57 protein-coding genes and 1 pseudogene (1 of these 58 running past the window's edge) are annotated in these 54,802 nt (G+C 69.3%); 31 read left to right on the top strand and 27 right to left on the bottom strand.

What is annotated here, in order from left to right; genetic code table 11:
• Positions 1-16 precede the first annotated feature (16 nt).
• Positions 17-1,495, top strand: a complete 1,479-nt coding sequence (locus tag ACUZ2Y_RS12450; RefSeq protein WP_476330167.1) for a glutamate-cysteine ligase family protein — start codon at positions 17-19, stop codon at positions 1,493-1,495.
• Positions 1,496-1,981: 486 nt separating this feature from the next.
• Here ACUZ2Y_RS12450 and ACUZ2Y_RS12445 read toward each other — a convergent pair whose 3' ends face one another.
• The 4 genes from ACUZ2Y_RS12445 to ACUZ2Y_RS12430 are packed head-to-tail and all read right to left on the bottom strand — an operon-like array spanning position 1,982 to position 5,316.
• Entirely contained in the window at positions 1,982-3,481 is a 1,500-nt protein-coding gene (locus tag ACUZ2Y_RS12445) for a PH domain-containing protein (protein ID WP_476330164.1), read from the bottom strand.
• Positions 3,478-3,975: a PH domain-containing protein gene (locus ACUZ2Y_RS12440; RefSeq protein ID WP_476330161.1), complete on the bottom strand. Its 498-nt coding sequence runs from the start codon at positions 3,973-3,975 to the stop codon at positions 3,478-3,480. Before ACUZ2Y_RS12440 ends, ACUZ2Y_RS12445 begins: the two co-directional genes overlap by 4 nt.
• Positions 3,976-4,023: 48 nt before the next feature.
• Positions 4,024-4,857, bottom strand: a complete 834-nt coding sequence (locus ACUZ2Y_RS12435) for a phosphotransferase family protein (RefSeq protein ID WP_476330159.1) — start codon at positions 4,855-4,857, stop codon at positions 4,024-4,026.
• Positions 4,858-4,866: 9 nt separating this feature from the next.
• On the bottom strand, positions 4,867-5,316 hold the full coding sequence (locus ACUZ2Y_RS12430) for a glycine-rich domain-containing protein (RefSeq protein WP_476330156.1): 450 nt from the start codon (positions 5,314-5,316) through the stop codon (positions 4,867-4,869).
• 208 nt (positions 5,317-5,524) lie between these two features.
• Between ACUZ2Y_RS12430 and ACUZ2Y_RS12425 the strand changes: the two genes are divergently transcribed.
• Positions 5,525-6,889, top strand: a complete 1,365-nt coding sequence (locus ACUZ2Y_RS12425) for a hypothetical protein (RefSeq protein WP_476330154.1) — start codon at positions 5,525-5,527, stop codon at positions 6,887-6,889.
• On the opposite strand, the gene ACUZ2Y_RS12420 is transcribed toward ACUZ2Y_RS12425, so the two are convergent.
• Positions 6,881-8,803 (bottom strand): SDR family oxidoreductase, encoded by a 1,923-nt coding sequence (locus tag ACUZ2Y_RS12420; RefSeq protein ID WP_476330152.1) that lies wholly within the window; start codon positions 8,801-8,803, stop codon positions 6,881-6,883. The genes ACUZ2Y_RS12425 and ACUZ2Y_RS12420 overlap by 9 nt on opposite strands.
• 62 nt (positions 8,804-8,865) lie before the next feature.
• On the bottom strand, positions 8,866-9,066 hold the full coding sequence (locus ACUZ2Y_RS12415) for a hypothetical protein (protein WP_091383483.1): 201 nt from the start codon (positions 9,064-9,066) through the stop codon (positions 8,866-8,868).
• Between the two features lie 183 nt (positions 9,067-9,249).
• Between ACUZ2Y_RS12415 and ACUZ2Y_RS12410 the strand changes: the two genes are divergently transcribed.
• A complete protein-coding gene (locus ACUZ2Y_RS12410) occupies positions 9,250-10,482 on the top strand; it encodes an NAD(P)/FAD-dependent oxidoreductase (protein ID WP_476330149.1) in 1,233 nt (410 codons plus the stop codon).
• Here ACUZ2Y_RS12410 and ACUZ2Y_RS12405 read toward each other — a convergent pair.
• Positions 10,475-11,794 carry a multidrug effflux MFS transporter gene (locus tag ACUZ2Y_RS12405; RefSeq protein WP_476330147.1) on the bottom strand — a complete coding sequence of 440 codons (1,320 nt, stop codon included), beginning with the start codon at positions 11,792-11,794 and terminating at the stop codon, positions 10,475-10,477. The genes ACUZ2Y_RS12410 and ACUZ2Y_RS12405 overlap by 8 nt on opposite strands.
• Before the next feature lie 176 nt (positions 11,795-11,970).
• Between ACUZ2Y_RS12405 and ACUZ2Y_RS12400 the strand changes: the two genes are divergently transcribed.
• The 3 genes from ACUZ2Y_RS12400 to ACUZ2Y_RS12390 all read left to right on the top strand — a co-directional run bounded on the left by ACUZ2Y_RS12400 (position 11,971) and on the right by ACUZ2Y_RS12390 (position 14,607).
• A complete protein-coding gene (locus ACUZ2Y_RS12400; RefSeq protein ID WP_476330145.1) occupies positions 11,971-12,972 on the top strand; it encodes a tetratricopeptide repeat protein in 1,002 nt (333 codons plus the stop codon).
• Between the two features lie 79 nt (positions 12,973-13,051).
• The gene (locus tag ACUZ2Y_RS12395) at positions 13,052-13,276 is read left to right on the top strand and encodes a hypothetical protein (RefSeq protein WP_476330143.1); all 225 of its coding nucleotides are present in this window, start codon (positions 13,052-13,054) and stop codon (positions 13,274-13,276) included.
• Positions 13,277-13,455: 179 nt separating this feature from the next.
• Positions 13,456-14,607, top strand: a complete 1,152-nt coding sequence (locus tag ACUZ2Y_RS12390; RefSeq protein ID WP_476330140.1) for a lactate 2-monooxygenase — start codon at positions 13,456-13,458, stop codon at positions 14,605-14,607.
• A 1-nt stretch (position 14,608) separates the two neighbouring features.
• On the opposite strand, the gene ACUZ2Y_RS12385 is transcribed toward ACUZ2Y_RS12390, so the two are convergent.
• A complete protein-coding gene (locus ACUZ2Y_RS12385; protein WP_476330138.1) occupies positions 14,609-16,261 on the bottom strand; it encodes a bifunctional 3'-5' exonuclease/DNA polymerase in 1,653 nt (550 codons plus the stop codon).
• Positions 16,262-16,380: 119 nt separating this feature from the next.
• On the opposite strand from ACUZ2Y_RS12385, the gene ACUZ2Y_RS12380 reads away from it, so the two are divergent.
• Positions 16,381-17,997, top strand: coding sequence for an acyl-CoA synthetase (locus ACUZ2Y_RS12380; protein ID WP_476331758.1), 1,617 nt, complete (start codon positions 16,381-16,383; stop codon positions 17,995-17,997).
• A gap of 259 nt (positions 17,998-18,256) precedes the next feature.
• Entirely contained in the window at positions 18,257-19,432 is a 1,176-nt protein-coding gene (locus ACUZ2Y_RS12375; RefSeq protein ID WP_476330136.1) for a S8 family peptidase, read from the top strand.
• Between the two features lie 66 nt (positions 19,433-19,498).
• Here the strand turns inward: ACUZ2Y_RS12375 and ACUZ2Y_RS12370 are convergent, their stop codons facing one another.
• Positions 19,499-20,083 (bottom strand): NADPH-dependent FMN reductase, encoded by a 585-nt coding sequence (locus tag ACUZ2Y_RS12370; protein WP_476330134.1) that lies wholly within the window; start codon positions 20,081-20,083, stop codon positions 19,499-19,501.
• 82 nt (positions 20,084-20,165) lie between these two features.
• Here ACUZ2Y_RS12370 and ACUZ2Y_RS12365 point away from each other — a divergent pair, with 82 nt between their 5' ends.
• Both ACUZ2Y_RS12365 and ACUZ2Y_RS12360 read left to right on the top strand, forming a co-directional pair.
• Positions 20,166-20,780: a TetR/AcrR family transcriptional regulator gene (locus tag ACUZ2Y_RS12365; RefSeq protein WP_476330131.1), complete on the top strand. Its 615-nt coding sequence runs from the start codon at positions 20,166-20,168 to the stop codon at positions 20,778-20,780.
• Positions 20,777-21,727, top strand: coding sequence for an aldo/keto reductase (locus ACUZ2Y_RS12360; protein WP_476330128.1), 951 nt, complete (start codon positions 20,777-20,779; stop codon positions 21,725-21,727). The genes ACUZ2Y_RS12365 and ACUZ2Y_RS12360 overlap by 4 nt, the downstream gene beginning before the upstream one ends.
• Here the strand turns inward: ACUZ2Y_RS12360 and ACUZ2Y_RS12355 are convergent.
• Positions 21,702-22,292, bottom strand: coding sequence for a TetR/AcrR family transcriptional regulator (locus ACUZ2Y_RS12355; RefSeq protein WP_476330126.1), 591 nt, complete (start codon positions 22,290-22,292; stop codon positions 21,702-21,704). The genes ACUZ2Y_RS12360 and ACUZ2Y_RS12355 overlap by 26 nt on opposite strands.
• Positions 22,293-22,368: 76 nt before the next feature.
• Between ACUZ2Y_RS12355 and ACUZ2Y_RS12350 the strand changes: the two genes are divergently transcribed.
• The 8 genes from ACUZ2Y_RS12350 to ACUZ2Y_RS12315 all read left to right on the top strand — a co-directional run bounded on the left by ACUZ2Y_RS12350 (position 22,369) and on the right by ACUZ2Y_RS12315 (position 29,629).
• Positions 22,369-23,568 (top strand): acyl-CoA dehydrogenase family protein, encoded by a 1,200-nt coding sequence (locus ACUZ2Y_RS12350; RefSeq protein WP_476330123.1) that lies wholly within the window; start codon positions 22,369-22,371, stop codon positions 23,566-23,568.
• Positions 23,565-24,374, top strand: coding sequence for an SDR family oxidoreductase (locus ACUZ2Y_RS12345; RefSeq protein WP_476330121.1), 810 nt, complete (start codon positions 23,565-23,567; stop codon positions 24,372-24,374). Before ACUZ2Y_RS12350 ends, ACUZ2Y_RS12345 begins: the two co-directional genes overlap by 4 nt.
• Complete coding sequence (locus tag ACUZ2Y_RS12340) at positions 24,364-25,113, top strand: SDR family oxidoreductase (protein WP_476330118.1); 750 nt, start codon at positions 24,364-24,366, stop codon at positions 25,111-25,113. The genes ACUZ2Y_RS12345 and ACUZ2Y_RS12340 overlap by 11 nt, the downstream gene beginning before the upstream one ends.
• On the top strand, positions 25,110-26,156 hold the full coding sequence (locus ACUZ2Y_RS12335; RefSeq protein ID WP_476330115.1) for a phosphotransferase family protein: 1,047 nt from the start codon (positions 25,110-25,112) through the stop codon (positions 26,154-26,156). Before ACUZ2Y_RS12340 ends, ACUZ2Y_RS12335 begins: the two co-directional genes overlap by 4 nt.
• Positions 26,153-26,797, top strand: a complete 645-nt coding sequence (locus ACUZ2Y_RS12330; protein WP_476330112.1) for a histidine phosphatase family protein — start codon at positions 26,153-26,155, stop codon at positions 26,795-26,797. Before ACUZ2Y_RS12335 ends, ACUZ2Y_RS12330 begins: the two co-directional genes overlap by 4 nt.
• A gap of 34 nt (positions 26,798-26,831) precedes the next feature.
• Complete coding sequence (locus tag ACUZ2Y_RS12325) at positions 26,832-27,815, top strand: SMP-30/gluconolactonase/LRE family protein (RefSeq protein ID WP_476330109.1); 984 nt, start codon at positions 26,832-26,834, stop codon at positions 27,813-27,815.
• A gap of 218 nt (positions 27,816-28,033) precedes the next feature.
• Positions 28,034-28,978: an acyl-CoA desaturase gene (locus tag ACUZ2Y_RS12320; protein ID WP_476330106.1), complete on the top strand. Its 945-nt coding sequence runs from the start codon at positions 28,034-28,036 to the stop codon at positions 28,976-28,978.
• Positions 28,979-29,149: 171 nt separating this feature from the next.
• Positions 29,150-29,629 carry a PPOX class F420-dependent oxidoreductase gene (locus tag ACUZ2Y_RS12315; protein ID WP_476330103.1) on the top strand — a complete coding sequence of 160 codons (480 nt, stop codon included), beginning with the start codon at positions 29,150-29,152 and terminating at the stop codon, positions 29,627-29,629.
• Here ACUZ2Y_RS12315 and ACUZ2Y_RS12310 read toward each other — a convergent pair.
• A complete protein-coding gene (locus ACUZ2Y_RS12310; protein ID WP_476330101.1) occupies positions 29,607-30,248 on the bottom strand; it encodes a Pr6Pr family membrane protein in 642 nt (213 codons plus the stop codon). The genes ACUZ2Y_RS12315 and ACUZ2Y_RS12310 overlap by 23 nt on opposite strands.
• A 136-nt stretch (positions 30,249-30,384) precedes the next feature.
• On the opposite strand from ACUZ2Y_RS12310, the gene ACUZ2Y_RS12305 reads away from it, so the two are divergent.
• From ACUZ2Y_RS12305 to ACUZ2Y_RS12295, 3 genes are all read left to right on the top strand, one after another.
• Complete coding sequence (locus ACUZ2Y_RS12305; RefSeq protein ID WP_476330098.1) at positions 30,385-30,516, top strand: hypothetical protein; 132 nt, start codon at positions 30,385-30,387, stop codon at positions 30,514-30,516.
• A 218-nt stretch (positions 30,517-30,734) separates the two neighbouring features.
• Positions 30,735-31,100, top strand: a complete 366-nt coding sequence (locus ACUZ2Y_RS12300; protein ID WP_476330095.1) for an STAS domain-containing protein — start codon at positions 30,735-30,737, stop codon at positions 31,098-31,100.
• Positions 31,101-31,430: 330 nt separating this feature from the next.
• Positions 31,431-31,937, top strand: coding sequence for a hypothetical protein (locus tag ACUZ2Y_RS12295; protein WP_476330092.1), 507 nt, complete (start codon positions 31,431-31,433; stop codon positions 31,935-31,937).
• Between the two features lie 81 nt (positions 31,938-32,018).
• Here ACUZ2Y_RS12295 and ACUZ2Y_RS12290 read toward each other — a convergent pair whose 3' ends face one another.
• Positions 32,019-32,330, bottom strand: a complete 312-nt coding sequence (locus tag ACUZ2Y_RS12290; RefSeq protein WP_476330089.1) for a DUF2277 domain-containing protein — start codon at positions 32,328-32,330, stop codon at positions 32,019-32,021.
• Between the two features lie 121 nt (positions 32,331-32,451).
• Here ACUZ2Y_RS12290 and aroH point away from each other — a divergent pair, with 121 nt between their 5' ends.
• Positions 32,452-32,871 (top strand): chorismate mutase, encoded by a 420-nt coding sequence (aroH, locus tag ACUZ2Y_RS12285; RefSeq protein ID WP_476330086.1) that lies wholly within the window; start codon positions 32,452-32,454, stop codon positions 32,869-32,871.
• A 25-nt stretch (positions 32,872-32,896) separates the two neighbouring features.
• Entirely contained in the window at positions 32,897-33,937 is a 1,041-nt protein-coding gene (gene aroF, locus ACUZ2Y_RS12280) for a 3-deoxy-7-phosphoheptulonate synthase (RefSeq protein ID WP_476330083.1), read from the top strand.
• A 66-nt stretch (positions 33,938-34,003) separates the two neighbouring features.
• On the opposite strand, the gene ACUZ2Y_RS12275 is transcribed toward aroF, so the two are convergent.
• From ACUZ2Y_RS12275 to ACUZ2Y_RS12265, 3 genes are all read right to left on the bottom strand, one after another.
• Positions 34,004-34,303: a hypothetical protein gene (locus ACUZ2Y_RS12275; RefSeq protein WP_476330081.1), complete on the bottom strand. Its 300-nt coding sequence runs from the start codon at positions 34,301-34,303 to the stop codon at positions 34,004-34,006.
• A gap of 7 nt (positions 34,304-34,310) precedes the next feature.
• Positions 34,311-34,928, bottom strand: coding sequence for a response regulator transcription factor (locus ACUZ2Y_RS12270; RefSeq protein ID WP_476330078.1), 618 nt, complete (start codon positions 34,926-34,928; stop codon positions 34,311-34,313).
• Between the two features lie 231 nt (positions 34,929-35,159).
• Positions 35,160-35,939, bottom strand: coding sequence for an AfsR/SARP family transcriptional regulator (locus tag ACUZ2Y_RS12265; protein WP_476330075.1), 780 nt, complete (start codon positions 35,937-35,939; stop codon positions 35,160-35,162).
• Positions 35,940-36,172: 233 nt separating this feature from the next.
• Here ACUZ2Y_RS12265 and ACUZ2Y_RS12260 point away from each other — a divergent pair, with 233 nt between their 5' ends.
• Positions 36,173-36,943, top strand: a complete 771-nt coding sequence (locus ACUZ2Y_RS12260; protein WP_476330072.1) for a helix-turn-helix transcriptional regulator — start codon at positions 36,173-36,175, stop codon at positions 36,941-36,943.
• Between the two features lie 121 nt (positions 36,944-37,064).
• Here ACUZ2Y_RS12260 and mtnC read toward each other — a convergent pair whose 3' ends face one another.
• From mtnC to mtnA, 4 genes are read right to left on the bottom strand one after another with little or no spacing between them, the layout of a single operon-like run.
• A complete protein-coding gene (gene mtnC / locus ACUZ2Y_RS12255; RefSeq protein ID WP_476330069.1) occupies positions 37,065-37,751 on the bottom strand; it encodes an acireductone synthase in 687 nt (228 codons plus the stop codon).
• Positions 37,748-38,320, bottom strand: coding sequence for a 1,2-dihydroxy-3-keto-5-methylthiopentene dioxygenase (locus ACUZ2Y_RS12250; protein WP_476330066.1), 573 nt, complete (start codon positions 38,318-38,320; stop codon positions 37,748-37,750). Before ACUZ2Y_RS12250 ends, mtnC begins: the two co-directional genes overlap by 4 nt.
• Entirely contained in the window at positions 38,320-38,910 is a 591-nt protein-coding gene (gene mtnB, locus ACUZ2Y_RS12245) for a methylthioribulose 1-phosphate dehydratase (RefSeq protein WP_476330063.1), read from the bottom strand. The genes ACUZ2Y_RS12250 and mtnB overlap by 1 nt, the downstream gene beginning before the upstream one ends.
• Positions 38,907-39,893 (bottom strand): S-methyl-5-thioribose-1-phosphate isomerase, encoded by a 987-nt coding sequence (gene mtnA / locus ACUZ2Y_RS12240; protein ID WP_476331756.1) that lies wholly within the window; start codon positions 39,891-39,893, stop codon positions 38,907-38,909. The genes mtnB and mtnA overlap by 4 nt, the downstream gene beginning before the upstream one ends.
• A 264-nt stretch (positions 39,894-40,157) precedes the next feature.
• On the opposite strand from mtnA, the gene ACUZ2Y_RS12235 reads away from it, so the two are divergent.
• Both ACUZ2Y_RS12235 and ACUZ2Y_RS12230 read left to right on the top strand, forming a co-directional pair.
• On the top strand, positions 40,158-41,474 hold the full coding sequence (locus tag ACUZ2Y_RS12235; protein WP_476330060.1) for an aminotransferase class V-fold PLP-dependent enzyme: 1,317 nt from the start codon (positions 40,158-40,160) through the stop codon (positions 41,472-41,474).
• Between the two features lie 106 nt (positions 41,475-41,580).
• The gene (locus tag ACUZ2Y_RS12230) at positions 41,581-43,614 is read left to right on the top strand and encodes a multicopper oxidase family protein (RefSeq protein WP_476330057.1); all 2,034 of its coding nucleotides are present in this window, start codon (positions 41,581-41,583) and stop codon (positions 43,612-43,614) included.
• A gap of 3 nt (positions 43,615-43,617) precedes the next feature.
• Here the strand turns inward: ACUZ2Y_RS12230 and ACUZ2Y_RS12225 are convergent, their stop codons facing one another.
• The 5 genes and pseudogenes from ACUZ2Y_RS12225 to ACUZ2Y_RS12205 all read right to left on the bottom strand — a co-directional run bounded on the left by ACUZ2Y_RS12225 (position 43,618) and on the right by ACUZ2Y_RS12205 (position 47,644).
• On the bottom strand, positions 43,618-44,013 hold the full coding sequence (locus ACUZ2Y_RS12225) for a S66 peptidase family protein (RefSeq protein WP_476330054.1): 396 nt from the start codon (positions 44,011-44,013) through the stop codon (positions 43,618-43,620).
• 275 nt (positions 44,014-44,288) lie between these two features.
• A pseudogene (locus ACUZ2Y_RS12220) lies at positions 44,289-44,624 on the bottom strand (LD-carboxypeptidase); the annotation flags it as partial.
• A 166-nt stretch (positions 44,625-44,790) separates the two neighbouring features.
• Positions 44,791-45,618, bottom strand: coding sequence for a hypothetical protein (locus ACUZ2Y_RS12215; protein WP_476330051.1), 828 nt, complete (start codon positions 45,616-45,618; stop codon positions 44,791-44,793).
• 81 nt (positions 45,619-45,699) lie between these two features.
• Positions 45,700-46,128, bottom strand: coding sequence for a hypothetical protein (locus ACUZ2Y_RS12210; protein ID WP_476330048.1), 429 nt, complete (start codon positions 46,126-46,128; stop codon positions 45,700-45,702).
• Between the two features lie 64 nt (positions 46,129-46,192).
• Positions 46,193-47,644: an MFS transporter gene (locus ACUZ2Y_RS12205; RefSeq protein ID WP_476330045.1), complete on the bottom strand. Its 1,452-nt coding sequence runs from the start codon at positions 47,642-47,644 to the stop codon at positions 46,193-46,195.
• Between the two features lie 85 nt (positions 47,645-47,729).
• Here ACUZ2Y_RS12205 and ACUZ2Y_RS12200 point away from each other — a divergent pair, with 85 nt between their 5' ends.
• Both ACUZ2Y_RS12200 and ACUZ2Y_RS12195 read left to right on the top strand, forming a co-directional pair.
• Positions 47,730-48,113, top strand: coding sequence for a MarR family winged helix-turn-helix transcriptional regulator (locus ACUZ2Y_RS12200; RefSeq protein ID WP_476330042.1), 384 nt, complete (start codon positions 47,730-47,732; stop codon positions 48,111-48,113).
• Positions 48,114-48,169: 56 nt separating this feature from the next.
• Complete coding sequence (locus ACUZ2Y_RS12195; RefSeq protein ID WP_476330039.1) at positions 48,170-48,496, top strand: plasmid stabilization protein; 327 nt, start codon at positions 48,170-48,172, stop codon at positions 48,494-48,496.
• A gap of 24 nt (positions 48,497-48,520) precedes the next feature.
• Here the strand turns inward: ACUZ2Y_RS12195 and ACUZ2Y_RS12190 are convergent, their stop codons facing one another.
• From ACUZ2Y_RS12190 to ACUZ2Y_RS12180, 3 genes are all read right to left on the bottom strand, one after another.
• A complete protein-coding gene (locus ACUZ2Y_RS12190; protein ID WP_476330036.1) occupies positions 48,521-49,207 on the bottom strand; it encodes a TetR/AcrR family transcriptional regulator C-terminal domain-containing protein in 687 nt (228 codons plus the stop codon).
• A gap of 21 nt (positions 49,208-49,228) precedes the next feature.
• A complete protein-coding gene (locus ACUZ2Y_RS12185) occupies positions 49,229-50,299 on the bottom strand; it encodes a class I SAM-dependent methyltransferase (protein WP_476330033.1) in 1,071 nt (356 codons plus the stop codon).
• A 742-nt stretch (positions 50,300-51,041) separates the two neighbouring features.
• The gene (locus ACUZ2Y_RS12180) at positions 51,042-52,022 is read right to left on the bottom strand and encodes an ArsR/SmtB family transcription factor (RefSeq protein ID WP_476330030.1); all 981 of its coding nucleotides are present in this window, start codon (positions 52,020-52,022) and stop codon (positions 51,042-51,044) included.
• A gap of 99 nt (positions 52,023-52,121) precedes the next feature.
• Here ACUZ2Y_RS12180 and ACUZ2Y_RS12175 point away from each other — a divergent pair, with 99 nt between their 5' ends.
• The 3 genes in view from ACUZ2Y_RS12175 to ACUZ2Y_RS12165 are tightly spaced (at most 36 nt apart) and all read left to right on the top strand, a layout consistent with a single transcriptional unit that may run on beyond the window.
• Positions 52,122-53,381 carry an MFS transporter gene (locus tag ACUZ2Y_RS12175; protein ID WP_476330027.1) on the top strand — a complete coding sequence of 420 codons (1,260 nt, stop codon included), beginning with the start codon at positions 52,122-52,124 and terminating at the stop codon, positions 53,379-53,381.
• Positions 53,382-53,417: 36 nt separating this feature from the next.
• Positions 53,418-53,825, top strand: a complete 408-nt coding sequence (locus ACUZ2Y_RS12170; protein ID WP_476330024.1) for a YciI family protein — start codon at positions 53,418-53,420, stop codon at positions 53,823-53,825.
• A gap of 5 nt (positions 53,826-53,830) precedes the next feature.
• A protein-coding gene (locus tag ACUZ2Y_RS12165) for an RNA polymerase sigma factor (RefSeq protein ID WP_476331753.1) crosses the window boundary here: on the top strand, positions 53,831-54,802 show its 5' portion. 174 nt of this gene lie beyond the right edge of the window; 972 of the gene's 1,146 nt are visible here — the first part of the coding sequence; it begins with the start codon at positions 53,831-53,833; the stop codon falls past the right edge of the window.

The raw sequence follows: 54,802 nt of genomic DNA, 5'->3' as shown, positions 1-54,802 counted from the left end.
CCACCACCCTTGGGGCATGGGCAAGGATGTCGAGTCGACTGAGTTCACCCGCGCCGACCGCCAGCGGTTCCGGCAGAAGATCCGACGCTGCCTGGACGTGTTCGCGCAGATGCTCTCCGAGTCGCGGTTCGAGTCCGAGCGGCCGATGGCCGGGCTGGAGATCGAGCTCAATCTCGTCGACGACGCGGGTGACCCGTCCATGCGTAACGCCGAGGTGCTGGCCGCGATCTCGGACCCGGCTTTCCAGACCGAGCTGGGCCGGTTCAACATCGAGATCAACCTTCCGCCGCAGCGGTTGAAGCCGAACGGCCTGGTGGCGTTCGAGGACCTGGTCCGCGCGAGTCTCAACGAGGCGGAGGCGAAGGCGAGCAAGGTCAACTCGCACATCGTGATGGTCGGGATCCTGCCGACGCTGCGCCGCAACCACATCTCGGTGAACACGCTGTCGGCCAATCCCCGGTACAAGCTGCTCAACGAGCAGGTCTTCGCCGCCCGCGGGGAGGACCTGGAGATCAACATCGGCGGCCCGGAGCGGCTGGTGACCCAGGCCGACTCGATCGCCCCGGAAAGCGCGTGCACCAGCGTGCAGTACCACCTGCAGGTGGCGCCGGAGGACTTCGCGAAATTCTGGAACGCCAGCCAGGTCGTCTCGTCGATCCAGCTCGCGATGGGCGCGAACGCGCCGTATCTGTTCGGCAAGCAGCTGTGGGCCGAGACCCGGATCGCGTTGTTCGAGCAGGCCACGGACACCCGCCCGGATGAGCTCAAGGCGCAGGGCGTGCGGCCGCGGGTGTGGTTCGGCGACCGGTGGATCACGTCGATCTTCGACCTGTTCGAGGAGAACGTGCAGTACTACTCGGCGCTGCTGCCGCTGTGCGACGAGGAGGACCCGGTGGAGGTCCTCGCTCGCGGCGACACGCCGGAGCTGCACGAACTGCGGCTGCACAACGGAACCATCTACCGCTGGAACCGCCCGATCTACGATGTCGTGCACGGTCGCCCCCACCTGCGGGTGGAGAACCGTGTCCTGCCGGCGGGCCCGTCGGTGGTGGACACGATGGCCAATGGCGCCCTCTACTTCGGCCTGGTCCGCGCGTTGGCCGACCAGGACCGCCCACTGTGGACGCAGATGAGCTTCTCCGCCGCCTTCGACAACTTCCACGCCGCCGCCCGCAACGGCATCGACGCGCGTGTCTACTGGCCCGGTGTCGGCGAGGTCCCCGCCGCGGAATTGGTGCTGCGCCGCCTCCTCCCGATGGCCCACGACGGCCTCGACGCCTGGGGTGTCGCCTCCGCCGACCGTGACCGGCTGCTCGGCGTGATCGAGCAGCGCTGCATCACCGGCCGCAACGGCGCCACCTGGCAGGTCGACGTGGTGCGCGGCTTGGAGGCCAACACGTCGGTCAACCGTGAACAGGCCCTGCGTGAGATGACCCGCCGCTACGCGAAGTTCATGCACAGCAACGAACCCGTCCACACCTGGCCCGTCTCATGACGAGGGCAGGGAGGGCCGAAGCAAGTCGGGAATGGCGGTGTCGGCGAGCCCGGTGCCCGGTGACCGGTGACCGATGACAAGTCGGTCCGACGCTGGAGGAAGGTTGGTCGGTCTTCCACCCGATGATCCCGGTGCGCTGCTGGGCTACCGTCTCGCGGTCGAGCGAGCCGGAACCCGTCCACACCTGGCTCGTCTCATGACGAGTGCCGCGTCGAGGGGGACGCGGCGCTCGGTCCCTGACCGGATTCGCCACTCGCGGTCGAGGGCGGCGGTGGTCACCTCAGTGACCCGGTCCTCGCCGTGGGCCGCGATGACCGTGCGCTTGGTCCGGTGGGAATGCGGTGTTTGGCGACCAGCCCGGGCGTATCCGGCCAGTTCAGCGACCTTGCCCTGGCGGCGATGAGCGCGGACGGTGTCCAGCCGCGGATACCGCCGTTCGCCTCCAGCACTTCCACGACATGGGCACGACTTGGGCACCGACGCTGGTCAGGGACTGCGTGACAGGAAGGGCCGGAGCAGGTCAGGAATGGCGGCGTCGGCGAGCTTGAGGCCATCGCTCTCGCCGATGTCGACCACGGTGTACCCGCCCTTGCCGGCTGCGGTGATCGCGGTGACCGATAACAATCCCGCTCGACGCTGGAAGAAGGTCTGGCCGATCTTCCACCCGATGATCCCGGTGCGCTGCAGGGCTACCGTCTCCCGGTCGAGCGAGCCTGACCGGCTGACGAGGTAGCGATCGGTCAGCGCGTGGCCGAGGTTGCGGTAGCGGTCCAGTCCGAGGAGGACGGACACGGGCACCAGGCACACCGCCAGGATCCACAACCAGGGCGGCCACCCGGCGATCCCGGCGAGCAGGGCCAGCACACCGGCCACGACCAGGTTGGGACCCACCGCCCGGACCAGCCGCCGGTCCCGCGCCCGCGCGGGGTGGCGGGTCAGGTCGGCCGAGGTCGGATCAGCCAGCAGCACTCGCTCGGCCACCCGGTGTGCCTCGTCGCGTGGGGCAGGTGGGAGGAGGAGGTTGCTGCCGCTGGCCCGGCCCAGCCCGGTCGTCACGGCGGTCAGCCGGGCGCCCCGGCCTGCCCGCAGCAGGAGCGGTTCGTGCAGCGAGACGCCGCGCAGACGTTGCTCCTCGACTGACACGGAGCGGGTGGTGAGCAGACCGCGTCGGACGCGGACGGTGCCGTCGGGGTTGCGGGTCAGCCGGAAGTCGTGGTTCTGCAACAGGTACGCGAGCAACGACAGCAGCACCGAGACCACAAGAACCAGACCCACCACGACCGGGATCACCGCGAGCGGAGTGGTGTTGAGCACCCAGTGGAACACCGACCGGATCAGTCCCGCTTCGGAGAACTCCAGGTTCAGCTCGCGGGCGAGGTTCATCCCGAAGCCCGCCGCGAGACCGATCGTCAACAGCCCGGACATGGTCAGCGGCGCGTACCGGTACCAGCGTTTGTCCAGGTGAGAGAGGGACGTGCTGTCGTCCTCGCCGACAATGGGCTGGGTGGCGGTGGCCCGGCGCAGGAACACCTGCCGCAGTCGGTCGGCCTCCTGCGCGGTGACCGCGTCGAGGATGACACCGTCGGTGGCGGAGCGGCTCTGCTCGCCGGTGCCGACTCGGACGGCGGAGAGGCCGAACAGCCGGTGGCCGAGCTTCGCCGTCAGGTCGACCGTGCGGATGCGGTCGCGCGGGATGGCCAGGCGCTGGCGGTGCACGAGTCCTTTGTGGAGCTCGACTTGGGTCTCGGTGATCCGGTACTTGGTGGAGACCCAGCTGAACAGCCCATAGAGGACGAGCGCCCCGACGGTCGCACCACCGGCGACGATCCGCCAGGTGTCGCCGTTGCCCGCGAACATCAGGATGAACAGCGGGATGAGCAGGCCCATCAGCTCGTTGAGCGGCCGCACGATGATCATCCGCGGGTCGAGCCTGCCCCACTCGCGACTCGGCTCGACGACCGGCGGCGCGGCCGGGAACTCGGTCATGTGGCGTCCCCGGGGGTCGCCTGGGTGGTCGAGACCAGCTCATCGGTGAGCCGGGCGGCGACACTGGCGTCCAGGTTCTCGATCTTCACCGGCCCGGCCGCGGACGCCGTGGTGACCGTGACCGTCGCCAGCTTGAGGAGTTGCTGCAACGGCCCACGCGCGGTGTCGACCGTCTGGATGCGCGACACGGGCGCGAGCCGCCACTCTTGGTTGATCCACCCGCTTCGGGTGAACACCGCGTCCGGGTTCGTCTCCCACCGGTGCACCGCGTACCGCCAGCGCGGCATGACCAGCACGTGCACCACGGCCACGACGACACTCACGATCGCCACCGTCTGCGCCCAGGCCGGGGGATCGTCGTTGACCAGCAGGTGGATGCCCTGCCCGCCGAGCACGACCACCCAGCCGACCAGCGCGCTCAGCGTCCAATGCAGGATCGCCCGCCGACTCACCAGATTGACCGGCGCGCGAAGCTGCCACTCCGTGTTGTTCACAGGCCCAGTCTGCCTGGAATCGGCGTGCGCCACCCTCCTCCTTTAGTCCTAGGACCTCTCAGCCCGCAGTCGTAGATCGACCCACGCCTGGGCGGCGGCGGTGAGCGGCGGCCGGTGGGGGAGGGGGTCGGTGTGCTCGAGGTAGGTCCAGATCCCCAGCACGGCGACGGCGAACGCGGTGGCTCGCGCCTCCGGCAGTGTCCCAACCAGACGCTGCGCGTCCTCGGGCTGATGTCCCGCTTCGATCAGTCGGATCACCAGGAACGCGCGATCAACCCAGTGCGCCCCCTGTCTTGCCCACGCCCAGTCCACGACTCGGACCTGGTCGTCGATCAGCAGGTTCAGGGCATGGATGTCTGTGTGCAGCAAGGAGTCACCTCGGACGAGGTCCACGGCCCGCGACTCCCAGGCCACGTACTGGTCGGGGACGTCCATCCGAAGGCGCAGTCGCCGCCACGCGGCGAGCCGCGCCCACTGGTCGGCCAACACCGGACCACTCGGTGGTGCGGGACTCCGCAGCTCAGCCACCGCGTGGACCGTCGCATCGACATCCGGCGAGCCCGGCGCGAGATCGGCATGGCGGCCCGCGACCTGCTCGAAGCCGAGGACCAGCCATCCCTCGGTTTCGACTTGCCAGAGCAGTCGGGGAGCGGCGGGCGGCAGGAACGCGTTGATACAGGCTTCGTGCCGGTGCATTGCCGCCCTTGGGCTATCGGTGCGGATGCCTTTGCAGAACACGTGACCGGCGTCGATCCGGAGGGTCGCGGTGAAGTCCGATTGGCGACCGACACCGGGATCTTCGGCGTCGGTCACCACGCCGCACTCGGCCGTGACAGCGGCCCGAACGGGTGCGGGAAGGTCAGTCCAGGCGAGGCGGCTCATCGGACCTCTTCAGCAGGCAGGCGGTGGCGGCGGATCGTCGTGGCAGCCGCCGTGGCACTGGGTGCACTTGGCCTCGGTAGGCAACCACAGCGGTAGGTCCACCACGAATCCGGCGGCGCGCATCGCGCGAACCGACCGCTTGACGTCGATCTCGGCTCGTCGGGTGCCGTCGCCGGGCCGGTGGTGGATGAACCGGCCGGCCACCATGCGGCAGAACTCGGCGTACTCACGGGTGTGCAGGAGGAAGGCGTGCCAGCCCTCGTCGACGATCGCGCTGGGGGCGAGCGGCTCGCCGTGGTTCGTGCCACAGGTGCCCAGAAACGCGAGGGCTTGATCGACGATCCGGTCCGCGCGCGTCGGCGGGTGGTGCCCGTCGCGTTCGACGCGGGCGGAGAGCCTGGTGAAGAGCCGTTCCGGGACGAGCGACCGCCCGGTGGTCCCTTCGATGGTGCCGGTCATCAGCGGTCCTTTCCGATATCGGATGAGTCGGCTCCAGCGAATCGCCCCGCGCGCGGAGAAGGCAGTCCCAGAAGTCGGGCAGAACGCTCACTCGGCACCCCGGGGTCTCACTTGGGTCCTACTTCGACCGATCAACCCAGATCAGCTGGGGTCGGAGTCCCATGGCCGCTACCGTGAGCGACTGAGTGACTACCGTTCTGGAGGGGCGATGGCCGCCGAACTCGACGGCAATCCCGCGCTCCGCCTGCTGATGGCTGACGCGGGTCTGAGCAACACGGCCTTGGCCAATGCCGTGGTTGCCGAGGGCAGGCAGAAAGGAATTCACCTAGGAACCACGACAACCTCGGTTCGACGGATGCTTGACGGCTGTCAGCCCAGGTCACCGGTGCCGCTGCTGGTGGCGGGGGTGCTGTCCAGGCGGTTGGGCTACCGGGTCTCGGTGGCCGATTGCGGATTCGCCGACCGCGTGCAGGCGGGCGACACGTTCGACGGGTTGCGGACCTCGGTGACGTTAAGTGGCACTATCGCCACCGTGGCGGAACTGTCGGGACGGGATCTCAGTCGGCGAAACTTCATGCTCGGGTCCACGTTCGCCGCTGCCGCGTTCGCTGAGCCCGCATGGATGGCGATGACAGCCTCGCCTGAGGGTGCGTTCGCCGACGGTGGTCGAATCGGCCGGGCGGACGTGGAGATCGTGCGCTCGACGGTGCGCCATTTCGAGAAGCTGCACCGACTGCACGGCGGCGGCCGGGTTCGGGAGCAGGTGGTGCAACTGGTCCACCAGCAGAGCCGCCACATGCGCGAGGGCAACCACGGGCAAGCCGTGGGCCGGGACCTGGCGGGCGCACTCGCCGAAGCCACGTTCCTCGCCGGTTTGACCTCTGTGGACAGTGGGCGACACGCGCTCGGGCAGCGGTACTACGCGCAGGCTCTGGGGCTCGCGATGCGGGCGGGGGATCAGTCCTTCGGCGCCAACGTCCTTTCCGAGATGAGTCGGGTGACCATCGACATCGGCGCGAACAGCGCCGACCGCGAGGAGGCGGATCAGGCCGGGCTCCGGGCGGCCTCGCTGGCGAGGTCCGCGTTGCACGTGATCGGCGAGCGGGCGACACCAGCGGTCTCGGCATACCTGCACGCGATCGAGGCGCGCAGCCTGAGCCTTCTCGGTGACCGGCAGGGCACCTCGGACGCGCTTGACGCCGCTCGGCGGGCGTTCGACCGGGGGCCCGGGGACGAGCCTGGCTGGCTGGGGCACTACGGAGAAGTCGACCTGACCTCCGACATCGGCCAGTGCCTGCGCGACACCGGCCGCCCGAGGCAGGGCGTCGCCATGCTTGAGCGGGCCTTGGCCGCGCTCCCCAAGACCCGCGTGACCTCCCAGGTCAAGACGCGCATCCACATCGCCGCCGCCTACTTGGAACTGGGCGAGCACGACCAGGCTGACCGGACGGTCGCCGCCGCGCTCGACCTCAACAATGGCATCGCCTCCGAGCGGATCGCCGAGCGCGTGAAGGCGTTGCGGCGGAGGGCGCGGGACTGTGGTGCGAGCCAGGTCGACGAGCGCCTAGCGTAGGCCGCGCCAGATCGGGCGGACCACCGCCGACGCCAGCACGGCCAGCGGACGTTCCGGGCGGCTGCGCGCCTCCGGTGCCGACTCCGGCATCACCCGGTACGCCACGTTCATCAGCTGCCGTGCCACCCCGGGCGCGAACACGCGCAGCAGCTCCATGGCGAACCCCTCCGCCCGCTGGACGACCTCCCCGCGACCCTCCAACGCGCGGATCACCAGGTCCGCCGCCGTGCGCGGGGAGCTGGCCGGCATCCGGGAGTACGCCTTCGTGGCTCCGATCATGGGGGTCCGGACCAGCGGCATCCGCACGGACGCGATCGTGATGCCGTCCGCCAACAGCTCGCGCCCGGCGGAGCGGCTGAACGACTCCAGGGCGCCCTTGGACGCCAGGTACGCGGAGAACCGCGGGGTGTCGGTCTGCAGTCCCATGGTCGTCACGTTCACGATCCGGCCGAACCCCCGCGCGCGCATGCCTGGCAACAGCCCCAGGGTGAGCCGCAGTGGCGCGAAGTAGTTCAGGGACATGGTGCGCTCGAAGTCGTGGAGGCGGTCGACCGACAGGTGGACCGAACGGCGGATCGAGCGGCCCGCGTTGTTGACCAGCATGTCGACCACGCCCAGGTTCTTGACCAGCGCGTCGACGGAGTCGGCGTCGGTGAGGTCGCACGGGTGGACTTCGGCGACGCCCCCGCCGGCCTCGATGGTCTCGCGCAGCTGCTCCAGTTCGGGCTGCCTGCGGGCCACCAGCAGCACGGTCGCACCCTTGCGGGCGGCGGCCAGCGCCGTGGCCTTGCCGATGCCGGAGGACGCCCCGGTGATGGCGATCCGCTTGCCGCGCAACGACTCCGCGTGCAGCCAAGCGCGCTCGGGGTCCAGGTGCTCGGTCCAGTACCGGACCAACGCGCCCGCGTACGAGCGCAGCGGCGGGAGGGTGATGCCGCTGCCCGCGAGCGCGGCGACCGTCGCGGTGGAGTCGAAGACGGTGGGGAGATCCATGTGCGGGACGACCTCGGCCGGGATGCCGAGTTCGGCGAGAACCGCCGCGGGCACCGGGCCGACCCGACGGGCCGGTGGGAGGCGGAACGGCAGGGTCGCTTTGATCTGGGGTGCGCCCACAGCGGCGGCAAGGGCGTTGAACACGTCCACGACGCGCTGGCGACCGTTCTCCGTGAGGTGGTACGTCTGGCCCGATGGCGCGTCCACGTGCATCAGGTGCGCCATGGCGTCGACGACGTAGTCGACCGGGACGATGTTGGTCCCGCCGAGCCCCGGCGCCACCAGCGGCAGCGCGGCGGGCAGCCGGGCGAGGCGGGTCAGCGCGGGCAGGAAGTAGTACGGGCCGTCGATCTTGTCCATCTCGCCGGTTCGCGAATCGCCGACGACCGCGGCCGGGCGGTAGATCCGGTACGGCACCGCGTCCTGCGCGCGTACCAGGCGTTCGGCTTCGAACTTCGTCGCGTGGTACGGCGAGTGGTGGTGCTGCCCGAGGTCGAAGTCGGCTTCGGTGAACCGGCCGCGGTGGTCGCCCGCGACGGCGATCGACGAGACGTGGTGGAACAGCGAGGCCCCGACGGCGCGGGCGAAGTCGAGGGCGTTGGCGGTGCCGACGACGTTGGCGGTGCGGTTGGCCTCATCCGATGCGGTGAAGTCGTAGATCGCCCCCAGGTGCACAACGTGATGGACACCGCCGACGCCGTAGGTCGCCGGATCGATGCCGAGGCCGGGCTCGGCCAGGTCGCCGATGACGGGAACCACGAGTTCGGGCCTCGACCAGTGCGTCGCCGCTTCGGTGAACCGCTCCATCGATCGCTGCCGCACCAGGACGTGCACGGTGTCGCAGTCCGGTCGGGAAACCAGCCGCTCGACCAGCCTGCGGCCGAGGAACCCCGTCGCGCCGGTCACGAAGTACGTCGTCATCCTGCCTCCTCCGAATACCAGCGAAACCTTACCTACTGGTCGGTAGGAAAGCGAGATTTTTGTCAGCCAGCCTCAACTGAGGCATCCACGACGGCATCCCGCAGGGCCGCGCGCAGCCTGCCGACGTCGAGTGGCGACAGGATCGCGGTCTCGCCCGGCGGCGCGACGAGGACGACCCGGCCCTGTCGGACGAAGACCGTGACATCGCGTCTGCGGCCCGCGATATCCCGGCAGCTGACCGACCACTCCTTGCTGTTGCTCACTGATGCCCACCCTCTCGACCCGCCCGACGGTCGTAGTCCTGTCTATGTGATGACGCGCACGGTAACGAGCCGTGACGGCAGAAGGTGACGCGTTCTCAAGATTTTCGTGACGGGCGGTCCCTCAGGTGGAGGACTAACGTCGAAAACCCAGAACAAATACCGGGTCGCCCAGGAGGACACGCCATGGCGCCAGTGCGGCGGATCGTGATCGTCGGAACCGGACTGGCGGGCGGCACGGCCGCCGGTGAACTGCGCGAACTGGGGTTCGACGGCGAGATCGTCCTCGTCGGCCACGGCCCGCACCGGCCCTACGCGCTGCCCCCGCTGTCGAAGGCGGTACTGCTCGGCGAGGCCGAGGAACCGGACTGGGTGCACGAGGAGAGTTTCTACGCGGACAAGGACATCGATCTGCGTACCAGCACCGACATCCGCGAACTGCATCTCGGTGAGCGCGCCGTGGTCGACGGCGACGGGACCCGCATCCCGTATGACCGGCTCGTCCTCGCCACCGGTGCCGCGCCGCGCGGCCTGCCGGTGCCGGGCGGCGACCTCCACGGCCTGCACACCCTGCGGACCTGGGAGGACTCCCTGACCCTGCGGGCGACGTTCGCGCCCGGTGTCCGGGTCGTGATCGTCGGCGCGGGCTGGATCGGCTGCGAGGTCGCCGCGGCGGCGCGCAAACACGGCGCCGACGTCACCGTCGTCAACCCGCTTCCCCTGCCGCTGCACAAGACCCTCGGCGACACCGTGGCCGAGGTGTTCCGCGACCTGCACGCGGCCAACGGCGTCACCTGGCACCTGGGCATCGGCGTGGACGCCTTCACCGGCGACGAGGGCGTGGTGCGGGCCGTGCACCTCAGCGACGGCATCACGCTCCCGGCCGACGTCGTCATCGTCGGGGTCGGCGCGGCGCCGAGGCTGGAGTTGGCGAAGGCCGCGGGCCTGGAGCTGTCGGACTCGGTGCCGGGCGGCGGCGTCGACGTGGACGCCACGCTGCGCAGCTCCGCGCCGGACGTGTACGCCATCGGCGACATCGCCGCGCACTTCCACCCCCGCTACGGCAGGCGGGTGCGGGTCGAGCACTGGGCCAACGCCAAGGATCAGGGCAGCCACGTCGCGGGCAACCTGATCGGCGCCGCCGAGCCGTACACGGCGAGCCCGTACTTCTTCTCCGACCAGTACGACCTCGGCATGGAGGTACGCGGCCTGGCCAACCCGTTCACCGACGAACTGGTGGTGCGCGGCGACCTGGCGGCCCGCGAGTTCACCGCGTTCTGGACCCGCGGCGGCCGCGTGCTCGCCGCGATGAACGTGAACCAGTGGGACGACGGCGACGCCCTGCAGGCCCTGGTGGATCAGCGCGGCGAGGTCTCGGCCGACGACCTGCGCACCAAGCCGCTCGCCGACCTCATCTGAACCGGACGGAGTCCGCCGTCGGGGCGTCCCACAGGTCGCCCTCGTGCCGGGCGACGTCCGGGATCGGCAGGCCGGGGATCGGCTGGGTGTCGGCCTCGCGCCGGGTCTGGTAGCGGCCGGGGCGGTTCTTGGTGGGCCGGGTCAGCGCGAACGCCGCGAGCCCGAGGAGCGACAGCGTCGCGATCACCACGCCCATCGGCAGCGCCGTCGACGGGTTGCCGAGGCCGACCAGCGGCGCGGCGAGCCCGCCGATGATGAACTGCACCAGGCCGAGCAGCGCCGATGCCGTGCCCGCGCGGTGCCCATGGTCGGCCATGGCCAGCGCGGTCGAGTTCGGCGTCACCATGCCCACGCTGGCGACCACGACGAACAGGCCGGGCAGCAGATACACCAAGCCCAAGTTGAGATACGTCGTCACGAGCACCGCCACCCCGCCGGTCGCCGAGGTCAGCAGGCCGACGATCAGCAGCCTGCGTGGGGCGAACCTGCGCAGCAGCAGGCCGTTGACCTGGGCCATGATCACGATGCCGATGGCGTTGGCGCCGAAGAGGAAGCTGTAGTTCTGCGGGCTGAGCCCGTGCAGCTGCTGCAGCACGAACGACGACCCGGCGATGTAGGCGAACATCGCGCCCATGACGAACCCGGCCGCGGCGGCGTAGGCGATGAACGTCCGGTCGGTGCCGATCCGCCGGTATGTCCTCAGCACGTTGCCCAGTCGCGCGGGCCGTCGACCCAGCGGCGCGAGGGTTTCCGGCAGGGCGAACGCGGTGACCAGGAACAGCACCACGCCGAAGCCCGCCAGCACGATGAAGATCCCCGGCCACTGCGTGTACCGCAGCACCTGGCCGCCGATGATCGGCCCGAGGATCGGGCCCAGACCGTTGACCAGGAGCATCAGCGAGAAGAAGCGGGCGAGCGCGGCCCCGGAGAACATGTCGCGCACCGCCGCCCGGGCGATCACGATGCCCGCCGCGGCGCTGACACCCTGGCCGAGCCGCAGGAAGACGAGCGCCAGGACCGACGGCGCGACGGCGCAGGCCAGCGAGCTGAGCGTGTAGAGCGCCAAGCCGATCAGCAGCGGTCGGCGCCTGCCGTAGGCGTCCGACATCGGTCCCGCGATGATCTGGCCGCCCGCCAGCCCGATCATGAACGCGGTCAGCGTGATCTGGATCTTCGCCTGACCGGTGCCCAGCTGTTCGGCCATCGCGGGGAACGCGGGCAGGTACATGTCGATCGACAGGGGCCCGAAAGCACTCAGCCCACCCAGGATGAGGGCCAGCCGGGCTTTGCCCGGGATGGGTGAGGACTTCACCCGATCAGTCTATGGAAAACAGCGTTCAAGACGAGTCGCCGTCCACTGATGTGGCGAATCCTTCTTACACCGCGCGCACATCGGTGTGTTATCCGCACAAGACACGCGGGCGGATAACCGCCACCCCGATCGGGTCCCTTGACACACTGGGCCGCGACATGCGGGAGGGGGTGACCATGGCCGAGTCGATCGACGCGGTGCTGATCAAGGCCGCCGAGTTGACCGCGGCGGGACGCCCGGAGGTCGCGATCGACATCCTGCGCCCGGTGCTGACCGCGCACCCGGACTACGCCGAGGCGTGGTGCAGGCTCGCCGCCGCGCTGCTCGACGCGGGCGAGCCGCGGCACTGCCTCGACGCCGCCAAGCGGGCGATCACCCTGGGGGAGCGGTCGTGGGCGCACCGGCTCGCCAGCCTCGCCCTGACCGAACTGGGCCGCCACGACGAGGCCGCCGTGTCTGCCCGGGAGGCCGCGCGGCGTGACCCGAGCGACTGGCGCAACCACGTCACGCTGGCCGAGGCGCTCGGCCCGGTCTCGCCGCGTGAGGCGCTTGAGGCCGCCCGGCGCGCGGTGATCACCGCACCTGACGAGGCTCGGGTGCACGAGGTGTTGGGCATGGCCGCGGTCCGGGTGCGCGACTTCCCCGTGGCCAAGCGCGCTTTCGCCGACTCCTTACAGTTGGACCCAGGCAACGAAGTGGTTCGCGAAGAGCTGTCCCGGCTCGCGGGCGTGCGCGCGGAACCGTCGGCCCGGCCCCGCGACTCGAAGTTCGGACGCGCACACCGGATCGCGTTATGGCTGGTGCTGCGGCGGTGCTCCGCGTGGCTGGCCGTCGGCTCGTTCGTGCTGATGATCGCCGGTATGCCGACCCCGAGTCCGCTGCTGGTGTGGTTCGCGTTGGCCTTGGTGCTGACCGTGGCGGGCATCGCGGTCATGGGTGTGCTGGCCCTGCCGCACGGCCGGTACCCGCGCCCGGCGATGCTCCTGCGTCGCGAGCCGCAACTCGCCTTCGGCGTGGTCTTGCTTGGACTCGGCGCCCTGCTGCTCGCCATCTGGACCTTGGCGCTCGCGCTCGGGGCCCGCGGGATGCAACTGCTGACACCCGCTCTGGTCTGCGCGATCGGGTCGGCGATAGTCGGGTGGTACGGGCTCTGGCGAATGCGCGCATTCACCCGTTAGGGTGGCGCACCCTCTCGGATGGGGGCCGGATGGCGGCGATCACCGCCCCTCCGTCAGCGCGCGTACTAGGGGAAGATCCATGGAAATCCTTCGTAAGATCGCCGTGTTCCTGATGTTGGTCGGCTTCGTCTCCGCCGGCCTGTACTTCGCCGACTACCACCTCACGATCATCGCGTTCCTCGACGACTACCAGCCCGCGGCCGGACTGGGCATCGGCGGACTGGGCCTGGTCGCTCTATTGGTGACCGTCGCGATGGCCAAGAAGCCGGCCGAGCAGCCGCAGACCGCGCAGCCGCAGGCCTGATCCGTCTCTCTCACGGGGTCGGGCAGCGCGAGACTCAGCCCGACCCGTGAGAGAAGACGCGCTCGCCCCCATCCAACTGGACCTAAGGGACCGCGACGAAACCTGACCACGGTGCCCACCAGACCGCCACCATGAGACGCTAGGTGACCAAATCTCAAAATTTTCGGGGAGGCGGAACTGTGGGGTACCAGGACGAGATCTACCTTCAGGGGCTCGGTGACCAGCTCCCGCCGTTCACCACCGACGGGACCAGGCTGGAGGCCGTCGCCGAGGAGGCGATGGAGCCCGGGCCGTTCGGCTACGTCGCGGGCGGCGCCGGGTCCGGCGACACCATGCGGGCCAATCGGGACGCCTTCGCCCGCTGGCGCATCGTGCCGCGGATGCTGTGCGACGCGACCACCCGCGACACCAGCGTGACGGTGCTGGGCACCTCGATGCCTGCTCCGGTGCTGCTGGCGCCGATCGGGGTGCAGTCGATCGTCCATCCTGACGGTGAACTCGCTACGGCCCGCGCGGCCGGGTCGCTCGGGGTGCCGATGGTGCTGTCGACAGCTTCCTCGTACGCGTTGGAGGAGGTCGCCGAGGCCAATGGCGACGGGCCGCGGTGGTTCCAGCTGTACTGGCCCAATGAGGACGCGGTCTGCGTGAGCCTGCTGGAGCGGGCCAAGGCCGCCGGGTACACCGCTCTGGTCGTCACCTTGGACACGTGGACTTTGGCGTGGCGTCCACGTGATCTTGACCAGTCATATCTGCCGTTCCTGCGTGGGGTCGGTGTGGCGAACGCGTTCAGCGACCCGGCTTTCCTTGCGGGGCTGGAGAAGTCGCCCGCGGAGGATCAGGGTATGGCGGTGTTGCGGTGGGTGTCGCTGTTCACCGGGACCGACAAGAGCTGGGACCGGCTCTCGTTCCTGCGGTCACACTGGGACGGGCCGATCGTCCTCAAAGGAATCCAGCACGTGGTCGACGCGCGCCGGGCCGCTGATGCGGGAATGGACGGCATCGTGGTGTCGAACCATGGTGGGCGGCAGGTGGATGGGGCTATCGGGTCGCTAGAGGTGTTGCCGGAGATCGCCGCGGCTGTCGGGGATCAGGTCGAGGTGCTGTTCGACTCCGGGATTCGGACTGGTGCCGATGTGTTCAAGGCGTTGGCGCTGGGGGCTTCGGCGGTGTTGGTTGGGCGGCCTTACGTTTACGGGCTGGCGTTGGGTGGGGAAGCGGGGGTTCGGCATGCTGTTCGGTCGTTGCTCGCCGATTTCGATCTGACTCTTGGGTTGGCTGGTTCTCGGTGTGTGGATGATCTCGGGCTTGGGTCCGTCCGTTTGTCCACTTAGGTCACTTGGCGTCGGCGTAGGAGGTGACTGTTGTTGCCTCTAACGGAAACCGCACGGGGGTTGCGCCGAAGACCAGCGTGCTTGCCTGTTCCGCCGCCTTTGACACGTCGGCGGACACTGCCTCCGCGGACTCCTGCGGGCAGTGGACGATGACCTCGTCGTGTTGGAAGAAGACGATCCGCGCGTCCGGGGCCGAGGCGGCCAGGGTTCGGCGGAGTGTGGCCAGCATCGTCAGCGCCCAGTCGGCGGCACTGGCTTGGACGACGAAATTTCTGGTGAAGCGGCCCCACTCGCGGGCGGCCTGCCTGCCGCGCTTCTCTGCTTGTTCGCCTTCGTAATCTGAGGTGAGTTCCCGCCAGGCCTCGCTTGGGGGTGGGCTGGTTCGGCCCAGCCTTGATCGGACGACCCGGCCTTCCTCACCTGCCCGCGCCGCCTGCTCGACGTACTCGACGGCCTGGGGAAAACGCTTGCGCAGCACGGCGAGCAGCGGTCCCGCTTCGCCGCTGGTACCGCCGTACATCGCGGACAGCATCGCGATCTTCGCTCGGCCCCGGTCGCCGTCGAAGGCGTCAGCGGCGAGGCTCGTGTAGAGGTCCGAGGACGCCGACACCTCGGCGAATCGGCGGTCTCCGGAGAGTGCTCCCAGTACCCGGGGCTCCAGTTGGGACGCGTCCGCGCACACCAAGACCCATCCGGGATCCGATCGGACTGCCGTTCGCAGGGTCCGAGGCAACTGCAGGGCCGCGCCGCCGCGAGTCGCCCAGCGGCCGGAGACGACGCCGCCGACGACGTACTCGGGGCGGAAGCGGCCGCCGTCGACCCAGCTGTCCAGCCAAGACCAGCCGTGGGCGACATAGAGGCGCGACAGTTCCTTGTATTCCAACAGCGGCGCGACAGCGGGATGGTCGAGTTCCTTGATCACCCATGCCCGCGCCGACGGGACTTCCACGCCCTCCCGGGCGAACGCGCGCACGATGCTGGGTGGGTGGTCGGGATTGACCGGCCTGCCCGCGAACGCCGCGCTGATTCGGTCGGCCAGTTCGGCGAGCTTCGCCGGGCGGACGCCGGGCGCGGTCCTCGGGCCCAACAGGTCTTCGAGCATGGCCAGGTGGACGTCGGTGCGCCACGGCAGGCCGTGGTGCGACATCTCCGACGCCGCCAACGCCCCCGCTGACTCGGCCGCGACCAGCAGGCGCAGACGGTCGGGCTGGGCGGTGGCGGCGATCCGGCGCTCCTGGTCGGCGAGGACGGCGACGGCGGCGTCGAGTGGGTCGGCTCCGGCCGGGGTTGTGCCGCGGTCGGCCTCGAACAGGGTGGGCTGCTCCCCACGGGTCTGCGGACGCGGGTCGGCGGGCTCGGGCAGGCCCCTGGTCCGCGCCCAGGCCGCACCCAGGTTGCGGGGGTGGTGGGGACGTTCCTCGAACCCCAGCAAGATGCCCTCGGCCAGGGCGAGGTCATGACACCGGTCGAGCCGCACCCCGGCCCGCAGCAGCTTCGGGTACAGCTCCTCGGTGGACGGCAGCACCCACCGCACGTCATGGCGCCGCTGCTGCTCGCCCATCCAGGCCGCGAGGTCGCCAACAGCCTCGGTCGGGCCGTCGAGAACCCGGACCCGACCAGCCCCATCACTCTCCGGCACCACCGCGATCCGCACACCGGCGATTCTGCGCCATCCCACTGACAGATACCGGCAGTTGACTCGCGAGTAACTTGTGCGGCACCTTGACTCGTCGGTAACTCGAATGACCACGGGAGGCTCCGTTGAGCGACTACATGACCCTGGTGCGCGACCTGGCGGGCAAGGTGCCGACGGTCGTCCGCAGCGTCGATGTGATGCGCAAGGCCGGGCTGGTCCCGATGACCCGGCCCGACCACGTGGTCAAGTCCATGATCGCCGTGCGGCAGCTGGGTCCGATCGCGGGCGCCGCGCGGGTGGCCGCCAACCGCGACCACCGGGCCGTCGGCCTCGTCGACGAGCTCGGGCCGCTGACCTTCCGCCAGCTCGACACCCGGTCCAACGCGCTCGCCCGCGCGCTGGCCGAGCGCGGTGTCACGGAGAAATCCGTGGTCGCACTGCTCGCCCGCGACCACCGCGGCGCCGTGGAGACCATGCTCGCCGCGGGCAAGCTCGGCGCCCGGCTGCTGCTGATGAACACCGGGTTCGCGAAGCCGCAGCTGGCCGACGTGGCCAAGCGCGAAGGCGTCACCGTGTTCATCCATGACCAGGAGTTCAGTGAGCTCGCCACCGCGCTGCCACCCGAGATCCCGCGGTTCATCGCGTGGACTGACTCCGCGGTCGCGGATGTGCGCACGCTTGAGGAACTCATCGCGAACACCGACGACCGGTCGGTGCCCGCGCCGTCGGAGCCGGGCGGGATGGTGTTGCTGACCAGCGGAACCACCGGAACGCCGAAGGGCGCGCCGCGCCAGGTGCGCTCGCCGCTGGCCGCCGCGCAGTTCCTCGACCGCATCCCGCTTCGCGCGGGGGAGAGCACCGTGCTGGGCGCGCCCCTGTTTCACGGGACCGGGCTCTCGCAGTTCATCATCAGCTTCGCGCTGGGCTCCGCGGTCGCGATGCGTCGCAAGTTCGATCCGGAGCAGATCCTGAAGATGATCGAGGACAACAAGGCGACCACGCTGGTGCTGGTGCCGACGATGCTGCAGCGCGTCCTCGACGTCGGTCCGGAGGTTCTGGCCCGGTATGACACCAGTTCGCTGCGGATCCTGTTCACCGCGGGCTCGGCTCTCTCACCGGAGCTGGGCAACCGCGCGACCCGCGCGTTCGGCGACGTGATCCACAACCTGTACGGCTCGACCGAGGTCGCCGTCGCCACGGTCGCCACGCCGCAGGACTGGCGGGCCGCGCCGGGCACCGTGGGCAGGCCGCCGGTCGGCTGCCAGGTGCGCCTCTACGACGACGCGGGCAAGCAGATCACCGAGCCGAACGTCACCGGTCGGATCTTCGTCGGCAGCGGCCTGAGCTTCGGCGGGTACACCGACGGGCGCAACAAGGACATCATCGACGGCCTGCTCTCCATCGGTGACGTCGGTCACTTCGACGCCGACGGCCTGCTGTTCATCGACGGCCGCGACGACGACATGATCGTCTCCGGCGGGGAGAACGTCTTCCCGGCCGAGGTGGAGAACCTGCTCGTGGAGTACCCGGGCGTGGTGGAGGCCGCGGTGCTCGGCACCGAGGACCCCGAGTTCGGCCAGCGGCTCAAGGCGTACGTCGTGGTTGACACCGACGTCAGCGCGGACGAGCTGCGCGAGCACGTGAAGTCGAACCTGGCCCGCTTCAAGGTCCCGCGCGATGTCGTCTTCATCGACGAGCTGCCCCGCAACGCCACCGGAAAAGTTGTCCGAAAGCAGCTACGCGAAATGGGATGAACCTCGGCGGCCCCTGACGCGACCGGACCTAAGGGGACCGTGCGGTGCTCGACCACGGTGACCGCGACACCGGACCTCTCCTTGAAAGGCGACTGCTGGGAAAACTCCGGGGAGGCGGACTAGTGAAGATCCCAGGCCAGCCGCACTGAACAGACAATGTGTCTGGTCTGCTCGGCGTAACAGTGGCAAGTGGCAACTGTTGCCCTTTCTTGTCGAAACGTCATTGCATGGCATTTCCAACAAGAAAGGAACACCTTTCATGACACTGAGGCGCGAAGGTCGTCGGGGCCGACTCGCAATCGGCTTCGCACTCATCGGCTCGGCGGCGACCGTTGTCGCGTTGGCGGCTCCCGCACAAGCGCAGGAGGGCGAGATCCTGCTGGCAGGGAGCCCAGACGCGGTCGAGGGCAGCTACATCGTGATGCTCAAGGATGGTGCGCGCAGCCAGTCCGCGGATGTCGCCCATAACTATGGTGGAAAGGTTCGCGCAACCTACGAAAGTTCTGTCAACGGATTCTCGGTCACAATGTCGGAATCGCAGGCTCGCAAACTCGCGGCCGATGACGCGGTCGAATTCGTGCAGGCAAACCAGAAAATTCGGGCACTTGACGTCCAGCCGAATCCGCCGTCCTGGGGACTCGACCGGATCGACCAGGCCGACCTGCCGCTGGACAAGTCGTTCACCTACAGCGGCAAGGCGGACAACGTCACCGCGTTCGTGATCGACACCGGCGTCCAAGCCGACCACCCGGCACTCGGCGGGCGAGTCTCGGGCGGCTTCGACGCCATCGATAACGACGACAAGCCCGACGACGAGAACGGCCACGGCACCCACGTGGCGGGCACGATCGGCAGTGCGGAGTACGGCGTCGCCAAGGGCGTGAAGATCGTCCCGGTGCGGGTACTCGACGCGCAGGGCAGCGGCACCACCGAGGGCGTCGTGGCGGGCATCGACTGGGTCGCAAAGAACCACCAGGGCCCGTCGGTGGCGAACATGAGTCTCGGCGGTGGCGCCGACGAGGCGCTCGACAAGGCGGTGCGGGCGGCCATCGAGTCCGGGGTCACCTTCGCGGTGGCCGCGGGCAACAGCTCGGACGACGCGGGCGGCAGCTCGCCCGCGCGCGTCCCCGAGGCGCTGACCATCGCGGCGTCGGACAACACCGACAAGCAGGCCGAGTTCTCCAGCTTCGGCAAGGTCGTCGACCTCTACGCGCCCGGCGTGGACATCACCTCGGCGTGGATCGGCGGGGAGACCAAGACGATCAGCGGCACGTCGATGGCCACCCCGCACGTCGCGGGCGCGGTCGCGCTGTACCTGGCGGCCAACCCGGACGCCACCCCGTCGGCTGTCGCGGAGGCCATCACCGCCGCGGCGACGAAGGACAAGATCGGCGGGATCAACCCGGACACGGTGAACCTGCTGCTCAAGGCGTGACCTGAGAACGGATCGGTGGGCCCGGCACCTCGCGCCGGGCCCACCGGTCTTTCCGTGCCGCTGTTTCTATGCTGCGATTGGCTCGCGCAGCGGCTTGAGCGCGTGGGACCAGGCCACGACCTCGTCGAGCATCGTGGCCAGGGACTGCCGCTGGTGCTCGCCGGGCGCGAAGACCCCCGGCTCGGCCGGGTCGGTGATCACGAAATCGGTGAACAGCCCCAGCGCCACCTGGCTGCGCACCCCGGCGACCTTGAGTTCGGCCAGCGTCAGCCGTAGGTGCTCCACGGCGCGCGTGCCGCCTGCCGTGCCGTAGCTGACGAAGCCCGCGGCCTTGTTCGCCCACTCGGCGAACAGGTAGTCGATCGCGTTCTTCACCACCGCCGGGTACGAGTGGTTGTACTCCGGTGTCACGAACACGAACCCGTCGTAGGACGCGATGGTCTTGGACCAGCGCACCGTGTGCTCGTTGCGGTAGTCGCCGAACAGCGCGGGCACGGGCTCGTCGAGCAGCGGCAGGGCGTAGTCGGCCAGGTCGACCAGTTCCAGCACCGCGTCGGTGCGCTCGACGGCGGCCTCCTCGACCCAGCGGGCCACCATTTCGGCACGGCGGCCAGGCCTGGTGCTGCCGACGATCACGGCGATTCGGGTCATCTCTCGCGGTCCCCCTTCGGTTTGTCGCTTGCCCTGCTAAGGTACAACGAGCGTTGTAACAAGTAAAACGATGGGTGCAAAAATGGTTCAGGAACGACCGCGCGGGGGACTGGCGGAGAAACGCCGGTCGATCCTCGCCGGCGCGCTGACGGTGTTCGCGCGCGACGGCTACACCCGGGCGAGCGTCGACGCGATCTCCGCCGAGGCAGGCGTGTCCACGCGCACGGTCTACAACCACTTCCAGGACAAGGCGCACCTGTTTCGTGCGGTGATCCAGGACAGCGCCGAACGGGCCGCCGCCGCGCAGATCGCGCTGGTCGACAAGCATCTCGGCAAGATCGTCTCGCTGGAGCAGGACCTCATCGACTTCGGTGTGGACCTGGCCAAACCGGTCGCGGAGTCGGTCGAGCATTTCGCCCTGGTGCGCCAGGTCAACGCGGAGGCCGGGCACATCCCGCCCGAGGCCGTCGAGGCCTGGCAGGAGACCGGCCCGCTGCGCGTGCGCCGGGAACTGGGCAAGCGACTGGCCGCCATCCCGGCCCTGCGCACCGACGACCCGGAGCGCGCGGCGCTGCACCTGATGGCGCTGGTGTTCCCGTGGAACCCGTCGTTCCAGGCGGGCGCGCTCACCGACGCGGAGATCACCGAGGCCGTGACCGCGGGCGTCCGCGCTTTCCTTTACGGGTACGCGAGATGATGGGCTACCGGCTGCTCGGCCGCACCGGGCTGCGCGTCTCCGACCTGTTCCTCGGCGCCATGCGGTTCACCTCGACTGACGCGGCGCGTCCCGTCTTCGACCGCTATGCCGAGGCGGGCGGCAACGTCATCGACACCGCGGTCACCTACGGCGGCGGCCAGAGCGAACTGGTCGTCGGCGACCTGCTCACCGGCAGGCGCGACCGGTTCGTGCTGTCCACTAAGTACACGATGACCCGCGACGCCACCGACGTGAACGCGGCGGGCAATCACCGCAAGAACTTGGCGCTGTCACTGGAAACCAGCCTGCGGCAGCTGCGCACGGACTACATCGACCTGTTCTGGATCCATATGTGGGACCAGAACACGCCGATCGAGGAGACCATGCGCGCCCTCGACGACGCCGTCCGCTCCGGAAAGGTGTTGTACGTAGGCGTTTCGGACGCACCGGCGTGGGTTGTCGCGCGAGCGAACACTTTGGCGGAGTGGCGTGGATGGTCGCCGTTCGCCGGTCTTCAGGTGCCGTACAACCTGCTGAACCGCGACATCGAACGTGAACTGCTGCCGATGGCGGAGTCACTGGGCCTGAGCGTCGCCGCGTGGGCGCCCTTGGCTCACGGCGAGCTGTCCGGCAAGGGGAAGGGACCGGTGGTGAACGCCCTGGGCCAGGTCGCGGCCGAGATGGGCGCCAGCCCGGCACAGGTGGCGATCGCGTGGACGATGGCCCACTCCCCGGTGGTGCATCCACTCCTCGGCGCGAGCCGGGTGGAGCAGATCGAGGACAACCTGGGCGCGCTGGAGATCGCGCTTCCCGCTGAAATGGTGGCGCGGCTGGAAGCGGCCACCGACTTCACCCTCGGCTTTCCCGGCGACTTCATCGGGAAGGTGGGCGGCCCCGTCTTCGGTGACCATCATGACCGGGTCAGGTCGCGTCGGACGGTTCTTTGACCTCGTTCGCCAACAACACCACGTTGTCCAGCGCGCTGAGCAGCAGACCGACCAGAGCCTCCCGGTCCGACCGCTCCCGTCCGGTCCACTCGATCGTCAGCTCCTCCGCGAACGCCCACCACGCCCGCACCGCCAACACCACAGGCTCTGCCGGGTCGACCAGCCCCAGCGCCGACATCACCCGCACGCTCAGCTCGTCCTGCGTCTCGTCGTGGATCTCCTTGACCCAGTCGTCCAGCCCGGAGGCGCGGAACAGCCCCACGTACTGCGTGCGGCGGCGTTCGATGAAGGCGACGTAGCCCTCCACGATCGCCCGCGTGTCATCACCGGGCTGGGCGGACCGCAGCAAACGCCTGCCGGCGGCCCGCACGACCTCGACGTAGTAGTCCTGCTTAGTGGGGAAGTAGTGGAACAGCAGGCTGCGGGAAATGCCCGCCTCAGCCGCCACCTCATCCACCGTGACCTGGTGGATCGGCCGCACCGTGAGCATCCGCAGGCCGATGCCGATCAGCTGTTTGCGCCGGTCGGCCGCCGTGCGGCGGACCCTGGTGGGTGCTTCGGACATACGTCACTCCTCGGACCTGTTGAGCATTGCTCGATAGTCAGGGTACCTTGTTGAGCAACGCTCAATAGGAGGCGACGTGGACTTCGCGCACTCGGCCAAAGCGGCCGACTATCTCGCCAGGGTCGGTGACTTCATCCGCACCGAGATCGAGCCGGTCGAGGCCGACTACCACCGCGAACTCGCCGCGCTGGACGATCCGTGGGTCGTCCTGCCGGTCATCGAGGAGCTCAAGGCCAAGGCCCGCGCGGCCGGTCTCTGGAACCTCTTTCTCAAGGACGAGACCGGGCTGGCCAACGTCGAGTACGCGCCGCTCGCCGAGCTGATGGGCCGCTCGTTCATCGCGCCCGAGGTGTTCAACTGCAACGCCCCGGACACCGGGAACATGGAAGTCCTGCACATGTACGGCAGCGACGAGCAGAAGAAGCGGTGGCTCGCGCCGCTGCTGCGCGGGGAGATCCGGTCCGCGTTCTGCATGACCGAGCCGGACGTCGCCTCCTCCGACGCGACGAACATGGCCGCCACCGCCGTGGTCAAGAACGACGAGATCGTCCTCAATGGACGGAAGTGGTTCTCCACCGGCATCGGCCATCCGAACTGCAAGGTCGCCATCTTCATGGGCCTGACCGACCCGGACGCGCACAAGTACGCGCGCCACTCGATGGTCCTGGTTCCCTTGGACACGCCCGGCTTCAAGCTGGAGCGGATGCTGCCGGTCTTCGGCCGCCACGACGAGCCCTTCGGCCACGGCGAGGTCAGCTTCACCGACGTCCGCCTGCCGCTCGACGCCGTCATCGCCGGTCCCGGCCGCGGCTTCGAGATCGCCCAGGGCAGGCTCGGCCCTGGCCGCATCCACCACTGCATGCGCCTCATCGGCCTCGCCGAGAAGGCCCTCGAACTCGCTTGTGTCCGCGCCACCCAGCGGGAGGCCTTCGGCAAGCCGCTGGCCAACCTCGGCGGAAACCGTGAGCGCATCGCCGACGCGCGCATCGCCATCGAGCAGGCGCGCTTGCTCGTTCTCAACGCCGCGTGGAAGCTGGACACCTACGGGCTCAAGGGTGCGCTCTCGGAGGTCTCGCAGATCAAGGTGGTGGTGCCGAACATGGCCCTGGACGTGATCGACATGTCCATCCAGCTGCACGGCGGCGCCGGGATGACCGACGACTTCCCGCTGGCCGCGGCCTACGCGGGTGCCCGCTCGCTGCGCCTGGCCGACGGCCCCGACGAGGTCCACCGCGGCGTCGTCTCCCGCATCGAGCTCAAGAAGTACACGTCGTGAGCCGCCGCATCCTGATCACCGGATCGGGGTCCGGTTTAGGCAAGGCCATGGCCGCGCACTACGCGAAAGCGGGCTGGCGCGTGCTGGTCACCGACGTGGACGCGACCGCCGCCGAGACCGCGGCCAAGGAGATCGACGCCGATTACCTGGTTCTCGACGTGACCAAGGATGAGTCTTGGGCCGCCGCGCGCGACTGGTGCGAGGAGCACTGGGGCGGGCTCGACGTGCTGGTCAACAACGCCGGTGTGGCCTCGGGCGGGCGGATCGACCGCGTCCCGATGGCCGACTGGGACTGGATCTGGGAGATCAACGTCAAGGGCGTGGTGCGCGGCTGCGCCACCTTCGTCCCGATGTTCAAGGCCCAGGGCTCCGGCCACCTGGTCAACGTCGCCTCGCTCGCGGCAATCATGAACCTGCCTGCGATGGCCTCCTACAACGTCACCAAGGCGGGCGTCCTGGCGTTGTCGCAGACCCTTCGCTACGAACTCGAACCGCACGGGATCAGCACCACCGTGGTGTGCCCCGCGTTCGTCCAGACCAACCTCAACGACCGCATGCGCACGCCGGACCCGGCCGCGCTGAAGGTCAGCCAGAAACTGATGGCGTCGTCGAAGGTGACCCCCGAAGACGTGGCCAAGCAGGTTTTCGACGCGGTGGCGGCCAAGCGGTTCCTCGTCCACACGCACGCCGACGGCAGGCGCGCGCAGCGGCTCAAGCGGTTCGCGCCGTGGCTGGTGGACAAGCAGGTCGCCAAGTACTGGGCCAAGCTGCGGCCCAAGATGGAGAAGGATTCCCTTGACTCGTAAGAACATCCTCATCACCGGCGCCAGTTCCGGCCTCGGTGAGGAGATGGCCCGCCAGTTCGCCGCCCTCGGCCGCAACCTGGCGCTCGCCGCCCGGCGCACCGACCGCCTGGAGACGCTGCGCACGGAACTGCTCAAGGCGAACCCGGGCATCAAGGTCGTCGTGCGGGCACTCGACGTCAACGACCACGACGCGGTGTTCAAGGTCTTCGGCGAGTTCAAGGCCGAACTCGGCACCATCGACCGGGTCATCGTCAACGCCGGTCTGGGCAAGGGGCAGCCGCTGGGCACGGGCTACTTCGAGGCCAACAAGCAGACCGCGGTGACCAATTTTGTCTCCGCGCTCGCCCAGTGCGAGGCCGCGATGGAGATCTTCCGCGAGCAGAACGCGGGCCACCTGGTGGTCATCTCCTCGATGAGCGCCATGCGCGGCCTGGGCGGCAACCTGTCGACCTACGCCGCGACGAAGGCCGGTGTCGCCGCGCTCGCTGAGGGCATCCGCGCCGACCTGCTCAAGTCGCCGATCAACGTCTCCACCATCTACCCGGGCTACATCCGCTCGGAGATGAACGAGAAGGTCAAGAAGACCCCGCTGATGGTCGACACCGTGCCGGGCGTGCGGTCGATGGTGAAGGCGATCGAGAAGGAGTCGGCCAAGGCGTGCACGCCGGCGTGGCCGTGGACCCTGATGGGCTTCGCGATGCGCAACCTTCCGCTTAGCCTGGTGGCCAAGCTGTCATGACCGTGGATGAGACCCGGGAGGTCCGGTCGGAGGACAGCTTCGACACCGGCGCGGTCCACGGCTGGCTTTCGTCCATTGTGGATGGACTGGCCGGTGAGCCGACGGTGCGCCAGTTCCCTGGCGGCGCCTCGAATCTGACCTACCTGCTGACCTACCCCGACCGCGCGCTGATCCTGCGGCGGCCCCCGGTCGGCAAGAAGGCCGCGTCCGCCCACGACATGAAGCGGGAGTTTCGGGTCCAGCAGGCACTCAAGCCGGTGTACCCGTATGTCCCGACCGTGCTTGGGTTGTGCACCGACGAGTCGGTCCTCGGGTCCGATTTCTATGTCATGGAACGGATTCCGGGCACCATCCTGCGCGGCGACCTGCCCGAGGGCATGACGCTGAGCGAGGCCGAAGCGCGCGCGTTGTCCACGAAGCTCATCGACCGGTTGGTCGACCTGCACCAGGTCGACCCGGCCGCCGCGGGCCTCACCGACCTGGGCAAGGGCGCGGGCTACGTCGGCAGGCAGGTCAAGGGCTGGTCGGAGCGCTTGCGCAACGCGCGCACCGAGAACGTCCCCGACTTCGCCGAGGTCATGTCCTGGCTCGACGCGAACCAGCCCGGCGACGTGTCCACTGTGGTCATCCACAACGACTGGCGCTTCGACAACGTCGTGCTCGACGACGACCGTGACATCGTCGGCGTCCTCGACTGGGAGATGTCCACGCTCGGCGACCCGCTGATGGACCTCGGCGGCGCTATCGCCTACTGGATCCAGGCTGATGACGACGACGTGTTCAAGGTGGCGCGCAGGCAGCCGTCGCACCTGCCGGGGATGCTGACCCGCGCCGAGATCGTCGACTACTACTGCGACCGGATGGGGCTCAAGCCCGCGAACTGGTCCTGGTACGAGGCGTTCGGCCTGTTCCGGCTGGCGGTGATCATGCAGCAGATCTACTACCGCTACCACCACGGGCAGACGCACAACCCGGCGTTCAAGGACTTCTGGATGTTCGCCGGATACCTGGAATGGCGCTGCCGCGAGGTGATCGGCAAGTGAGCGTTGTCTATCTGCTGCGCCACGGGCAGGCGTCGTTCGGCGCGGCGGACTACGACGTCCTCTCACCAGTCGGACACCAGCAGTCCAAGGTGCTGGGGGAAGAACTGCGAGTCCGTGGCGTCAAGCCCGCTCAGGTCTGGGCGGGCACGCTGGCCCGTCAGCGCGACACGGCCACGGCCACGCTGGCGGCGGCGGGAATAGATCTCGGCTGCGGCACGGACGCGCGCTGGGACGAGTACGACCATCTCGGTCTGGTCCAAGCGCTCGCCGCGCGCGAGCAGGTCGACGCTCCTGTCTCGCCTCGGGACTTCCAAGCGCTCCTGGACCGGGCGCTGGAGGACTGGATCGGCAACGGACTGGAAGTCGGGGCCACTGGCACCTACACCGATTTCGCCGACCGCGCGTTCGCCGCATTGACCGAGGTGGCGGCGGGCGGTGACGCATTCGTGTTCACCTCCGGCGGGGTGATCGCCGCCCTGTGCGCGCGACTTATGGGCGCGGGCGTGGTGGCGGTCAACCGGGTCGTGGTCAACGCGGCGATCACCAAGATCGTCGTCGGGCGTTCCGGAGCGTCGCTCGTGTCGTTCAACGAGCATGGGCATTTCGAGGGAGCCAACCGGGATCTCCTCACCTACCGTTGATCAAGCCGTGAACCGAGTGTCGGGAGTATCAGCAATGGGTCGTCCGAGGATCGAGCCGGTCGTGTGGCGGGCGCCGCGCCCAGGGCGCAAGCCGAAGCCGTCGCTGCCGCCGCTGACGGTCCACCAGGTCACCGGCGCGGGCGCCGAGGACGTCCTCGTCGACGAGCACGGCCACGTGTTCACCGGCGTCGAGGACGGCCGGGTCCTGCGGCTCACCGCCGACGGCAGGCGGCTCGACACCATCGCCGACACCGGCGGGCGCCCGCTGGGACTGGAGCTGTACCCGGACGGGCGGCTGCTGGTGTGCGACGCCGACAAGGGCCTGCTGCTCGTCGACAAGAAGGACGGCGAGATCGAGGTCCTGATCCCGGCCGGGCCCGGCTTGCGGGTGTGCAACAACGCCGCCGTCGCCAAGGACGGGACGATCTACTTCACCGACTCCACCAGCCGCTTCGACCTTGAGTTCTGGCGGGCCGACATCCTGGAGCACTCCGGGACCGGCCGACTCCTGCGCCGCTCCCCGGACGGGTCCGTCGAAACCCTCCTGGACGGCCTGCACTTCGCCAACGGGGTGGCGCTCGCCGCCGACGAGTCCTACGTCGTGGTCGCCCAGACCGGCGAGTACTGCCTCAACCGGCTGTGGCTCACCGGTGACCGTGCGGGGCAGTCCGACGTGCTCGTCGACAACCTGCCCGCGTTCCCCGACAACATCTCCACCGGATCCGACGGCCTGATCTGGATCGCCTTGGCGGCCCCGCGCGATCCGGTCGTCGACCTGCTGCTGCGCACGCCGCCACGGATCCGCCAGGTGTTGTGGCGGGTCCCGGAACGGTTGCAGCCCAAGGAAAAGCGTGTGGTGTGGGTTCGGGCCGTGGACGGCGCCACCGGGCGGCTTGTGCACGACTTCCACGGCAAGGCGCCGGACTACCACATGGTGACCGGGGTCCGTGAGCACCAGGGAACTGTGTATTTGGGAAGCCTGAACGAGCGGGCAATCGCCCTTTTCGGGCTACCCTGAAGTGGACACGGTATGGAAATCGGGCCGTCCGACCGCGGGCGCGAAGTTGTGACTTGGGTCTCGCTGTGACCCGGCGCCGCGCGGGAAAGCGGCAGGTCGGACAAAGCCTCATCTCGTCGACGCTTGGTGTCTGCCTGAACGCCTGGTTTGCTTACCGCTGAGCAGGTACTAATTCCCCCAGACACACTGGGTGAGTACCCAGGAGCCGGAGGGCAGAGATGACCGCGACCGTCGAGGGCAGCACGCAGGTGGACCAGGATGGGCCCAAGCCCATGTTCGGGGAGCCGCGCGGGCTGTGGCCGCAGATCGGCACGTACTTGTTCATCCTCATCCCGTTCGTCGCCCTGATCGCCGCGGTCCCGTTCGCCTGGGGCTGGGGGCTGGGCTGGGTCGATGTCGGCCTGGCGGCGTTCTTCTACACGTTCACGTGCCTCGGCACGACCGTCGGATTCCACCGTTACTTCACGCATGGCGCGTTCAAGGCCAAGCGCGCGGTCCGCGTCGGGCTGGCCATCTCGGGCAGCATGTCGCTGCAGGGGCCGATCCTGCACTGGGTCGCCGACCACCGCCGCCACCACGCCTTCGCCGACCGCGACGGCGACCCGCACTCCCCGTGGGCCTTCGGCACCTCGCCCGCCGCGCTGGTCAAGGGCTTCTGGCACGCCCACATGGGCTGGATCTTCGACCGCAAGCTGACCAACGCCGAGCGTTTCGCGCCGGACATGCTGGCCGACCCGGACATCCGCCGCATCGACAAGCAGTTCGGCATGTGGACCGCGGTCACCATGCTCGCGCCGCCGGTGCTCGGCGGCCTGATCACCTGGTCCTGGTGGGGCGCGGTCACCGCGTTCTTCTGGGCCAGCCTGGTCCGCGTGTCGTTCCTGCACCACGTCACCTGGTCGACGAACTCGATCTGCCACATCGTCGGCAACCGCCCGTTCAAGTCCCGCGACAAGGCGACCAACTTCTGGCCGCTGGCGATCCTGTCGATGGGCGAGGCCTGGCACAACCTGCACCACGCCGACCCGACCAGCGCCCGGCACGGCGTCCAGCGCGGTCAGATCGACATTTCGGCGCGGCTCATCTGGCTGTTCGAGAAGTTCGGCTGGGTCAGTGAAGTCCGCTGGCCGACACCGCAGCGCCTGGCCAAACTCGCCAAATGAGGCTCGGGACCTAGTGGCTTGCCCAAAGCCGGCCACTAGGTCCTTCTGACAACCCGACCGCGCTACGGACCGGCACCTAAGGGGACCGTGACGTCGGCCGACCACGGTTACCCGCCAACCGCCATCAAATGGCAGGTGACCAACCCTAAAATTCCGGGGAGGCGGGACAGCATGTCGCCCCGAACTGCCACGGTCCGTCGCCCCGACCGCGTCGAGCTGCTCGACTTCCTGCGGGCCCGCTCCCGCTGCGTGCTGACCACGCGGCGGGCCGACGGCAGCCCGCAGGTGTCCCCGGTGGCCTACGGGGTCGACGCGCGGGGCCGTGTGGTGGTCTCCACGTACCCGGAGCGGGCCAAGGCGGTCAACCTGCGCCGGGACCCCGTCGCGACGCTCTGCGTGCTCTCCGAGGACTGGGACGGGCCCTACGTGCAGGTCGACGGCCGCGCCGAAGTGCTGGAACTGTCGGACTCGGTCGAACCGCTCGTCGAGTACTACCGGTCGATCCGCGGTGAGCACCCCGACTGGGCCGAGTACCGCGCGGCGATGGTCCGCCAGGGCAAGTGCCTGATCCGGGTCGAGATCGACCGCTGGGGCCCGATCGCCACCGGCGGCTTCCCCGCGCGGCTCGCTACGCCGGAGCCGTCCGCCTGATCAACGTGCGGTCCAGCGCGCGGGCGCCGAGGGCGAGCACGAGGAACAGCACGGCCACGATCACGCAGTTGAAGATCACCACGAGGTAGCCGTGCTGGCGGACGTCGACGAACGGGTACGGGTAGAAGTCGACGAACGGCCCGCGGACGAGCGTGAACACCAGCCACAGGATCGGGAACAGCGCCGCCAAGCCGATCACCCGGTACTCGATGCCGCCGCGCGGGCCGAAGACCAGCCACCCGGTGATGGTCAGCAGCGGCGACAGGGTGTGCAGCAGGAAGTCGGCCACCGCCGCGCCACCGTGCAGGTCGTAGAGGCCAGAGAGCACCGTGTGGAAGACGACGCCGGTGACCGCGATGCCGAGCAGGCCCGCGAGCCGGAACACCCGCAGAGCCGTCGACTGGCGGTCGGGGTTGAGCGCGAGCAGCGCGCAGGTGACCATCACGATGATGTTCGACTGGATCGTGAAGAAGCTGAACACGTTCGCCACCCGGCCCGCAACGGTGGTGAAGTGGCCCTCCGTGAGGCGGGAGGTGACCATCACCTGCGTGGCGAGCCCCGCCAGGACCACCAGCGCGGTCAAGCCGAACCAGCCGCGGGCCGCCGTTCGCATCGTCATACGCAGAAGGTAGACGGCCTGATCCATTAGCCGCCATCGGGAAGCGGACTGGGCCGATCGGATGATCACTAGGGCAAACGGGTGGTCGAGCGTCGCTTTGGGTAACGACTTGCTCCATTCGGCCGATTGATTTTGTGTGTCCGTCGAATTGCGGGACCTCGCCTGGTCCAAGATCACCGTCGAGCGCCGCGCGAACGAGCGGCGCGCTGAGGCTGCGGGCGACGAGTCGGAGAAGTCCGACGCCGCCGCGTCCGATGATGATCAATAGCGGTCGAGCACATGCGAATGGCCTGAGAATGGGCTGAGAAATTCACCGGGCCGCCGAATTTCCGCCGCCCGATCCGCGTGTCCGCGTGGCGGCGTCAGCGCCATGCATTCGGTCCGTTATAGTCGCCCCGAACTCGACGGCGACCAGCGTGTATTGCGTCCGCGCGGCCCGGCGACGATGACAAAACCGTCGTTAGTGCTTGATTCTCGGAGGCTGCCGTGTCGCCACCCCTGGAGGTGACCACGCGAAGCACTCGCTCAGCTGTGGTGGTCGCCGCCGCGGGTCGGATCGACCTGCTGACCGAGCAGCCGTGGCGGGAGCAGATCGAGGACGCGTGCGCCGAGGAGTCGGTCAAAGCGCTGGTAGTCGTGGATCTGGAACGCGTGACGTACCTCAGCGTGGGCACCGCGCCGCTGTTGTTGCGGGCGCATTACCACTGCCTGCACCGCGGCAGGCGGCTGCGCGTGGCGGTCCCGCCCGGACCGGTTCTCGGCACGATGCAGCTGACCGGGGTGGCCGAGACGGTGGCTTTGTTCCGCGATCTGGACTCCGCGCTTCGGCCGATGGTCCAGTCGTCGTGGTAACTGGGAAAAATTCATCTTCGACCCATTTCGGTCGCGTATGCGCGCGAACGGAGTAAAAAGCAAGAGCCCCTTCGAGTGTTTTTGCGAGATTATCGGCACAGAATGAGCCGAACGTGCTTCCTGGTGTTCCTGTGGGTGATTCGGCTGGGTTCCGATCGCTTCCGGTGGCTCATTGACGAGGATCTTCACGCTGTCGTGGATCTCGTCCGCGTGGGTCGGGTGACGATAGGTGTGACCTGCGACGATGACGACTGGTGATCCTTTGGTGACTTACCGTCCCGACTGGTAGCCCTGCAGTAGCGGTAGAAGACACCCGGAGAGGACCTTTCGATGAATCGTCACCTCGTTCGGCTCGTGGCCTCGGTCGCGACCGTGAGCGTGCTGTCAATGGCCGGGACAGGTATGGCGTCCGCGACCCAGCCCGGCTCCGCCTCGGCGGAGGCATCCAACTCGGCGCCGGCCGCCCAGCTGCAAAAGCTGCACGACCAGATCGACGCCGCTTATAAGGCGGGCGACCCCAAGGCCCTGCTCAGCTCGGTGACCGAGCTGCGCCCGGTCCTGGCCCAGGTCCGCGACATCGCCCGCAGCAACAACACGCTGCACGTCGTCGAGGAGGCCGACGACACGTCCGTCCAGATTCAGGACAAGCTCAAGCAGAACCCCCAGGTGCTGCCCGGTTTGCCCAGTCCGATCGCCTTGGTGACCGACCTGGTGACGACCCTGCTGACCCTGGTGCTCTCGATCGTGGCAGGCCTGCTGGGCGGGCTGCCGATCCCGATCCCGGTTCCGGTGCCGCCGTTGCCGTTGCCGGTTCCGATCCCGACCCCGAGCGGCTGATCGGTCGCGCTCGGTCGAGCTGACATGCGAGAGGCCCGTGGGCACGCGACGCAGCCGTCGTGTCCACGGGCCTCTCGCATGTCAGCTCAAGGGCGACCGAGCCGCGCCCCCCGGAGGGGGCGCCATTACCCCGTAGCGCTCGGCCGCCCGGGCGCGTGCCTTGGCGGCCTCGATCTCGCGGTCGCGCGGGGAGGCGGTGGTGACCAGGGAGTCGAGCAGTTCGCGGGTCGCCGCGGCCACCTGCTCGACCGCGCGGTCGAAGGCCTCCTGGTTGGCCGCCGACGGCTTCGTCGAGCCGCTGACCTTGCGCACGTACTGGACCGCCGCCGCGCGGACCTCGTCAGACGTCGCGGGCGGCTCGAAGTTGTGAAGGACACGAATGTTGCGGCACATGCCCCCAGGGTGACACATCTGGGCACTGCCGGAGAAGACGATCGGAATCGGTCGGTGGCACGCTGGGATTCCGCGCCCCCAACGGGTTCGGGACGGTGTCGACGATCTTGGCGGTGGCGGGATGACGGCGGTGCGGGCGATTCGCGGCGCTATCCAGGTCGACCGGGACGAGGTGTCGCTCATCGTCGCCGACACCGGCACCCTGCTGACGGAGATCATGAGCCGCAACGGTCTCGTGGCCGACGACATCATCAGCCTCTTCTTCACCATGACCCCCGATCTCGCGAGCGGATTCCCGGCGGTGGCCGCGCGTGAGCTCGGACTGGTGGACGTGCCGCTCATGTGCGCCACCGAGATCGCCGTGCCCAACGCGCTCAGCCGGGTCGTCCGGGTGCTCGCCCACGTCAACACCGACCTCTCGCGCGGCGACGTCGAACACGTCTACCTGCGCGGCGCGGGGAGGCTGCGGCCGGACCTGGTCGCGGGCACCCGCCAATCCCGGCAGCGGCACTCTCGCGGCGGCCCCAGCTTGTCCGCGTGACGGAAGGACGAGAGGAACCACGCTCATGGTTATCGTGATGACGGCCGACGCGACCGAGGCGGATGTCGCGGCGGTCGTCGCCCAGATCGAAGCGGTTGAAGGTCAGGCTTTCGTCAGCAGGGGAGTGCGCCGCACCATCATCGGACTGGTCGGCGACGTCGACCGGTTCGCCGAGATGGACCTGGACCGGCTCAAGGGCGTGAGCAGCGTCCGGCGGATCACCGCCGGGTACAAGCTCGTCAGCCGCGAGCAGCACCCGGCGCGCACCACGGTGCAGGTCGGCGGCGTGCCGATCGGGCCGCATACGGTGACCATGATCGCCGGGCCGTGCGCGGTGGAGACCCCGGAGCAGACCCTCGCCGCGGCCCGGATGGCCCAGGCCGCGGGCGCGACGATCCTGCGCGGCGGCGCGTTCAAGCCACGCACGTCGCCGTACGCCTTCCAGGGGTTGGGCATCCACGGCCTGCGGATCCTGGCCGACACCCGCAAGATCACCGGAATGCCGGTCGTCACCGAGGTCGTCGGGCCGCGCGACGTCGACGTGGTCGCCAACTACGCCGACATGCTCCAGGTCGGCACCCGCAACATGCAGAACTTCCCGCTGCTGCAGGCGGTCGGGGAGTGCGGCAAGCCGGTCCTCCTCAAGCGCGGGATGAACGCCACGATCGAGGAGTGGCTGATGGCCGCGGAGTACATCGCCCAGCGTGGCAATCTCGACATCGTGCTGTGCGAGCGCGGCATCCGCACGTTCGAGACCGCGACCCGCAACACGCTCGACATCTCCGCGGTCCCGGTCGCGCAGCGGCTCTCGCACCTGCCGGTCATCGTCGACCCTTCGCACTCCGGCGGCAGGCGCGACCTGGTGCTTCCCTTGAGCCGGGCGGCGATCGTCGCGGGGGCCGACGGCCTGATCATCGACGTGCACCCGCAGCCGGAGGCCGCACTGTGCGACGGCCCGCAGGCGCTGGTCACGGAGGACCTGCAGACGCTCGCGCACTCGCTGCGGCACCTCACGGCGTTCATGGGCCGCGTGCCCGGTGAGCGTGAGGAGTGGCTGGCCGGTTGATCCTCTGTGGACTGTCGGGCACGCCGTCGCGGGCGCCCGACAGTCCGTCGATCGAGAGTCAGACAATCAGGCCAGAGGGCGACCGTGCCAGCGCCGATAGTCTGCGCGCTTTTGTGCGGCCCGCTCATTGATCGCCGACTCTGGCACGTCGTTGGCTTCGATGAAGAAGTCGATTGCCGCGCGCACGTCACCCAGTTCGGCGATCAGCCGGTCGCGTAGGTCCGTGCCGTCCCAGTGGGCCTGCCGGCCGCCGGCGCCGATCAGCTTTCCGAGCACCTGGATCAGTTCGCCGGTCTCCTCGATCACCCGGCTGGCGCCCGGCCATGTGGAGCTGCCGATGCTGTACGGGCCGGCGTTCGGATCCATGTCGGAATCAGCCGGAACCGGAGAGCCAACCCGCTTCGCGGGCGATTCGGATGGCGTCCACCCGGTTTCGTGCCCCGAGTTTCGTCACGATCGAGGCCAGGTAGTTCCGAACCGTCCCCGGCGACAAGAACAGCTTCCCGGCGATCTGGCCCGCGTCATGACCGTCCGCCGCCAACCGCAGGATCTCGGTCTCGCGGTCGGTCAACGGGCACTCGGGCATGTCCCAGGCGGCGAGCGCCAGCTGGCTGTCCACGACCCGCTCACCGGCGGCGATCTGGCGGACCGCGTTCGCCAGCTTGTCCGCGGGTGCGTCCTTGAGCATGAAGCCGTTGACCTTCGCGGCCAGGGCTCGGCGCACTGTGGCGGGCCTGCCCAGGCTGGTCAGCATCAGCGTGCGGCAGGCGGGGACCTCGACCTGGAGCTCGGTCGCCGCCGTCAGGCCGTCTTTTCCGGGCAGGTCGATGTCGATGATGGCGACATCCGGGTTCGACGCCCGCGCGGCGGAGACGATCTTGTCGCCCTCCGCCACCTCGGCGACGACCTCGATGTCCGGTTCGAGGTTGAGCAGCGCGACGAGAGCACCCCGGACCAAGTGCATATCCTCGGCGAGCAGCACCCTGATCACGATTGGTCCCCTTGCTCGTGCGAGCTTCGAACAGCGAGCGCCATCGTAAACCCGAGGGCGGACACACGTCGGGATTGGGGGGACACCATCCGCCGCGCAAGTCTTTCGCAGCAGCGGACGGTGTCAGCTCTGGGGGATTTCCTACTATTACGATAGCCAACACGATCGGGTGAATAACAGTGATGAGGTCACGAACCCGTCGTGACCGAGTGAGTGTCCACTTGAGACATCTCAGCGGCCGGTGGAGAGGAGTTCCTGTTGTAGCCGCTGCAGGTCCGCGCAGGGTTCCAGGCCGAGTTCCTCGTTCAGTTTGGCCCGCAGTTCGCGGTACATCTCCAGGGCCTCCAGACGCCTGCCGCTCAGGCCCAGGGCCCGCATGAGTTGTCCGTGCAGTCCTTCGTCGTGGGGGTTCTCGGTGACCAGCGACCGCAGTTCGGCGATCAGGTCCCGGTGTTGGCCCGCGTCGATCTCGGCCTGGATTCGCAGGTACCGGGCCGCGTGCTGCTGCTCTTCCAAGTCCACCGCGTAGGCCGACAGGACCGGCCCACAGGGAACGTTGGACATCGCCGGGCCCGTCCACAGCTCCAGCGCCGCGCGCAGGGTCTTGGCCGCCTCCGCGGGCCTGTCGTCGGCCATCAGGTCGCGGCCCCGGCGGAACATCCGGCGGAAGGTGAAGACGTCGATCTGCTCCGGATCCACTTTGAACACGTACCCGGGCGCCTTGGTGCGCAGCACGTCCGAACCGGCCAAGCCATTGCGCTCGATGCACTGCCGCAGGTGGTACACGTAGGTCTGCATCGTCTTGCGCACGCTTCGCGGCGGGTGCTGCGACCATAACTCGCGGATGATGGTCTCGGAGTCGACGACCTGCCCGGCGCGCATCAGCAGCAGCGCGAGCAGTTGCAGGACCTTCGGGCCGGTGGGTGCGTAGTCCACGTCGTTCATGCGGACCTCCAACGGGCCCAACAGGGTGAACCGGACCAGATCCTGGTCTCCGCGCGCGCCGGTCACAGTGGGTGCCCTCCCCTCGGCCGCATGTTCTTCGACCGTAGTCCCACGAGCAGCGCCGCGTTAGTGATCAACACACGACTGTCCGGGTGAGTCGGTGGCGCCGCGAAGATGCGCAACGCATGCGCTGGACGTGGCGTTAGTCCTGGCTTCGTCCACGCCTCGAACAGTGCATAGCACTGTAGGTGCGGAGAGTGCGGGGGTGACACGGTCCCCGGCCGAGACAGGAGGGTGCCATGAAACCCGTCATCCGCAAGGCGATTGCCGCGATCCGGGCTCGTTACGCCGAGCCGATCGCGTTGACCGAGTTGGCTTCCGAGGTGTTCGTCAGCCCATTCCACTTCTCCCGCGTCTTCTCCAAGGAGACCGGGGTGACGCCGGGCCGGTACCTGACGGCGGTGCGGCTGTTCGAGGCGAAGCGGTTGCTCCTGACCACTTCGATGACTGTCTCGGACATCGTCTGCGGCGTGGGCTACAGCAGTGTCGGCACGTTTACCAGCCGGTTCACCAAGGCCGTCGGCCTGACACCGACCCAGTACCGCTCGCCGGAGGTGGCGAAGCTGCTGCTGGCGGTCTCGCCCGGCTTCTTCGCGCTGCCCTCCCTGCAGGACGTGGGCCCGCAGGTCGGCCTGGTCTCCGGGCCGGACTCGGTGTCCGGCCGGATCACCCTGCCCGAGGGGATGCGCGGCAACGTACTGGTCGGCCTGTTCGCCGACGCGATCCCGCAGAGCGGGCCCATCGCGTTCCGGTATGTGGCGGCCTCGGGTACCTCCTCGTTCACGATTCCCGGCGTGCCCGCGGGCAGCTGGCACGTCGTGGCGCTGGCCCGCTCGGCCACCGGTGAGATCCTCATCGGCGTGCCGCGCGAGGTCGTCGGAGCGGGGGACTACGTCGACGTGCGGATGCGGGAACTCGATCCCACCGATCCGCCCATCGCCGTCACGCTGGCGCGTCGGGAGATGCTCGGCACCGGTACCGGCCGCACGCACCGGTTGCGCGCGGTCTGATTACGGGTGTCACGGCCGGCGCCGTGCGCGGCGCCGGCCGTGATCGGGTGGTGGTCCGCTTCCGCGGACCGAAGCCCTTCCGTCCGCTAATGGTGCGGCACAAAGTTTCGGTGTGACGTCCTCACGTTTGCGGTGGGAATTCCGCACGTGGAACGGCTTCGAACGTCGCGACCGCCGGATGTGTTCCCACGTCGGGGTTTCCGTCCTCGGGCCTGCTGACCCCCACCGTCCGCCACCCGGCCTCGCGTGCCGCGTCGAGTTCGGCGACGGCGTCGGACAGGAACAGGATCTCGTCCGGTTGGGCGCCGATCACGCTGGCGATGTGCTTGTAGGAAGCGGTTTCCTTCTTCGGCCCGCCGCTGACGGTGTCGAAGTGCCCGTCCAGCGACGACAGCAGGTCACCCTGGTCGGTCTGGGAGAACCAGAGCCGCTGCGCCAGCACGGAACCCGAGGAGTAGATCCAGATCCGCACCCCGCGCTCGCGCCAGTCGGCCAGTGCGGGCGGCACATCCGGGTACACCACCCCGCGCAGGTCTCCGGCGAGGAAGCCGCGCTCCCAGATCAGGCCGTGCAGTGTCTTGAGTGGACTGTGCTTGAGGTTCTGGTCATGCCAGTCGAGCAGGGTGGCCACCACGTCGGCGTCGGCCCCGGCCAGCTCGCGAACCCCGTCGCTGACCTCGGGTGTCCCCGGCCGCTCGTCGGCGATCCAGTCCGCGATCCGTTCCCGCGCATAGGGGAACAGGATGTCGTGGACGGCGGACAGGGGGCTGGTGGTGCCCTCGATGTCGAGGACGACGGAGCCGATCACGCGGCCAGCAGTTCGTCGAGGGTCGGCATCCCGGCGGAGATCTTCGACCCGGTGAAGCCCGCCACCCAGCCGTCTTCCTCCTGGAAGAAGCGGATCGCGCAGAAGTGCGGCCGCTCGCCCATGTCGAACCAGTGCGTCGTGCCCGCCGGGACCGACATCAGGTCACCGGCCTCGCACACCACCGCGTACACCTTGCCGTCGAGGTGCAGGTAGAAACAGCCGGTGCCCTCGACGAAAAAGCGGACCTCGTCCTCGTCATGGGTGTGCTCGTCGAGGAACTTGGTCCGCGCGCCCGCGGCCTTCGTCGGCCAGTCCGGGTCGCTGTCGTCGGGCACCAGCCGGACCACGTCGACCAGCGGGTACGGGCCCTCCTTGGCCACCCGGTCCACCTCCGACCGGTAGGCGGCGAGCACCTCGTCCTGGCCCGCGCCCGCAGGCAGGTCGACGGTGTCCCAGTTCTCCAGCGTGATGCCGAACGGCGCGAGCTGCGCGGAGATCTCAGCGGAATCCCGGGTGCGCACCAGAACCGTCGTGGCGTCGTCGTCCGGCATGACCTGAAGCAGGGTCATCACGTGTTCCTTTCGATCAGCATTCGCAGCCTGCACAGCATTTCGAGGCATTCCATCCGGTTGCGCGCCGCCTCCAGTGTCGGGCCCCAGGTCGTCGCGCCGTGCGCGCCGATCAGCAGCGCCGGGGGAGCGTCCGGGGTCAGCCGGGCGGCCACGTCGGCGCCGATGCGCGGCACCTCGGCGTGGTTCTCGAAGACCGGGATCAGGACCTTGTCGGTGGCGCCCAACCCCTTGATGATCTCCAGCCCGACGAACTCCTCGACATCGGCCCCCCGTCGGGCGGCCAGCGCGGCGACCGCCGTGGCGTAGGGCGGGTGGGCGTGCACGACCGCGCCGCAGTCGGGAAAGACCTGGTAGAGCGCGGTGTGGATGGACGTCTCGGCCGACGGGCGCAAGCCCGCGGAGTCGACCGGCCGGGCGTCGGCGATCCGCACCCGCACGGTGTCCTCGCTGGTCAGCGAGCCCTTGCTGACCCCGCTGGCGGTGATCAGCGCGGTCTCGGCGTCGAGCCGCACCGAGATGTTGCCCGCCGTGCCCTCCATCCACCCACGCGCGTAGAGCTGGGCGGACATGGCGGCGAGGTCGGTCATCCGAAAATCCCCTGCTCGGTGACGACGGCGGTGATCAGGTCGGCGGGCGTCACGTCGAACGCCGGGTTGAACGCGGCCGTCCCGGCGGGCGCGACCGCGACCCCGCCGAACGCCGTGACCTCGTCGGCCGAGCGCTGCTCGATCTCGATGTCGGCTCCGGTGGCCAGGGTCGGGTCGAGCGTCGAGACCGGCGCCACGACGACGAACGGCACGCTCGCCCGCCGCGCCGCCAGGGCCAGCGAGTAGGTCCCGATCTTGTTGGCCACGTCACCGTTCGAGCAGACCCGGTCGGCGCCGACGAGCACGCAGTCGACCATGCCCGCGGCGAGCGCGGCCGGGCCCGCCGAGTCCACGCACAGCCGGTGCGCGATGCCCGCCTCGGCCAGCTCCCACGCGGTCAGCCGGGCGCCCTGCAGCAGCGGCCGGGTCTCGCCGAACAGCACTTCCTCGACGTGCCCGGCCTCGGCCAGCGCCCGGATGGTGCCCAGCGCCGTGCCCCAGGCGACCGTGGCGAGCCTGCCGGTGTTGCAGTGGGTCAGCAGCCGCAGCGGACGCCGCTCGCACAGCCGCAGCACCAGCTCCGCTGCGTTCGCGGCGGCGGCCCGGTTGCGGTCCTCGTCCTCGGCCAGGATCGCCAGCGCCTCGGCCAGCACGGCGGGCGCCCCGCCGTCGAGATGCGCCACGACCCGGTCGACGGCCCAGCTCAGGTTGACCGCGGTCGGCCGCGCGTCGGCGACCCGGCGCGCGTCGGCTCGCACGGCCTCGACGTCGCAGCGGCCGTCGACGGTGTGCAGCTCGGCGGAGATGGCCACCGCGAGCGCGCCGGCGACACCGATCGCGGGGGCGCCGCGAATGGCGAGGCGCTTGATGGCGTCGATGACCTCGTCGACCGTGCGCAGCCGAAGTTCACGGTAGTCATGCGGCAACGCGCATTGGTCCACCGCGACAACGCTGCCGTCCTCCCATGCCAGCGACCGCGCCATGGCCCCGTTCCGCTCGTCGTCCGATTCCGGGGGCCACTGTAATGTGCGGCGGCGGGCGGCCGGTCGGCGTCCCACGGGAGAGGGATTCCTCCTTTCTGCGCTCTGACCCGCGTTTCCCTGTTCGCCTGGCCCGTGAGATGTGAATCTGGAAACAGTGAAGATCACACCGAATGGCTGTGTACTCGGGGATGCGCAGGTGCCAGGTTGTTGCGTCGTCGGGCACGAGCCGACGCGATCCGCACGAATGTCGGGAGGACCCACCCCATGTCGACGCAGTCTCCGCCCAACCCCATCGCCGCCACCCGCACCCGGCGCCTGCAGCCCGAGGGCCAGGTGGAGGAACGCCCGCCCGGCCCGCGTGTGCTCGGTGGGGACGTCGTCGTCGACACGCCCCGCGGGCTGCTGACCTACGCCAACCTCGACTACGCGGCCTCGGCGCCGTGCGCGGTCGCGGCGCAGGAGGCGGTCAACGAGATCCTCCCGTACTACGCCAGCGTCCACCGCGGCGCCGGAGCGCTGTCGCAGAAATGCACGCGCGGGTTCGAGCACGCCCGGCAGACCCTGGGCTGGTTCATCGGCGCCCGCCCCGAGGACCTGGTGGTGTTCACCCGCAGCACCACCGACTCGCTCAACCTGCTGGCCCACATGGTTCCCGCGGACGCGAAAGTGGTGACCTTCGCCGGCGAGCACCACGCCAACATGCTCCCGTGGCGCGACCCGATCCGCCTGCCGGTCCCGGCCACCCCGGCCGAGGCCGTCACCTGCGCCGAGGCCGCGCTCACCGACCTGCGCCGCACCCACAAGGGCCCGATCCTGCTGGCCGTGACCGGCGCCTCGAACGTCACCGGCGAGGTGTGGCCGGTCGCCGAACTCGCCCGGGTCGCGCGAACCGTGGACGCCCGCATCGCCCTCGACGCCGCGCAGCTGGCCCCGCACCGGCGGGTCGACATGGCCGAACTCGACGTCGACTACCTGGCCCTGTCCGGCCACAAGCTCTACGCGCCGTTCGGCGCCGGCATCCTGGCGGGCCGGTCGGACTGGATGGACGCGACCACCCCGTACCTGGCCGGTGGCGGCGCGAGCGCGCTCGTCGGCGACGCCGCGGGCGACGTGAGCTGGCACCCGTCGCCGAGCAGGCACGAGGCGGGCAGCCCCAATGTGATCGGCGCGATCGCCATGGCCGCGGTCTGCACCGCACTCGACGACGCCGACTGGGACGCGATGGCCGCGCACGAGCACCGGCTGGTGGCGACCCTGCGCGAGGGACTCGCCACCGTGCCCGGCGCCCGCGAGCTGTCGATCTTCGGGACCGACGCCGACCGCGTCGGGATCGTCACCTTCGCCGTCGCGGGCCACGACTCGTCGGACGTGTCGGCGTTCCTCGCCAAGCGGTACGGGATCGGTGTGCGGGACGGCCTGTTCTGCTCGCACCCGCTGACCCGCGGGCTGCTGCGCGAGGCCGGTTCCGCCGAGTGCACCCTGCCGCCCACCGCGGTCCGCGCGTCGGTCGGGCTCGGTTCCAAGATCGAGCACATCGACCGCCTGATCGACGGCCTGCGGGAGCTGACCTCAGGGGCCTGACCCTGACCGCAACCAGGGACGTTCCCCGATGTCCGCGGCGGGACGCGCTGGGAGGGTGATGCCGGGAGCGCGGCAGACGCGCGGTTCGCGGCGAGGGGGAATTTCGATGTTCGAGGTCTTAGTCGGGTCGGACACAATGGTCGACTTGGCACTGATCGCCCTGTGGGCGCTGGCGGCGTGGCGGCTGGGGAGCCTGGCGAGGCAGCCCGACGCCCGGAAGCGGGCGTCGGGCGCCAAGCGGGTGCGGGCGCTGCTGGTCGTCGCCGGTGTGCCGGTCGTGGCGAAAGCGGTGCTGATTGTGCTGCTTTTGGCCCATGGCCGGGAGTTCGGCGCCAACGACCTGGTGTTCGGTGTGCCGATGGTGCTGGTCCCGGCCGTGCTCACCTACGTCTGGACGTTCCCCGCGCTGCGCCACCCGGACGATCCCGCGCTGTTCAAGGAACTGAAGGTCGGTCTGCCGCCTCGGTTGACCGCGATCGGCGGCGCGTTCGCCTTCTGGCTCGGCTTCTTCAAGCAGCCGGTCGGCGGGCTGGTCGACGAGATCGCGATCTACGGTTTCCTGTTCCTGATCGCGGCGCTGCTGCAGGTCGTCAAGCTGCGCAAGGTGTCGGGCCTGCTCGCCACCGGCTCGCCGTTCCCCGGCCTGGGCGCGCGCGTCCTGCGGACGGGGGCGAAGGTCACGGCGTTCGTCGCGGTGGTGGTCGTCGGCTCCGTGTGGGGGTCGTCGTCGAGCACGCTTCCGGGCAGCTACAACATGGCTGAGCACGGCGGCATCGCGCACGCCGCCGGTGGCCACGGGTCGGGCGGCATCTCCCCGGTCGCGTACAGCCCCGCGCCGGGCAAGCCGATCACCGAGCTGACCGGGCCCAGGGACGGCGTGCCGGACAAGAGGTTCACGCTGACCGCGCGGACCACCGAGATCACTCTGCCGTCCGGGGCCAAGACCCAGGGCTGGACGTACGACGGCACTGTTCCCGGTCCGCTGCTTCGGGTGCGGCAGCACGAACTCGTGGAGGTCGAGCTGCTCAACTCCGACGTCGAGGCGGGCGTTTCCCTGCACTGGCACGGGGTCGACGTGCCCAACGCCGAGGACGGTGTGCCGGGCCTGACCCAGGACGCCGTGCGGCCCGGCGGCAGGCACGTGTACCGCTTCCGTGCCCCGGACGTCGGAAGCTACTGGTACCACTCGCACCAGGTCTCCTCCGAGCAGGTGCGCGCGGGCCTCTACGGCGGGTTCATCGTCGACCCCCCGGCGGGCCCGGAAGGCGCCATCACCGACATTCCCGTGGTGGTGCACACTTTCAAGAACCAGATCCAGGTGATGAACGGGACCGACCTGCTCGATCGCAAGGAGGTTCCGGCGGGCACGAAGACCCGGCTGCGGCTGATCAACTCCGACAGCCAGACCCGCAAGTTCAGCCTCACCGGCACGCCGTTCAAGGTCACCGGCATCGATGGCACACCGGTCAACGGTCCCACCGAGGTCACCGACACCGTCTTGGTCCTCGGCGGCGGCGCCCGCTACGACGTCGAGTTCACCATGCCGGCCGCGCCCGTGCGGCTGGCCACCCTCGGGCACCCGGACGCGGGAATGCGGCTGAGCCCCGACGGCACGGGCGACCGCGCACCCAGGTTCGACGGCCCGGAACTCGACGCGAACAGCTACGGAACTCCCGCGCCCACGGAATTCGGCGCAGACACCCCGGCCGCGCGGACGGTCGAGTGGGTCATGGACAACCGGCTTGGCTTCTACGACGGGAAGTTCGCCATGGTCTACACCGTCAACGGCGACCTGTTCCCGAACGTCCCGGCCGTGGTGGTGCGCGAAGACGACCTGGTGCGGATGCGGTTCGTGAACCGAAGCTTCGTCGACCACCCGATGCACCTGCACGGCCACCACGCGCTTGTGCTGTCGCGCAACGGTAAGCCCGCTTCGGGTAGTCCACAGTGGCTCGACACCGTGACCGTCCACTCAGGAGAGACGTACGAGGTGATGTTCAAGTCGGACAACCCAGGCTTGTGGATGGACCACTGCCACGACCTCGACCACGCGGCGCTCGGGATGGTCATGCACCTGTCCTACGAGGGTTACACCACGCCCTTCGTGGCCGGACACGACACACCCAACCAGCCGGAATGAGATCTACGCCAACGTTTGGCTGACGGTGCTCTCGGTCGCGTTGTGGACGACGCGGCCGAGAGCGCCGTTGACCAGCGGCAGGTAAGGCGGTACGTGCCCGCACTCGACGTCGGCGATGAGCGGGACACCAAGGCAGCCAAGGGCATCGACCATCGCCTCGTGCTGGCTCAGCGACGCGATGCCGGGAGCGCGGGTCCGGCCGATCAGCACCGCCGCGGCCCGGTCGAAGAACCCGGCGAGCCGCATGCCGTGCACGTTGCTGCAGATGGTCGCGGCGTCGTCCCCGGAGACTTCGATGTAGACCAGCAGGTCCCCCGAGATCGCCTTGGTGTCGCCGAAGCGGGTGCCCATGAGGTTGCAGAGGGACTCGACGCAGCCGCCGATGAGCGGCCCGGACACGTCCACATCGCCGTCACCGTCGAGGCGGGTCCAGCGGCCGGGTTCGTCGAGGGTGAACTCGTAGACGTCCGGGTAGTCGCGGTAGTCGTCGAACCCGCTTGAGCGGTGGACGCCGGGGGACGACTGGGTGAAGGTCGACCCGGCGGGCAGAGCGACGATGTCCAGCCAGGACAGCAGCCCTTCGGGGCCCCGTATGGCGTGTCCATCAGGTTGTTGCCGTGGATGGTCGCGACCCCGGTCAGCAGGGTCAGCGGGGTGATGATCGTGGACATGTCGGAGAACCCGACCACCCACGTCGGTTCCGCGTCCCGGATCGCGTCCCAGCCCAGCAGGGGCAGCAGGTCGATCGCCGTCTCCCCGCCCCACGGCGGCACGATCGCCCGGATGTCCGGGTCGGTCAGCATCGCGGTCAGTTCCCGCGCCCGCTCGGCGGCGGGAGCGCTGACGTGGCCCGCGCCATCCATGCACTGGCCGACCACAACCTCGTAATCGCGCGTCTCGACGACCGCCACCGCGAACTCCAGGCGCGGCAAAAGGTCCGCGCCCACCCCGCTCGACGGTGACGTGACGCCGATCCGGTCGCCCGCCTTGAGCGGTGCTGGGAACCTCATACCCGGAAATCTAACTGTGACATGGCGCCGGCTCCGCCGGCGCGGCTCGGTCGCTTTTGTGGTGACGTTTCGGGGGTCCCGCACGAACACTGCCAACTTCGATGGCGTGTTCGTGCGGGACCCCCGAAACGTCACCGCGACCGAGCGGGGTGGGTTGCGGGGTGGGTTAGAGGCCGGATACGAGCCGCCTTGGGCCGATCAGGGCGGCGACGCCGACGAGTAGGTAGCCGAGTGTGGGGCCGAAGGCGCCGACGCTCAGGTCGCTGAGGTCCGAGGCCTTCTGCAGGTCCATGACGGCGAACACGTGCACCCCGGACAGTCCGATGAGGACGAGCCCAGCCACCCGCCGGAACATGCTGACCGCCGTTTTGAGCACGAACACCACCAACACCACACCGGCGACGGCCACGAGCGCCACGACGATCTCCTTCGTGCCGAACTCGTGCTCGCCGAAGGAGCCGGTCAGCGGGCCGAGGCCGTAGCGCAGCAGCAGGTAGCCCATGCCGAGCAGCATCAGCCCGGCCCAGACGACCTTCATCGCGACCGATTCCAGCACCGCGGCGAAGGACAGCAACACACCGAGGATCATCAGCGGGTAGGTGAACAGCACGACGTACCAGTCGCCGAAGCTGTTCGCGCCGCCGTTGGACAGCGTCTCCCACAGCTCGAACAGCGATCGCGGGTCGTTGCCCTGGCTGACCCAGGGCAGGACGGTGAGGCACAGCAGCTGCACCGCGCTGCCCAACAGCGTCAGGATGAGCCCGATGCCGGGGATCCGGAATCCCGAGGACGACGGCGGCTCCGCCCGGGGAGCGGGCGGCCGCGGCGCCTGCACCCGCTGCTGCGGCGCGCGGTACTGGGGTTCCGCTTCCTGCCAGTGCTGACCCTGCTGGTACTGGCCCTGCTGGGGCGGGTACTGGCCTTGCCGGGGCGGCTGACCAGGCTGCCAGTTCGGCTGCGGGGCGCCCTGTGGACGGTGCGGCGGCTGCGTCATGCCCGGAACCGTACAGTCCCGCCGGCTGTTTGTGGCCGAACACTTTCGACCACGATGGGCGTAGGCGCCCCCGCGACGAAACTAGCCCGCAGACGGTAGACCAGCGGCGGAGAGCGCCTGCCACAGCGAAGGCTGCGCCTGCCGCCGGACATCAAGCCCGCCGACGTGCCGACAACTGAACGCCTCAGCCCGCAACTCGGCGGACTTCCCAACCGTATCAACGAACCGCAACACGAAAGTCGGACCGAGGTCGGCGGTGCATTGGAGGTCCGAAGGCGGCGACGGCAACGAGCACACCGCCCGAGCCACCTGTCGGATCGCTGAAGCGTCAGTGGTCGTCTTGGTCGGCGGCGGCTCCTGCGTGGACCCCGCGGGATCTTCACGCGTGACGGTCAACTCGCCCGCCTGATAGTCCGGTGAGCACAACGGCGAGTTCTCCGCCGAAGTCCCCTGCCCGCACGCCGCGACGAAGACAGCAGCGGCCAGCATGCCGATCACCTTGAGCACCATGGGAAACAGGGTGACACGCGGGGCGGCCTGGCACCCCCCAAACGGCCAGGCCGCCCCACCGCCCTCACTCCGTGGCGAGGGCGAATTCCGGTGCGGGCACCGGCTCTTCCCGCCGCCCCAACACCCCGGACAGGGCAACCAGCAGTCCCAGCACGGAAATCCCAGTGACCACGAACAACGCCGGTGTGAGCCCGGTGAGCAGCGCCTCCCGGGAGGCGTCACTGCCGCCGTTCGCGGTGAGCACCGCGGTGATCACCGCGAGCCCGATGGCACCGCCGACCTGGACCGACGTGTTCAGCAGGCCGCCCGCGAGCCCCTGTTCGCTGTCCGCGACACCCGCGGTCGCCTGGATGTTCAGCGAGGAGAACGCCAAGGTGAAGCCGATGCCGAGCAGGACCATGCTCGGCAGGACCGCGCCGAAGTAGCCGGAGTGCTCGTCGACGCCGAGGAACAGCGCGTACCCGACGACGTGCGCGGCGACGCCGGCGAGGATGGTGCGCGACGTCCCGAATCGGTTGATCAGGGGTTCGACCCGGGGCGAGCCGAACGCGACGATCGCGGCCGCGGGCAGGAACCCGAGCGCGGTCTGCAGCGGGGACCAGCCCAGCACCGACTGCAGGTAGAGCATCACCACGAACTGGAAACCGATGTACCCGCCGAAGAACAGCGCGCCGCCCAGGTTGGCGCGGGCCAGGGGTCCGGACTTGAGGATGCCGAGCCGCAGCAGCGGGTGCGTGCTGCGCTTCTCGATGATCACGAACGTGGTGAGCAGCGCCAGGGCGAGGGCGAACGAGATCAGCGTGCGCGGTTCGGCCCAGCCGACCTCGGGCGCTTCGACCACGGCGAACACCAGCAGCAGCGAGCCCGCGGCTCCGGTGATGGCGCCGGGCAGGTCGTAGCCCGCCCCGGTGCGTTCCGGCCGGTAGTCGGGGATCAGCTTGATGGCCGCGACCAGTGCGGCGATCGCGATCGGGACCGGCAGCAGGAACGTCCACCGCCAGCCGACCTCGGTCAGCAGGCCGGAGAAGACGAGACCGGCGGAGTACCCGCTGGCGCCGAACACCGCGAAGATGCCGATCGCCTTGTTGCGCGCCGGGCCCTCACGGAATGTCGTGGTGATGATGGAGAGTGCGGCGGGCGCGGTGAACGCGGCCGCGACGCCCTTGATGAACCGGCTGGCGATCAGCAGCGCGCCGTTGTCGACGAGGCCGCCGAGCAGCGAGGCGACCGCGAAGACCGCGACCGCGATGAGGAACACCCGGCGCCTGCCGAGCAGGTCGGCGGTGCGGCCGCCGAGCAGGAGCAGACCGCCGTAGCCGAGCACGTAGCCGCTGACGATCCACTGCAGCGCGCTGGTCGAGAGCCCGAGTTCGGCCCGGATGGAGGGGAGGGCGACGCCGACCATGGAGACGTCGAGCGCGTCGAGGCCGATGACGGTGGACACGGTCAGGAGGACGCCCCACAGGCGTGCGTCCCACCGCGTGGAGGTGGTGGACAGTTGGGTGGAAGAGCTCATGATCTGCACGCTACATGCATGCGCATCTAATGCCAACGAATTAAATGTGTTTGCATCAAATTCGTCTGCATGATACTTTCACGCCGTGAGCGAACTCGCCGATGAGGGTCTGGTGCGGCAGTGGCGCGGCCTCCTTGCCCGCCACGCGGCGGTGTTCGGTGCGCTCGAATGCGAGCTGCAGACCAAGCATGGCCTCGGCGTCAGCGAGTTCGAGGCCCTGGAGCGACTGGCCACCGGCGATGTGAAGTGCCGCGGCGCCGACCTCACCGAGGCTGTTCACCTGAGCCAGAGTGCCACCTCCCGCCTCGTCGCCCGCATGGAACGCGAAGGCCTGGTCGAGCGCGCGATGTGCGAGTTGGACCGCCGCGGCATCTTCGTGTCCCTGACCGAAGCGGGCCTGCGGCGCTACGAGCAGGCCAAGCCGACGCACCGGGCGATCCTCAAGGAAACGCTGACCTCGGACGACTGATTCCGCCGCGGGCTGGGTATCCGCCCTCGGAAGGAAACGTCCTGGAGGAGGTCGTCATGCCGCAGCGGGCGTGGAGCGCGAAGCGGGAACGTCAGTACGGGCACATCAAGGAGGGCCTGCTCGAGCGCGGGGAGACCGAGGACACGGCGCAGGAGATCGCCGCGCGCACGGTCAACAAGGAGCGGGCCCGGGCTGGGGAGGCCGAGGAGTCGAGTCGCACGTCGACTTCGGATATTTCGTCCGGTCGGCGGGGTGGGTTGCGGTCGCATAAGGGGCCTGGTGGGCGGACCCGCGATCAGCTTTACAACGAAGCCCGGGAGAAGGGGATTGCGGGGCGGTCGAAGATGAACAAGGCCCAGTTGGAGAAGGCTGTGGGTCGCTGACCGGCGGCCTCACACAGCACTAGACTAGGGCGGGTTTGAGGTCCAGCGCTGGTTGTGGAGTCGTTCGAAGCCGTCCAAGAGCACGTCCAGTGCGAACTCGAACTCGAACTGGTCGTCGCAGCCGCCGCCGATTGACGACTCCGCGTCGTGGGTGGTGGCGGTGGCCAGTTCGATGATGTGTGGGTATTTCTCGGCGAACTGGCTGAACATCGCCTCGCGTGCGGCTGGGTCCTCGGGAGGTGCGGGCGACGGAAACACCTCCTGGGTGAATCCCCACATCCGGCTGCCGAGTGCGTGCATCACGTGGTGGGTCAGGTCGATGGAGAAGCCGCCCGCCCGGAACATCCCGATCAGCGAGTCCATGTACGCCAGCACGATCGGTGCGGCGTGGGTGCGCGACTCGATCACCTGGGACGCCCAGCGGTGGCGCAGCAGTGCTTCCCGCGCTGACAGGACGCGCTGGCGGATCGCGGATTTCCAGTCGGTGTCGGACGCCGGGGCGGCTATCTCGCCGACGATGACCTCGACCATGCCGTCGAGGAGTTCTTCCTTGTTGGCCACGTGCTTGTAGAGCGCCATGGGCACCACACCCAACTCCTGGGCGAGGTTGCGCATGCTCAGCGACTCGATGCCGACGTCGTCGGCGAGTGCCACGGCGGCGTGCAGCACGCGGTCGCGGTTCAGCGGGACGCGACGCGGATCGCTTGACATGTGTACACCGTATACTTCTGGTCACCGTTTCCGGGCGACGTACAGGCAGTCCATCGGGTCGTCGGGCACGTCGTCGACCGAGACAAGGTCGAAGCCCGCGTCGTCGAGCATTCGGGAGGCCAGTTGCCTGCCCCACGCGGTGCCGAGTCCGGCGCCGCCGACGGCCAGGGACACGGTCATGCAGTGCAGCACGCTGACCGCGTAGATCAGCGGGGCGATGGGGTTTTCGAGGTTGTCCTCGAGGTTGCTCGAGGCGTCGATGTCGAACATGACGAACACGCCATCAGGCGCCAAGGCCGTGTGGACGGCGCGCAGCACGCCCGCCGGGTCGGCTTGGTCGTGGATGGCGTCGAAGGCGAACACGGCGTCGAACCGCGGGTCCGAGGGCAGCGCGGCGACGTCCTGGACTTCGAAGCGGACGTTTGTCAGTCCCAGGCTCGCCGCCTCGGCCCGGGCCGCGTCGATCGCGTCGGCGCCGATGTCGTAGCCGACGACCTCCGAGGCGGGGTAGGCCGCCGCCAGGAGATTCGCCGCGTGTCCGGTGCCGCAGCCGATGTCGGCGACCCGGATCCCTTCCTCCAGCCGCCGCGGCAGGTCGCCGGTCAGCGGCAGCACACCGTCGATCAGCTGCCCGTCGAAGTACCCGCGGCTCATGGCGTCCATGATCGAGGTGAACCGCGGTCGGAAGCGGTCGTAGGAGACGCCGCCGCCCTCGCGGAACGCGGTGATCAGCTCGTCGAGGTGGGTGCCGAGCAACGCGGTGATGAGGCTCATCGGCGCGAGATTGGCCGAACCATCGCCGGACAGACAGAGCGCGTGTTCGGCGGGCAGCGTGTAGGCGCCGGTGCCCGGGTCGTACTCGAACACGCCGCCGGTGGTCAGCGCGCCAAGCCACTCGCGCACGTATCGCTCCCGCAGTCCCGCGCGGGCGGCGAGTTCGGCGCTGGTGGCGGGACCTTCCGCCGCGGCGTCGAACAGGCCGGTCCGGTGGCCGATGTCGATCATGAAGGTCAGCAGTGACTGGGTGTAGGTGTCGAACAGGCGGCCGGCGAACTCCTCGGCCTTGCGCTCGTCGATGGTGGGTGTGCTCATGGCGTTGGCCTTCCTCGGTCTGCGTGTCGAATCGACGCTTGGCGGGTTGGTGCGCGGGCCGCACGAAGTGCGGTCCCGCCAGGGTCGAGCGCGGCCATCGCCGCTTTGCGCGGGGCATCGGCCCGCTCGGACCAGTCTCCACGCCCATACGCGGCGCGCTCGTCGACGAGCGGGTCGGTCATGGTCACTGTCCAGCGATTAGGTCATCCGAACGGTCAGTGCGGTGACGTCGGCGTCGACCATCGGCGCGCCGGTAATGCCCATCCGGTGGAGCAAGGTGCCGACGACGATGTCGACGCCGCATGCCGACGGCCTGAGCCGCCTGGCCCCGGCACTGGTGGTGGTGCCGACCCTCGACCCGCCGGCCGACCACGGCCGCCGGTACGCCCGAACGGCTGCGCGACTCCGGGACGCGGGCGCGGCTCACCGAACATCCCGGAGCGACGCACGCGTTCCTCAGCATGCGGGGCGTGGTGCCGCGGGCCAAGGCCGCGCGGGCGAGATCACCGCGTTCCTCCGGGGCCACCTCCCCTGCTGACGGACGGGATCATTGGTAGTGGCTCGTGGTGGTGTAGGTGACGTGAAAGGCGCCGTTCGCTGGTGCGCCCGCCGCCGTGTAGCACCCGATCAGGAGCGCGGCGATCGCCACGGTATTCCCTGTTCGCGGGGGAGCGGCGGTCGATATCGACTCGACCGGCGGCGTCACCCGACCAGCCCAGCGCGCGTCGACTCCGGCGCTTGATCAACCCGTCAGCGTCGCTCCGAGCGTCGTGCGTTCGTAGAGGACCATCCGTCCGACGCGGCGGCTGGTGATCAAGCCGGTGTCGCGCAGCGCCGCCAGGTGACCGGACACGGTCGCCGGGCTGACGCCATGCGTGCGCGCGAGCGCTCCGGTCGAGGCCGGAGCGTCAAGGTTGGCCAGGATTTGCGCCCGAGTGCGCCCGATGAGCCGCCCCAACGCCTGCGCGGACCGCTGGGGTCGGGCCTGCCAAAGCTCCGCGATCCCGCGGGCCGGGTAGATCAGCGTGGGCTGCCACGGCGGCTCGACCACGACAACGACCACCGGCCAGATGTACACGCTGGGCATGAGCAGCAGGCCCTGACCGGCCAGCGCACGGCGCATCGGATACGCGGTGGCGATGTGCACCGCGTTGTCACTCCATCGAACCCGCGGGTTCAGGTCCGCCAGCACCTTGTTCAGACCGCCGTCGGCCAAGTGCCTGGCTCGAACCGCGATGTCCGCTTCGAGCCGGTCGCGAACCAGTGGCCATTGCGGCTCGATCAGCCGTTCCCAGCAGGTGCGCACGATCGCCGCGATCTCCACCAGGGTTTTGCCGGGATCGGCAAGAAGCCGCGCTGAGAGCTCAGGCGACACAGGTTCCGTTCGTTCCGGTCCGCGCAGGCACCGGTGGAGTTCGGTGGCGACCTGGTCGGTGTTCGTGGCCGCCATACGAGCCAGCTCCGGGTCGAACTCGGCCAGCGGTCCTTGTGGTGGCGGGGTGAGGAAATCCGGGGTGTACCCCTGGTGCGGGAGCAGCGCGAGCAGCGGTGCGAGGTACTCCGCGTCGACCAGGCCGTCGACCTTTCGCAACCACGGCAGGTGGTATGGCTGGCGGCGTACGTCGGTCAGAGTGCGGACCGCCGCGAGCGTCTCCCACAGCGGGGACAACGCGAAGCGACAGCGCAGGAGGTCGTCGGTGCCCACCACCAGTTCCATCGCCATGGCACTCTCCCGCCAGCCGTCGATTCGACTATCCCCGAATCCATTGAGCAGCGACAGGGTGCTCTAGATCCTCATCGGGTGACATCACCCCCTCCCCGGATGACTTACCGCCGCGTCCTGGCCATCCCCGAGTTCCGCACGATCTTCGCCGCCCAGGTGATCGCGACGCTGGGCAACGTGGTCGCGCAGATCACCCTCTCCGTCGTGGTGTACCAGCGGACGGGCTCCCCGCTGCTCTCGGCGCTGACCTTCGCGCTCGGCTTCGCCCCGTACCTGCTCGGCGCGACCCTGCTGTCGGCGGTCGCGGATCGGCGCCCACCGCGGGATGTGCTCGTCATGTGCCAGGCGATCAGCTGCGGCGTGGTCGCCACGATGGCCGTCCCCGGCATGCCGATCGCGCTGCTGTTCCTTCTCCTCCTCATTCTCGGCACGGTGGCGCCGGTGTTTCAGGGGGCCCGGGCGGCCACGTTGCCGGACGTGGTGACCGGGGAGGGCTACGCGCTGGCACGGTCGTTGTTGCGACTCGTTTCCCAGAGCACGCAGCTGATCGGGTTCGCCGTCGGCGGCGTGCTGTTGCTGGTGCTTTCGCCGACGGTGTCACTGTTGTTCGCCGCCGCCGGCTGCGGAGTGGCCGCGGTACTGCTGCGATTCGGAACCGAACGCAGGCAGGCGCGGATAGCCGGCGCCGAGGACTCGATCGCCAAGGCGTCGCTGGTGGGAGTCAAACAAGTCATGGCGTTGCCCGGGCTGCGCCCCTTGCTGCTGTTGACCTGGCTCCCGCCCGCGTTCGCCGTCGCTCCCGAGGCGCTGGCGGTGTCCTACGCCGACAAACTGGGCAGTGGTCCGGCGGTCGTCGGGCTGCTGCTGTCCGCCGCCCCCGCGGGCGCGGTCCTCGGTGAGCTGCTCGCGGGCGCCTTCCTGCCCTCCGCGACCAGGGTCCGGTTGGTGGCGCCGATCGCCACGCTGATGTTCCTGCCTTTGCTGGCGTTCGCTGTCCGCCCGGGGGCCGCCCTGGCAACACTCCTGTTGTTCGTCTGCGGACTCGGCTTCACCTACGCGATGGGCTTGGACCAGCGGGTCATCGACGCCACCCCGGAGAACCTGCGCGGGCGGACACTCACCATCACCCTGGCCGGACTGATGATCACCCAGGGACTGGGTTTCGCCGCGGCGGGTGCTGCCGCCGAATTCGTGGCACCGCACGTGGTGGTGGTCGCCGCGGGTGTGCTCGGCTTGGCCACGGTGCTGCTGTGCGCGACCCGGAGCAATGCCATGCCTTCGAGACATCTATTTGAAGCTCGCCGGAAAACTTCGCGGTGGGATGTCGAGAACCCGAGCGCGGCTCCGTCCCCCGAGTGAAACGGCCACAATGGCCGCACAGCGAAGGAGAACATGATGGCCAAGTACCTGCTCCTCAAGCACTACCGGGGCGCGCCCGCACCGGTCAACGACGTGCCGATGGACCAGTGGACGCCGGAGGAGGTTTCCGCCCACATGCGGTACATGCAGGACTTCGCCAAGCGGCTCGAGGGCACCGGCGAGTTCGTCGACGGCCAGGCGCTCTCCCCGGAGGGCACGTTCGTCCGCTACGACGGCGAGGGTCGGCCGCCGGTCACCGACGGCCCCTTCGCGGAGACCAAGGACCTGATCGCCGGCTGGATGGTGATCGACGTCGAGACCTACGACCGGGCGATCGAGCTGGCGGGCGAGCTGTCCGCGGCTCCGGGCGCGGGTGGCAAACCGATCCACGAGTGGTTGGAGGTGCGCCCGTTCTACGGCGTGCCCCCGACCATCACGGAGTGACGCGGGTGGACGAGTCCCTGCTGCGGACCCTGACTCCCAGCGTGCTCGGCATCCTCGTCCGCCGCGGAGCAGACTTCGCGGCGGCCGAGGACGCCGTGCAGGACGCCATGGTCGAGGCCTTGCGCGGGTGGCCGGACGACCCGCCGCGGGACCCCAAGGGCTGGCTGGTCACCGTGGCCTGGCGGAAGTTCCTCGACGCCGTCCGCGCCGACACCTCCCGACGGCATCGCGAGGTCCGCGTCGAGGACGAGCCCACGCCCGGCCCGGGCGAGACGGTCGACGACACGCTGCAGCTGTACTTCCTGTGCGCGCACCCGTCCCTGACACCGGCTTCGGCCGTCGCGCTCACGCTGCGCGCGGTCGGCGGCCTGACCACGCGGCAGATCGCGCAGGCCTACCTCGTGCCGGAGGCGACCATGGCCCAGCGGATCAGCCGGGCCAAGCGGACCGTCTCCGACGTCCGGTTCAACCAGCCCGGTGACGTCGCCACGGTGCTGCGCGTGCTCTACCTGGTCTTCAACGAGGGCTACTCCGGCGATGTCGACCTCGCCGCCGAGGCGATCCGGCTCACTCGCCTGCTGGCGGCCATGACCCACCATGAGGAGGTCGCGGGCCTGCTCGCGCTCATGCTGCTCCACCACGCCCGGCGCCCGGCCCGGACCGGCCCCGACGGCAGGCTCGTGCCGCTCGCCGAGCAGGACCGCGGCCTCTGGAACACCCGCCTGATCACCGAGGGTGTCGAGGTGCTCCAGGCCGCCCTCACCCGTGACCGCCTGGGCGAGTACCAGGCCCAAGCCGCCATCGCCGCGCTGCACGCCGACGCCCGCACGGCCGAGGAGACCGACTGGGTGCAGATCGTCGAGTGGTACGACGAACTTGTGCGGCTCACCGACAGCCCGGTGGCCCGCCTCAACCGGGCGGTCGCGGTCGGCGAGGCCGACGGCCCGCGCGCGGGCCTCGCCGCCTTGGCGCAGCTC

The sequence above is a fragment of the Actinokineospora sp. UV203 genome (assembly GCF_056323665.1).
Note: the sequence above shows the minus strand (reverse complement) of the source record. Positions and strands in the feature narration are given on the sequence as shown.

Coding starts and splice junctions, on each gene's coding strand:
- ACUZ2Y_RS12450 (WP_476330167.1), top strand. CDS start 17: ATGGGCAAGGATGTCGAGTCGACTGAGTTCACCCGCGCCGACCGCCAG.
- ACUZ2Y_RS12445 (WP_476330164.1), bottom strand. CDS start 3,481: ATGACCGAGTTCCCGGCCGCGCCGCCGGTCGTCGAGCCGAGTCGCGAG.
- ACUZ2Y_RS12435 (WP_476330159.1), bottom strand. CDS start 4,857: ATGAGCCGCCTCGCCTGGACTGACCTTCCCGCACCCGTTCGGGCCGCT.
- ACUZ2Y_RS12430 (WP_476330156.1), bottom strand. CDS start 5,316: ATGACCGGCACCATCGAAGGGACCACCGGGCGGTCGCTCGTCCCGGAA.
- ACUZ2Y_RS12425 (WP_476330154.1), top strand. CDS start 5,525: ATGGCCGCCGAACTCGACGGCAATCCCGCGCTCCGCCTGCTGATGGCT.
- ACUZ2Y_RS12420 (WP_476330152.1), bottom strand. CDS start 8,803: ATGACGACGTACTTCGTGACCGGCGCGACGGGGTTCCTCGGCCGCAGG.
- ACUZ2Y_RS12410 (WP_476330149.1), top strand. CDS start 9,250: ATGGCGCCAGTGCGGCGGATCGTGATCGTCGGAACCGGACTGGCGGGC.
- ACUZ2Y_RS12400 (WP_476330145.1), top strand. CDS start 11,971: ATGGCCGAGTCGATCGACGCGGTGCTGATCAAGGCCGCCGAGTTGACC.
- ACUZ2Y_RS12395 (WP_476330143.1), top strand. CDS start 13,052: ATGGAAATCCTTCGTAAGATCGCCGTGTTCCTGATGTTGGTCGGCTTC.
- ACUZ2Y_RS12380 (WP_476331758.1), top strand. CDS start 16,381: ATGACCCTGGTGCGCGACCTGGCGGGCAAGGTGCCGACGGTCGTCCGC.
- ACUZ2Y_RS12375 (WP_476330136.1), top strand. CDS start 18,257: ATGACACTGAGGCGCGAAGGTCGTCGGGGCCGACTCGCAATCGGCTTC.
- ACUZ2Y_RS12370 (WP_476330134.1), bottom strand. CDS start 20,083: ATGACCCGAATCGCCGTGATCGTCGGCAGCACCAGGCCTGGCCGCCGT.
- ACUZ2Y_RS12365 (WP_476330131.1), top strand. CDS start 20,166: ATGGTTCAGGAACGACCGCGCGGGGGACTGGCGGAGAAACGCCGGTCG.
- ACUZ2Y_RS12360 (WP_476330128.1), top strand. CDS start 20,777: ATGATGGGCTACCGGCTGCTCGGCCGCACCGGGCTGCGCGTCTCCGAC.
- ACUZ2Y_RS12355 (WP_476330126.1), bottom strand. CDS start 22,292: ATGTCCGAAGCACCCACCAGGGTCCGCCGCACGGCGGCCGACCGGCGC.
- ACUZ2Y_RS12335 (WP_476330115.1), top strand. CDS start 25,110: ATGACCGTGGATGAGACCCGGGAGGTCCGGTCGGAGGACAGCTTCGAC.
- ACUZ2Y_RS12325 (WP_476330109.1), top strand. CDS start 26,832: ATGGGTCGTCCGAGGATCGAGCCGGTCGTGTGGCGGGCGCCGCGCCCA.
- ACUZ2Y_RS12320 (WP_476330106.1), top strand. CDS start 28,034: ATGACCGCGACCGTCGAGGGCAGCACGCAGGTGGACCAGGATGGGCCC.
- ACUZ2Y_RS12315 (WP_476330103.1), top strand. CDS start 29,150: ATGTCGCCCCGAACTGCCACGGTCCGTCGCCCCGACCGCGTCGAGCTG.
- ACUZ2Y_RS12310 (WP_476330101.1), bottom strand. CDS start 30,248: ATGACGATGCGAACGGCGGCCCGCGGCTGGTTCGGCTTGACCGCGCTG.
- ACUZ2Y_RS12295 (WP_476330092.1), top strand. CDS start 31,431: ATGAATCGTCACCTCGTTCGGCTCGTGGCCTCGGTCGCGACCGTGAGC.
- ACUZ2Y_RS12290 (WP_476330089.1), bottom strand. CDS start 32,330: ATGTGCCGCAACATTCGTGTCCTTCACAACTTCGAGCCGCCCGCGACG.
- aroH (WP_476330086.1), top strand. CDS start 32,452: ATGACGGCGGTGCGGGCGATTCGCGGCGCTATCCAGGTCGACCGGGAC.
- aroF (WP_476330083.1), top strand. CDS start 32,897: ATGGTTATCGTGATGACGGCCGACGCGACCGAGGCGGATGTCGCGGCG.
- ACUZ2Y_RS12275 (WP_476330081.1), bottom strand. CDS start 34,303: ATGGATCCGAACGCCGGCCCGTACAGCATCGGCAGCTCCACATGGCCG.
- ACUZ2Y_RS12260 (WP_476330072.1), top strand. CDS start 36,173: ATGAAACCCGTCATCCGCAAGGCGATTGCCGCGATCCGGGCTCGTTAC.
- ACUZ2Y_RS12250 (WP_476330066.1), bottom strand. CDS start 38,320: ATGACCCTGCTTCAGGTCATGCCGGACGACGACGCCACGACGGTTCTG.
- mtnB (WP_476330063.1), bottom strand. CDS start 38,910: ATGACCGACCTCGCCGCCATGTCCGCCCAGCTCTACGCGCGTGGGTGG.
- mtnA (WP_476331756.1), bottom strand. CDS start 39,893: ATGGCGCGGTCGCTGGCATGGGAGGACGGCAGCGTTGTCGCGGTGGAC.
- ACUZ2Y_RS12235 (WP_476330060.1), top strand. CDS start 40,158: ATGTCGACGCAGTCTCCGCCCAACCCCATCGCCGCCACCCGCACCCGG.
- ACUZ2Y_RS12230 (WP_476330057.1), top strand. CDS start 41,581: ATGTTCGAGGTCTTAGTCGGGTCGGACACAATGGTCGACTTGGCACTG.
- ACUZ2Y_RS12215 (WP_476330051.1), bottom strand. CDS start 45,618: ATGACGCAGCCGCCGCACCGTCCACAGGGCGCCCCGCAGCCGAACTGG.
- ACUZ2Y_RS12210 (WP_476330048.1), bottom strand. CDS start 46,128: ATGGTGCTCAAGGTGATCGGCATGCTGGCCGCTGCTGTCTTCGTCGCG.
- ACUZ2Y_RS12205 (WP_476330045.1), bottom strand. CDS start 47,644: ATGAGCTCTTCCACCCAACTGTCCACCACCTCCACGCGGTGGGACGCA.
- ACUZ2Y_RS12195 (WP_476330039.1), top strand. CDS start 48,170: ATGCCGCAGCGGGCGTGGAGCGCGAAGCGGGAACGTCAGTACGGGCAC.
- ACUZ2Y_RS12190 (WP_476330036.1), bottom strand. CDS start 49,207: ATGTCAAGCGATCCGCGTCGCGTCCCGCTGAACCGCGACCGCGTGCTG.
- ACUZ2Y_RS12185 (WP_476330033.1), bottom strand. CDS start 50,299: ATGAGCACACCCACCATCGACGAGCGCAAGGCCGAGGAGTTCGCCGGC.
- ACUZ2Y_RS12180 (WP_476330030.1), bottom strand. CDS start 52,022: ATGGCGATGGAACTGGTGGTGGGCACCGACGACCTCCTGCGCTGTCGC.
- ACUZ2Y_RS12175 (WP_476330027.1), top strand. CDS start 52,122: ATGACTTACCGCCGCGTCCTGGCCATCCCCGAGTTCCGCACGATCTTC.
- ACUZ2Y_RS12170 (WP_476330024.1), top strand. CDS start 53,418: ATGGCCAAGTACCTGCTCCTCAAGCACTACCGGGGCGCGCCCGCACCG.